Source organism: Stenotrophomonas sp. SMYL86, from assembly GCF_036320025.1.
In the GTDB taxonomy this organism is placed as follows: domain Bacteria; phylum Pseudomonadota; class Gammaproteobacteria; order Xanthomonadales; family Xanthomonadaceae; genus Stenotrophomonas; species Stenotrophomonas maltophilia_A.
In genome coordinates this window covers 1-57164 of the sequence record NZ_JAWIRU010000013.1, presented here as the reverse complement: position 1 = coordinate 57164, position 57164 = coordinate 1, and the positions used below count along the sequence as shown (strand labels likewise).

The window sequence follows — 57164 nt, the reverse complement described above, 5'->3', positions numbered from 1 at the left end:
GGCCCGGCCCTCGTCTCCGAATGCGTGGAGGCGATCCGTCGCCGCCGCGAAGCGCCGAGCCGCGGCGCGGTGGCCCCACTGTGAGCACACCCATGGATACCGTCGACGGCAACGCCTCGCTGCGCTGGACGCTCACCCGCAATGCGCCGCTGCAGGCCCTGAACACCTTCCACGTGCAGGCCAGCGCCGCACAGCTGCTGGAACTGCACGATGCCGCGCTGCTGCCGGAGGTACTGGCACTGCCCGAGGTGGCCAGCGGCCCGCTGCTGGTGCTGGGTGCCGGCAGCAACGTGCTGATCGCCGAGGACCTGCCGGGCACAGTGCTGGTGTTCGGCAACCGTGACATCAGCTTCCTCGAGCATCGCGCCGACCATGCCGTGATCCGCGCCGGTGCCGGTGTGCCGTGGCACGGCCTGGTGATGTGGTCGCTGCAGGAAGGCCTGTCCGGCCTGGAAAACCTGGCCCTGATTCCCGGCACCGCCGGTGCCGCGCCGATTCAGAACATCGGCGCCTACGGCGCGCAGGTCGGCGAGTTCATCCAGGCCGTTGAAGCCTGGGACTGCCAGGAACAGGCCTGGGTGCGGCTGGACAACGAACAATGTGGTTTCGCCTACCGCGACAGCGTGTTCAAGCAGCAGATGGACCGCTACCTGATCACCGCCATCGAACTGAAGCTGCCACTGCTGCATGACCTGCGCATGGACTACGCCGGCATCCGCGAGGAACTGCAGGCGCAGGGTGTGGAATTGCCCAGTGCGGTGGACGTGGCCAATGCGGTGATCGCGATCCGCCGCCGCAAGCTGCCCGACCCGGATGTACTGGGCAACGCCGGCAGCTTCTTCAAGAACCCGGTGCTGCCGCTGGAACAGGTCGACGTGCTGCTGCAGCACTTCCCCGAGCTGCCAGTGTTCCCGTCCGACCAGGACGGCAAGCGCAAGGTCTCGGCGGCATGGATGATCGAGTCCTGCGGCTGGAAGGGCTTCCGCGAAGGCGATGCTGGCGTGGCGCCGAGCCACGCACTGGTGCTGGTCAACCACGGCAACGCCACCGGCGCTGAACTGCTGGCGCTGGCGCGACGCATCTCTGCTTCCGTGCTGGAGAAGTTCGGCGTGCCAATCGAACCGGAGCCCCGCCTGCTCGGCGCACAGTGGTGAACACCCCCGCCCTCTCCCCCAGCGCCACCCCGATGCGGGCGGCGCTGCTGATGCTCGGCAGCACGATGGCATTCGGCCTGATGGCCGTGGCGATCCGCTATGCCACGCGCTACGTGCCCACCCAGGAAGTGGCGTTCTTCCGCAACGCCTTCGGCCTGCTGGCGTTGCTGCCGATGCTGCTGCGGCCAGGCCACGCGCCGCTGAAAACCCAGCAGCTGCCGCGCTACTTCGTGCGCAGTGCGATCGGCCTGGGTTCGATGCTGTGCGCCTTCTGGGCATTGGGCCATCTGCCGTTGGCGCAGGCGGTCTCGCTTTCGTACTCCACCCCTCTGTTCGTCACCATTGCCGCCGTGCTGTGGCTGGGCGAGACCGTGCGCGTGCGTCGCTGGGCGGCGGTGGTCGTCGGCTTCATCGGCGTGCTGGTGATCGTGCGCCCCGGTACCGCGGGCTTCACCGCTGGCAGCCTGGTGGCGGTGGGTGCGGCCGTGCTCAGTTCGCTGGTGGCGATCCAGATCAAGCAGCTGACCCGCATCGACAGCGCCGACACCGTGGTGCTCTATACCTACGTGTTCTGGGTGCCGCTGTCGCTGATCCCGGCAGTGTTCGTCTGGGTCTGGCCGACCGGCGTGGCGTGGCTGTGGCTGCTGGCCACCGGCGTGCTCGGCACCATCGGCCAGCTGCTGTGGACGCGTGCGCTGCGCCTGGGTGAAGTCTCGGCACTGACCCCGATCAGCTTCCTGCAGCTGCCGCTGGTCACGTTGTGCGGCTGGCTGCTGTTCAACGAAACGGTGGACCGCTGGACGATCATCGGTGCCGGCATCATCCTCGCCGCCAACGCCTACATCGCCCATCGCGAGGCCGTGCTGTCGCGCCGCGCCGCAAGCGCAGCGGCCTCGGCGGCAGCCAAGCCCGCCGAGTAGATCCGCGCCATGCGCGGATGATTCCTGTCCGCCCGATCAACGATGGCGGCACAAAGAGCTGCCGAGCGTAACTGTAGAGTCGAGCCATGCTCGACTCATCGCGCGAAGCGCGACGGTTCACCCATGGCAGGTGACGTGCATTTACAACGCGCGATACACCCGCTCCGCCGCATCGAACACATTGCCCGGCGCGAACTGCTCGCCCAGGTAATGCAGCGACTGCCGGCGCAGTTGCGGCGAGCGCTCCTCACCATCGCTGCCCAGCAGCACCTGCTGGAACTCGATCAGATCCTGCAGGATGCGCCAGTGCCGGTACCAGGCGATCCAGCGCGGATCGCCGCGGTCGCTGCCGTAGCCGTCCTCGAAGCCCAGCGGATTCTCGCGCCCCCAGCGCCCGCCAACCGCCGCACCGATGAACATCAGGTCGCGCTCGCGCGGTGCCAGCGACAGGCCATCCCAATCGATCAGGTGCAGCCCACCGTCATTGCCCATCAGCAGGTTGCCGGCATGCAGATCGGTGTGGCACAGGTGCAGGTCTACCGGCACGTCCTGCAAGGCCGCAAGCAGTTCCCGTGCCTGCGCATGCAGCGCCGCGATGCGCGCATGCTGCTGGTCCCATACCGAAACGAATGCGCGGCCCAGCCCGTCCTTCGCGGCCGCCAGGCCCTCGCCGGCCAACCACTGCCCGACGGTCTCCAGCGCCGCGGTTTCCAGCCGGACGATCGGCAGCGCCTGCTGCAGTTCCGCCGGCAGCTGCGCACCGTGCAGGCGCCGCAGTACCTCACCCAGCCGTTTCCACTGGGTGCGGCTCAACGCTGCCTCGAACCCGGACTGGCCTTCCACGTAAGGGAACAGGGTGAACTGCAATCCCCAGCGCTGTACCGACGCACCACCGGTCAGTGCCGGCCACGGCGCGACGATCTCATCGATACCCAACGTGCCGCGCATCCAGTGCAGGCTGTCCCACACCGATGGGTCGACCTGGTAGGTGCGGCATTTCAACCACCACTGCCCGTGCCGCGCATCGACGCGATACACGCTGGCATTGGCGTCGGCGCCCACCGGGCGTGGCACCACGGCGGTCGGGGTGATGCCATAGGATTGTTGCAGGACTTCGCCGAGATGCTGCGCCGAAGCGAATGACATGGATGCAAGCGGAAAGTGTTACCTGCCGCCACTATCGCAGATGCGCTCGCCACGACACAGACATGTCCGTCACAACATCGCGTCGGCACGACCAAAGAACTAGCCTGCAATACGGCGCATCACCGCCTCCAGTGGACCGCGCGCGAACTGCCATGACCACAGCCACGCCGCAGCGGTCGCCAGCATCAGGAACAGCAGCGCCCACAACAGCACCGACGCGAGCGAGGCACTGCCATCAAGCAGGCCCAGGCTTTCCAGCGTGCCCATGCCCAGCAGGATGTGACCCACGTACAGGGTCAGGGTCATGCGCCCAGCCGCGGTGAACGGCTCCAGCCAGTCGCCCGGGCGTACACGCGTCAGCCACAGGCAGGCGGCGATGACACTGCAGGCCGCGCCCGCACCAGTAAGCACGTAGGCGGGTCCCGGCGGCATCGGCTGCGTTCCCAGCCACGCCTGCCAGAGCGTTCCCTGTGCGAGCTGCTGCACGCCATGTCCAGCCGCGATCAGCAACAGGCCCAGCACCAGCAATGCATGCTGCACCCGAGGCTGCGACAACTGAAGGCGCGCCAGCAGCATGCCCAGCAGGAAGAAGCACAGCCACGGCATCAACGGGTGGAAGCCATTGAACAGCAGGTTGCGGGCCGCGCCCGGCCATTGCCACAGACCGGCGTATTCCAGCGTCTGCCAGTTCCATCCCTGGCTGTAATCCCAATGCAGCAACGCCCAGAACGAACAGGCCGCCAGGCCCACGATGCTGGCCACCAACACCCGCGGCGAGGCACGCAGCCACAGCACTGCCAACGCGAAATACACCGCGTAGTAGTGCAGGATATCGGCCGGGAACAGGGTCAGGTTGAGCAGGCCCAGCACCATCAGGAACAGCGCGCGCCTCCAGGTCTGCACGCTGGCCGGCCACCACCCTTGCCGCTGCGTGGCCAACACCAGGCCCAAGCCAGCCAGCGTAACGAACGTCGCCGAAGCCTTGCCTTCCAGCAGATGGAAGAACCCTGCCAGCCAACCCTCCCCCTCTGCCGGCACGGCCATCGCCAGACGGAAATTCACCAGCACCATGCCGGCCAGTGCCAGGTAACGCGCCAGGTCCAGCCCGTGCAACCGCCGGTCAGCAGCATTCATGCGCGTGCGCCCAGCAGCAGCGCGAGCAAGCCAAGATCCAGCGATGCTTCATCGATGCCCTCGGCTTCGCCCAGCCCCCGACGCAGCGCATCGCTTTCGATGGCATCCAGCAGCACCTGCGCCTGCAGTGCCGGCACCAGTACGGGACGCCGACGTTCGCGCTGTGCCATCTGCTGCAGGGCTTCGGCCAGCGTCGCCTGCAATTGCCTGCGATTGGCCGCGAAGGCCTCGGCCACGGCCGGATTGCGTGCGCTCTCGGCCAGCACCTCCACCGCAAGTGTTGCCCATTCCGGCTGCCGGCACAGCGCATGGAAGTCCTGCAGGAAGGCCATCACCTGTGTGCGCTCGCCATCGGACGCGGCCAGTCGCTGCAGCAACGGTGCCAGTTCTTCGCTCTCGGCCACCGCCACCGCAAGGATGATCGCCTCCTTGCCCGGGAAGTGGTTGTAGAGATTGCCCAGGCTGACGCCGGCCGCCTGCGCGATGTCACGCATGCTGGTCTGGTGGAATCCCTTCACGAGGAAGCACTGCAGGGCGGCCTGCAGGATCTGCGCGATGCGTTGCTCGTTGCGGCCGGCTCGGTTCATGGCACAAATAGTGAACGAACGTTCGTCCAATTAGAAGCTGGCAATCCGGCCAACGCCGGGCTCCGTTCAGCCAGCCTTGACCTCAACTGCGGTTGAGGCCCGATGCTGCGCGGCCTGTCCCACGCTCAACCCGGAGTTCCTGCATGCCACGGATGATCACCACCCTGCTCGACAGCCGCGTGCTGTGGCTCCTCGCGCGGCTGTTGCTGGCCGTGGTGTTCCTGTCCTCGGGCCTGGCCAAGCTGCTGGCGTGGGACAACAGCGTGGCCGAAATGCAGTCGGCCGGGCTGCAACCGCCTGTGCTGTTCAACATCGCCAGCGCCGTGGTGCTGCTGGGCGGCGCAGTGTGCCTGCTGCTCGATCGCCTGCTCTGGCTGGGCAGCGGCGCGCTGGCGGTGTTCATGCTGCTGACCATCGTCATCGTGCATACCTTCTGGAACAAGCACGGCGCCGAACAGCAGCTGGCCCTGTTCTTCGCGTTGGAGCACCTGAGCGTGGTCGGTGGCCTGATCTGCGCGGCCATCGCCAGCCATGCGCGGGCTCAGAAGAACTCGTCGAGCAACCGGTAGAACGCCAGCCGGCGCTCGTCGGCCACCGCACCGTAGCGTTGGAACAACGGCGCGACCCAACGCGTGTCGCCGAAGTTGTGGACCAGGCTGCGCGCGGCCAGCGCCAGATCCTGGTAGCGGTCGGCCACACCCAGCCGGCCACAGTCGATGAAACCACTGAAGCGGCCCTCGACCACCATCAGATTCGGCAGGCACGCATCGCCATGGCTGACCACCAGGTCTTCATAGTCGGGCCGGGTGCTGCACAGTTCGGCGAAGACCTGCTGCGGACTCTGGCCCAGGCGTTCGTCATCGAAATCATCGGCATCCACCAGGCCCGCTTCAACGCGGGCCTGCGCAACCTGCACGCGCGACGCCAGTCGCTGGTCGAACGGACAGGCTGCCACCGGCAACGCATGCAGCCCGCGTAGCGCGTCGGCCAGCAGCTCCACCAGCTGCTGCGGCGCGAGCTCCGGCGACGAGGCCAGGTCGCGGCCAGGCAGCGCGCTCATCAGCAACCAGCGCCGGCCCGCCTCTTCGGCAGTGGCAATCACCGTTGGCACCGGTTGTCCCTGTGCCTGCAGCCAACGCAGGCGTGCGATCTCATCGCCCAGCTCACTGAAGGCGTCGATCACTTCCGACTTCAGGAAAGCATCGGCTTGGCCCAGCCGATGCACGCGGGCAACATCCGCACGCGACACACCGATCGATTGCCGCTCGATGCGCGCATCGGCCAATGCGTCCTGCCACGCCCACGGCAGCGGCATGTCATCAGTGATGGGTTTGGGTGCTTCCATGCCGAGGTGTTCCTGTTGCCGGTGACCCCACGGATTCTCGCTCATCCTGCATGGACCGCAGCCAACAACGACGCGGAAAGGTACATGCCCAGGCCGAACACACTGTGCGCCACCAGGCTGCGCAGGCGCGCCTTGCCCGGCGCCGGGGTCTTTGAAGCGGCAATGCCCGCGCCAATGCCCGGCTGCAGGATGAGGAACGGTGCGACGACGCTGAGGATGCCGAAGGCCAGCGCCGGCCACAGTGTCGGCGCCTGCACCCAACCGTTCCCCACCACGGCCAGCAGCAACGCGGCGAAGATCACCCCGATCACGTAATGCGCAGTCCAACCCAGCGCGCGCTCGCCACTGACCGCTGCCGAGCGGCCGATACCGTCGTGGCGGAAGCGCCCGCGCGGCAGATGCCCCAGCCAGCGGCCAACCATCGCGAAATCCAGCGAGGGAATGCCGAGCAGCCGCCGCTGCACCAGCGCCCACAGGTCCATCACAGCGGTCGCTCCCACGCCGACTACCACCGAATCCATCACGAATGTCGCCAGGCCAGCCATATCGCACACCTTCAATTATTTGCTTGAATGATAGAGCGATGCTAGCGTGCGCCGCATGAACGCTGCAACAGAGCCACCGCTCTCACCGCTGGAAGCCTTGGCCGAGATCGCCCGCACGCTCGGCCATGCCCACCGCCTGGCCCTGCTGGAGCACATCGCCCAGGGCGAGCGCGCCGTGGAGCGCCTGGCCGAACTGACCGGGCTGTCGGTGGCCAATACCTCCCAGCATCTGCAGCAGCTGCGCCGTGCCGGCCTGGTTCAGACCCGACGCGATGGCAAGCGCATCCTCTACCGCAGTGGTGAGGGTCCGCTGGGCAACCTGCTGGCCGCGCTGCGCGACTATGCCGACCACCAGCGCAGCGAGATGCACGGCGTGATCCACGACAGCCTGCAGCGCCGCGATGCTCTGGAAGGCCTGACTGTCGAGCAGTTGCTGGAACAACGCAGCAGCGTGGTGCTGCTGGATGTGCGGCCGCGTGAGGAATTCGATCTGGGCCATTTGCCCGGCGCGCTGAACATTCCCGTTACGGAACTGCGTGCACGGATGGACGAACTGCCGCGTGCCGTCCACATTGTCGCGTACTGCCGCGGTCCCTACTGCGTGCTGTCCAACGATGCGGTGGCGATGCTGCGCGAGGCCGGACTGACCGCGCAGCGGCTCGCCGCCGGTTACCCCGAATGGAAGGCCGCCGGCCTGCAGGTGGACCTGCCCCGGCACTGAGCGAGACACCGGTCATGGATGATGTGTTTGCCCCGTTGATCGATGCGACCTGGCGCAGCGTGTTCTCCGGGCAGCGCATGCTGCAGGATGATCCACTGCTGCAGTTGGCGTGCAGCGATGATTTCGATGAGGGCGAGGACGGCATGCTGCTGCAGCCGGTCGCGGGCCCCGCGCGCGCACTGCTGCGCCCGGCCCTGGCCGCTCGCCTGCAACTGCACGCGCAGCCGCACTGGACGCTCCCGCAGCTGCAACTGCGCCTGCAGCAGCTCGGCCAGCGCACGCATGGCGCGGATCGCGTCTTCTACTTCCCCGCCGCAGAACTTGCGGCCCTGGCCGAGCGCCCTGCACCGCCACATATCCGCCGTCTTGGCCCGGCCGACGCAGCCGCGTTCGACGGGTTCCAGGCCAGCGCGAGCGAGGAGGATCTGGATGCCGCCTGGGTCGAGCTGGACCACTGGCAGGTGTTCGGCGCCTTCGATGGCGAGCGGCTGGTTGCCGCGGGAAGCATGTACCCGTGGAGCCTGGATCCGGCCCTGGCCGACATGGGCGTGCTGACCCTTCCCGAAGCCCGCGGTCGCGGGCACGCGCGCCAGCTGGTACGCGCCATGGCCGTGTCCGCACAGACGGCCGGGCTGCAGCCGCAGTACCGTTGCCAGCTCGACAACACCGCCTCGATCATTACCGCCGAACGCAGCGGCCTGCGTGCGTTCGCCGATTGGGACACCGTTCTGGCGGCCGACTGAGGCCGCCGCAGTACAACAAGGAAGCAACATGAAATTGATGGTCATCGGCGCCAGCAGGGGCCTCGGTCGGGCGTTCGTGGAAGGCCTGTGCAGTGCAGGCGACACCGTCATCGGCGTTTCACGCAACCGACCGCGCGATATTGAATGCCCCGAGGGCGTCACCCTGCAGTGGATCGAAGCCGATCTGTCCCAGCCGACCGTGGCTGCCGACCACATCGCAGCACAGGCACCTGCCGATCTGGATGTGCTGATCCACAACCTGGGCATCTGGGAACAGACCGCCTTCAGCGACGAGTACGCCTTCCTCGACGAAACCGATGCCGCGCTCACCCAACTGGTCGACGTCAACATCACCGCCACCCTGGTGCTGCTGCAGCGCCTGCTGCCTCGGGTGCTGGGCGCGCCACGCCCGCAGCTGGTGCTGACCGGCTCGACCTCGGCACTGCCACGCAGCGGCCGCCCGGAAGTGGCGTTCGGCGCATCCAAGTTCGCGCTCAACGGCATCGCCGATGCACTGCGCGAGGGCTTCCGCGATCGCCGCCTGGCGGTGACCAGCCTGCAGCTGGGCTACCTCAACACCGACGATGCACTTTCAGTGCCGGTGGCCGAGGCCGCAGCGCGCGGCGACGGCGAGCTGGTGCCGGTGCACGACGTCGTTGCGATGGTGCGCGCGTTGCTGCAGTTGTCACCGTCCGGCTTCGTGCGCGAACTGGTGCTGCCGGCCATCGCCGACCCGCGCTACTGACCGACTCTGCGCAGGCCAGGCTCGACCTCTTCGCGCAACAGGTACCCGAGCACGATGGCGGTCAGCACGGTCGCCATCGCCAGGACAAACAGCTGGCCACGGACGGACTCCATGTATGCCTGGGCCAGCGCCGTTCTCGAAACGCCGGGCAATGCCTCCACCGCTCCGCCAAGGTCGCCCATGGACAGCCGGTGCACAGCTGCACGGGCCACGACGCCGGCTTCCAGCGCTACGCTCCCGCCAATCCGGGCAGAAAGCATGATGCCGACAAGCGCGAGGGCAATGGAATCGCCTGCCAGTCGCATTGCGTTGAAGATGCCCGCGGCCATGCCTGCCTGCTCTTTGCCAACCACGCTGACCGCCAGGCCATCCATGATCCCCCAAGGCAGACCGATGCCGATCCCGATGACCAGCATCGGCTTCCAGCGCACCGAAGGTAGCTGGAACACCTGGGCCAGCCATGCGAGCCCAAGCGCGCCGATCAGCAGGCCAGCACAGCACAGCGTCCGCGCCGGAATCCAGCGCAGCAGGTAACCGGCAACCAGGGGCACAACCAGCAAGGGTGCAGACAGTGCTGCCATCGCCAGTCCGGCTTCGGTGGGCCGCAGCCCTTCAACACCGATGAACCCCGCCGGCAGCACCACCAGAAGGACGACGTACGAGAACGCAGGCGCAGCGGCGAGAATCTGCACGCCGACAAAGCGCCGGTTGCGGAACAGCCCGAGATCCAGCAGCGGTGTTCGATGGGAGCGCTCGACGGCAATGAACGCGGCCAGCAACACCATCGAGAGCGCCAGCAATACCAGCGTCTGCGGATGCAACAGGCCGCGTTCCGGCAGCACGATCATGGCGTAGGTGAGAGACCCAAGCGCCAGCATGAAGGTGACGGCGCCCAGCCAATCCAGGCGTGGCGAACCGGTGCTCTTCGATTCGACGGATGACAGGGCGACCAACGGTACGGTCAGGGCGGCCAGCAACGCAGGCAGGAAGAACACCCATTCCCAGCCCAGCGCATCGATCAATCCGCCTGCCAGCAGCGGACCGCCTGCGGCTCCTGCACCAAAGGTGGTGCCGATCAGGCTGAACACCCTGGCCCGCGCCTGGCCGTCGAACACCTGCGCCAGCGACGCCATCGCACCGGCAAACGCAGCCGACGCCGCCATCCCCTGAAGCAGTCGCAGTGCATTGATCCACGCCACATCGGGCATCAAGGGGATCAGGCCGGTGACGAGCGCAAACGACGCGCCGCCCAGAAGCCAGATCCGGCGCCTGCCATGCAGATCGGCCAGCCCACCGGCCACCAGCGTGGTGCAGCCGTAGGTCAACAGATAAGCGTTGATGATCCAGGACAACGCCGCAGGCGAACCACCGAGCGCGTCCCGGATGGCGGGAATGCCCACGGCGGGACTGGCAATGCTCAACGGAATGGTGAGCGCCGTCAGGCAGCCCGCCAGCACCACTCCAAAGCGTGATGATCCGGCCGTCTCAACAGAAGCAACTGACATGTCGATGAAACTCCAGCGTGGCCAGGCGCCACCGCATTGATGCTATCGACGACGCTGTCGCGTAAAAATCCATCGTTGTGTCCGTGCTTTAATGACATGAACGTCATCAATGGCCACGTCATGGACAGCTTTGCCGGTCTCAGCCTCTTCGTTCTGGTCGCCGAGGCACGCAGCTTCGCGGCCGCAGCACGACAGCGTGGCATCACTCCTTCGGCGGCAAGCAAGACCATTGCCCGGCTGGAAGAGCGCCTGGGTGCCCGCCTGCTGAATCGCAATACCCGCAGCGTCAGCCTGACTGCCGAAGGCGAGCAGTTCCTTGAACGCTGCCGTCGCATCATGACCGAGGTCGCCGCAGCGGAGCGCGAGCTGACCGACGCCCAGGCCGCGCCCAGCGGTCGCCTGAAGGTCAGTCTTCCACTCGCCAGCGGACTGATGCTGCCGGTGCTATCGGCCTTTGCGCACCGCTTTCCCGCCATTGAACTCGACCTGCACTTCAGCGACCGTCTTGTCGATGTCATCGAGGAGGGCTTCGACGCCGTTGTCCGCACGGGCAACCCCGCCGACTCCAGGCTGCACGGCCGCAACCTCGGCAGTGCCCGCCTGCTCTGTGTGGGCGCCCCTGCGTACTTCGCCAAGCGCGGCACGCCACAGCACCCGGAGGATCTGAGCGGCCACGCGTGCCTTCTCCATCGCTTTCCCGGCACCGGCCTGATCGAACGTTGGCCGCTGCCCACGCATGAGGGAGGCACTGAGCTGCGACTGACTGCCGCAATGACCGCCAATCATCTTGAGACGATCCTGCACATGGCCATTGATGGCCATGGCATTGCGTGCCTGCCCGACTTCGCCACGCGTGATGCGCTGGACCGCGGTGAACTCGTCAGCGTCCTGGACCCATGGAGCACCGAGCGCAGCACCTTCTGGGCCCTCTGGCCAAGCCATCGCCATCAGCAGCCGCGTGTACGCGCGTTTGTCGATTTCATGGCCGACCACCTCCTGCCCGAACCCAACCAGTGCAATTGAACCTGCGCCCTGCTGCGACTACGCTGCTCGTCACTGGCCGTCGGTCACAGGCGGGAACCTGCTATGGATGCGCTTTCACGGGTCTCGGCCCAGGTCCTGGACAGCGCCCTGCCCAGCCTGCCGCTGTACCTGCTGCAGGCCACGGCGGTGATCGGCATGATCGGCGTGCTGCTGATCGCCACCCGCCGCGCCGGCCATGCCATTGAAGGCCGTCGCCTGTATGTCGGCGTGGCGCTGGGCCTGATCTACCTGTTCAATTCCTGGTTCGTGGCCCGTTACACCCAGGGTGTGGTCAAGCTGCACCTCGGCTTCGACATCCTGCTGGTCAGTGGCCTGCTGGGCGGTTGGCGCGGCGGCCTGACCTGCCTGGCCGCCAGCCTGCTGTCGCGCTACCAGTTTGCCGGCACCCAGTATTTCCTGCCGGCCGGCCTCGAGGCCACGCTGCAGATGCTGGCCGGCGTCTGGCTGCGCAGGCGCCTGCACCCGCGCATGCTCAATGAGCTCTCGCTGCGCGTGATCCTGCAGGCCTGGGGCGTGCGTATCGCCGTCACTGCGTTGGGCCTGGCACTGGGCGTCGCAATCATCGGCGCCAATCAGCTGCCCGTGGAGGAGTTGGCAATCCAGCGGCTGCTGGCACTGCCACTATCGCTGCTGATGCTCGGCGCGGTGTTCGCGCTGGTCTACAACGATGCGCAGATCGATGCACAGCGTCAGCGCGAACAGGCCTGGCTGCGCATCGATCCGATCAGTGGCCTGCCCAACATGCGTGCACTTGGCGAACGCCTGCAGCATTACTGGCGCGACAACGACGGCATCGGCAAGGCCTGCCTGATCGTGGCCGAGATGGGCAACCTGCGCGATCTGCGCCTGCGCTACGGGCCGCTGCAGGACAACGGCCTGTGGCAGCGCGACAGCACCGACGAGGTGCATCGGCTGCTGCCCTCGCTGCCAGCCGGGCAGCTGGAGATCTACCAGTTCGGCGATGCCGCGCTGGCGATCCTGGTGCGCGACCTGACCTTGTTCGAACTGCGCACGCAGCCGCAGATCACCGAGCTGGCCAGCAACCTGGCCGATCGGGTCGGCCGCGATTGGCCCGGCTTCCGGCCGCTGTTCCGCTGTGCGGTGGTCGAACTGAAGCCCCCCGCCGATGCCGACGAAGGACATCTTCCGTTCCGCGCGATCACCGTGGCGCTGAGTGCGATCGAATCCGGCGTCGTGTTCTTCGACGACCCGATCCAGCGCGACAGCGAGATCGACGCCCTGATCGAAGTCGCCCTCGAACGCTGGCTGCAGCAGGGAGATGCCCCCCTGTGCTACCAGCCCAAGCATCGCCTTCAGGATCGCCAGCTGGTCGGCGCCGAAGCACTGCTGCGCATGCGCGACAGCGAGGGCCGGCTGATCGCGCCGATGCGGGTGATCTCGCTGCTGCGCCGGCAGGGGCGGTTGGCTGAACTGGAATGGGCCACGCTGCAGTCGGCCATCCATTTCCTGCAGCAGTGCCGACGCGATGGCTCGCAGCTGAAGATCGCCGTGAACGTTTCGGCCGAGTCACTGCGCCTGCCCGACTTCGGCCTGCGCCTGCAGGAATTGCTGGCACTGCACGATGTGCCCGGCGTAATGCTGCGCCTGGAGATCGTCGAATGGACCGAGATCGTCGAGCGCGACGTGGTCGATGCCAACATCGCACAGCTGCTGGCCGCCGAGGTCACGCTGTCACTGGATGATTTCGGTGCCGGCTATTCAACCCTGATCCTGCTCTCGCAGCTGGCCATTGCCGAGGTCAAGATAGAGCAGGCGTTGATTGCCACCCTGTCCGACGCCAAGTCACAGTCCATCGTTCGCTTCATCGTCGAAGTCGCGCATCGCTGCGGTGCGATCGTGGTGGCCGAGGGTACCGAAACCCTCGCGCAGGAACAGCAACTGCGCGCACTGGGTGTGGATGTCGGCCAGGGTTATCTGTACTCGGCCGCGCTGCCGGCCGACGAGTTCCGCCGCTTCGCCGCCAGCTAGACCGCGTAGTAACCCAGGAACATCGCCACCGCCGATTCGGCCACGCGTGCACGCTCCTGTTCGTTCAACGGCGCCTGCCCCATCGTCACCTGCGGCCAGAATGCAAAGCTCTTCACCAGCCCGTGCAGCTGGTGGCCGGCGAACTCCGGATCGACCTGGCGCAGCCGGCCATCGGCGATTGCCGCGCGGATCCACGCACTCTCACCGCTTTCCTTCTCGCCCATGCGGCAGACGATGGCCTGCGCACGTTCCGGCGAATGGATGATCTCGGCCATTGCCACCCGTGCCAGGTCGATGAAGTTGGCATCACTGAGCAGCTCCAGCTTCTGCCCCAGCAGCTGCATCAGCTGCGCCTGCAGCGGCTGGTCGGCGCGGTACGGCAGTGCGTCGCTGGCCACGCTGCGCTCCCACAGCTCCTCCAGGATCATCGAGAACAACGCTTCCTTGCTCGGGAAGTGGTTGTAGACGGTGCGCTTGGAGACCCCGGCCACCTCGGCGATGCGGTCCATGCTGGTCGCCTCGTAGCCCGATGCACGGAACTCCTCCACCGCCGCACGCACGATGGCTTCGCGTTTGCGGTCGGTCAGGCGTTGCGGGGCACGGGACATGGCAGGAACCAGATAACTGAACGGATGCCACCATTTTACACCCGGCAGTGTACTTTTGAAAAACACGAAACTACACTGTGCAGTGTACCCAGCGGACGTCACCCATGAAGCGCCTGCTCCTTGTCCTTTTGCTTGGAATCCTCGCCGTGACCGCCTACACCTTCTGCAAGTCCTGGTCCCTCCCCGACTTCCCCGATTCGCCGCAGTACCGCGACGGCAAGTTCCGCAATGCCCTGCCGCGTCCGGCGATGGGCCTGCGCGATGGCGCGGAGATCTGGTGGACGTTCTTGTTCAACAAGCCCAAGGGCACCGTGCCCGCCCACCCCATTCCGGTGCTGCCGCTGGACCGTGCAACCCTGGACGCCGCGCCTGATCGCAGCCTGTTCCGGCTCGGGCATTCCACGATCCTGCTGAAGCTGCGCGGCCAGTACTGGCTGACCGATCCGGTGTTCTCCGAGCGCGCCTCGCCGGTGCAGTGGATGGGCCCGGCGCGCTTCCACGCGCCGCCGATCAGCATCGACCAGCTGCCGCCGATCGCCGGCGTGATCCTCTCGCACAACCATTACGACCACCTGGACCATGCCGCAGTGATGCAGCTGGCCGGCAAGACCGCGCGCTTCATCGCACCGCTGGGTGTGGGCGACCAGCTGATTGCGTGGGGCGTGGACGCCAGCAAGGTCGAACAGCTGGACTGGTGGCAATCGACCGAAGCCAGCGGCCTGCGCCTGACCGCCACCCCGGGCCAGCATTTCTCCGGCCGCGGTCTGGGCGACAGCGATCGCAGCCTGTGGGCGTCATGGGTGATCCAGGACGGCGACTTCCGCATCTTCTTCAGCGGCGACACCGGCTACTTCGACGGCTTCAAGGCCATCGGTGAGAAGTACGGCCCGTTCGACCTGACCATGATCGAAACCGGTGCCTACGACCCGCGCTGGGCCTTCGTGCACATGCAGCCCGAGCAGACCCTGCAGGCGCACCTGGACCTGCGCGGCAAGTGGCTGCTGCCGATCCACAACGGCACCTTCGATCTGGCGCTGCACGCCTGGCAGCAACCGTTCGAGCGCATCACTGCATTGGCTGGCGCAAAGAACGTGCCGGTGGCCACGCCGATGATGGGCGAAGCACTGGACATGCAGGCGCCGCAGGCGGGTACACGCTGGTGGGAGACGGTGGAGCTGTAACGGGGAATGCCGCTTGACTTGCCGGAAGCCATGTAGAGCCGAGCCATGCTCGGCTGCTTCTGAGAAGTGCGCCGTGGACGTCAAACAAGCTCAGCTTTGGAGTCACCGCAATTGGAGACGCCGCCAGCATTGCTGACATCGACATGCACGGTTATCAATTCGGCTTCCGGTACCGCATTCTGGACCTGCACGCATGCGGCACGCGCGACATCGTCTGCGGCTGTGCCTTCTCGCTGGAATCGCAACGCCAACACGCCCGGCGAACCACTGCCCAGCAGCGCATCGTCGCACCCCACCTCTGCAAGACCTCGCTCAAATGCACTGAGATCTTTTCCGGTATCAGGCACTCGGTACATCAGCGTGAAACTGAACTCCATCATCAATCCATTTCAGATCGGTGGTCGTTGCCAATCAGCATAGGGGCAAGCCTGCAGCCGTCCAGAGCCACATCCGTCAGCGCTCCCGCGATGGCAGCGCCAGCGCCCGGCGGCGCTGCAGTGCGTCATGTAACCGATTACATCCCTTGCTAGCGTAGCGCTCGCCCGATTCCGGTCGAACCTGCGAGGCTGTCCGTAATGACGTTGCGCGCCGAACGCTCCAAGGTCTCCCGCCCACCTGCCCCATGGCGACCCGCCGCCACTCTGATGCTCGCCGTCCTGGCATCCTCCGCGCAGGCACAGACATTGCCACCACGCAGCCAATGGCAGGCCAGCGCCTCCTCGCAGCAGGTACCGGCGATGGCGATCAGCCACCTGATCGACGGCGACCCCAGGACCGTCACCGGCGGCGCCTTCAGTCCGGGCCACTGGTTCCAGATCGATCTGGGTGCACCGACGATGCTGGCGGGCGCACGGATCACCTGGGATGTCTCCAATCCAGAGGGCTATTCACTGCAGACCTCGCTGGACGGCACACAGTGGCAGACCGCGTACACCATGGCCGATTCGCTGGGCGACGTGGAAACGCTGTACTTCGCGCCACGCCAGGCGCGCTACCTGCGGTTGGCCAGCCCGCAGCGCACGTCCGACTGGGGCGTGTCGATTTTCGAGATGGAGCCGCTGGACAGCACGCTAAGCGCAGGCATCAGCGGTGTCCATGCAGCGCAGGCGGCGGCGCTCTGGCAAGGCGGTGGCACCGTCGCGGTTCCAGCCGGAAAAGGTGGATCCCATACGCTCGAGATCATGCTGCCTCGCGCCCAGTCCACGGCCGGTCTCACGGTCGACTGGGCCGATGGCGGGCGCGGCGCCGCCCGCTTGCAGGCGCAGGACGCACAGGGCCGATGGCAGGACCTCGCACACGATGCACAGGCGGCCAGCCATCGGCAGAGTTGGCTGGCTGCTGACACGGCACACCCTCTACGTGCATTCCGCCTGGCCGTGGACGGCGCTGCCCCGCAGATCGCGCGCCTGCGCCTGCTTGGCCCGAAAGCCGTGATGACGCCGATGAAGCGCTACCAGATTGCCGCCAGCGGTGCGCAACGTGCGTTGTTCCCCGCCTCGCTGCAGATGCAGCAGACCTACTGGACCGCAGTTGGCGTGCACGCAGGGCGGCAGAAATCCATCTTCGACGAATACGGCAACCTGGAAGCGTTCAAGGGCGCACCGCTGGTGCAGCCGATCTGGCGCAATGCCGATGGCAGCGCAGCCGGTGCCGCCGGGCAGAAGGTGCAGCACGCACTGCGCGACGGCTGGAAGCCAATGCCCTCCGCCACCTGGTCACCGCAACCCGGGCTGGAGCTGCGCAGTGAGGTGTTCGCCATCGAGCGCGATGGCCAGCCGGTGACCTTCCTCCGCCATCGACTGCACAACACCGGCACCACGGCGATCGACGGCACGCTCAGCCTGGTCGTCCGCCCCATGCAGATGAATCCGCCGTGGCAGAACGGCGGGCTGTCGCCGATCCGCGAGGTGCGCATCGACGGACAGGCGGTGCGCATCAATGGCCGCACGCTGCTGCAGTCGCTCACGCCGGTGGCTGCGTCCGGCGTGGCGCCGTTCGGGAAGGACGGCACAACGGAGATCACCGCGGACATCGCTGCCGGCGAACTGCCTTCCTCGCAGCAGGCACGTGACGAGCAAGGACTGGCCGCAGCCGCATTGAGCTACCGGATCCGCCTCGCGCCCGGTGCCAGCGATGCGGTGGTCGTGGCGTTCCCACTCGGCACCGCCGCTGCCGATGCCAATGGCGTGCTGCCCGAAGCGCCTGCGCTTGACCTGGCAACGCTGCCCCGTGATGCCAATGCAGCGTTCGAGACGCTGGCCACGCAGGCGTCCGCCGATTGGCAGGCACGCCTGGGCCAGGTCGGCCTGCGCCTGCCCGATCCCTCGCTGGTCGACATGCTGCGCGCGCAGGCCGCCTACATGCTGATCAACCAGACCGGCCCGGCCATGCAGCCCGGCCCGCGCAACTACAACCGCTCCTTCATCCGCGATGGCATGGCCACCTCGGCAGTGCTGCTGCGCATGGGCGAGGCCAAGGTCGCACGCGACTACCTGGCGTGGTACAGCGAGCACGGCGTGCATGCCAACGGCCTGGTCTCGCCCATCCTCAACGACGATGGCAGTGTCAACACCGGCTTCGGATCGGATATCGAGTACGACAGCCAGGGCCAGTACGTGACGCTGGTGGCCGATGTCGCACGCCTGGATGGTGGGCCCGAGTCGGTGCGTGACTACCTGCCGAAAGTGAAAGCAGCACTGCGCTTCCTGCAGGAACTGCGCGAGCGCACGCTGGTGCCCGGCTACAAGGCCGACCAGCCAGCGCCGGAGCGCTTCGCGGGCATTCTTGCGCCGTCGATCAGCCACGAGGGCTACCCTTCGCCCACCCACAGCTATTGGGATGACTACTGGGGACTGAAGGGCTGGCACGACGGCGCGTGGCTGGCAGAGGCACTTGGCGACCATGAAACCGCCCGTTGGGCGCGCGAACAGTACAAGCTGCTGTACGACGCACTGCATGCCTCGATCCGGGCGACGATGGCGTGGAAGGGCATCGACTTCATTCCGTCCTCGGCGGATCTGGGCGATGGTGATCCCACCGGCGTTTCGATTGCATTGGACCCCACCGGTGCGCAGAGCGTGCTACCGGCAGAGGCGCTGCGAACCACCTTCGCCCGCTATCTGGACGATGTGCGCAAGCGCAACCAGCCAGGCGCGCTATACGCCTATACGCCCTACGAAATCCGCAACGTGCTGAGCTATGTGCATCTTGGTCAGCCCGAAGCAGCCGATGAACTGCTGCAGGGACTGCTGCATGATCGGCGCCCGCTTGAGTGGCAGGTGCTGGCCGAAGTGGTGCATTCGCGGCTGCGCTTCCCGCGCTACCTGGGCGACATGCCGCACACCTGGATCGGTGCCGAGTACGGCCGCACGCTGTTCGGCATGCTGATGCGCGAGGACGATGACGCGTTGTCATTGCTGCCGGGCACGCCGCCGTCTTGGGTGGCCGGGGATGGGTTGGCGGTGGAACGCCTGCCGACCGCGTATGGCACGCTGCAGATGCAGGCGCGGCAGCGCGACGGGCTGCTGACGGTGGTGATTGGCGAGGGGCTGCGCAAGGACACCGCCGTGCGCATGTGGTGGCCGAACCGGACCGCGCCGAAGTCTGTGCGCGTGGATGGACGCAGCGTTTCCGACTTCGATGCCGAGGGCGTGCGCCTGGCGAAACCGTTCCGGACGTTGGAAGCGGTCTGGTAATGCAGCCGAGCATGGCTCGGCTCTACAGAAATCAGACTCTGCGAGTAGATCCACGCCATGCGTGGATGCTCTTGTAGAGTCGAGCCATGCTCGACGCATCGCACACCACGCGAACTGCAGCCGAGCATGGCTCGGCTCTACAAAAGCAGCGGTAGCGCCGGCCCATGCCCGGCGTCATCTACAACCCCGGCAGGCCCGGCGGATTGGTCTGCGACTGCGGCACGGCCTCCTCGGCCACATTCCATCGCTTCAGCGCCTGCGCATAGGTGCCACTGCCGATCTGGGTGTTCAGCGCCTGCGTCACCGCATCAGCCAGGCCGCTGCCCTTGCGCGTGGTCACCGAAATCGCTGCGGCGTTCGGCCAGCCCCCCGGGAACAGGCCCACACGCCGCACCTTGCCATCGCGCGCCGAATAGGCGCCGGTGGCGTTGGGCTCGAACGAGACATCGGCGCGCCCGGTGATCACCGCCAGCCGCCCAACCACGGCGTCATCGAAGTACTGGTACTCCACCGGGTTCAAGCCAGCGGCGATGTTCTGCTGGTCCCACTGGCGCAGGATCTGGTCCTGGTTGGTGCTGGCGCCGACCACCACCTTCAGCCCGGCCACGTCAGCCGGCTTTTCGATCTTCTGGATCGGCCCATCAGTGCGCGTGTAAATTCCCAGCAGATCGTAACGGTAGCTGGAGAAGTCGAACTTCTTCTTGCGCTCTTCGGTCACCGTCACGTTCGACAGCACCGCATCGTACTTGCCTGATTCCAGACCCAGCGGCCAGTCGGCCCACGCCACCGGCACGATCACCAGCTTCAGGCCCAGCCCATCGGCAATCAGCCGCGCGATGTCCGGCTCGATGCCGACCACGTCCTTGCTGTCGGTACCATAGTCGGCCAGCGGCAGCTGCCCCGGATGGGTGGCCACGGTGAACGTACCAGGCGTGACAAAGCGATAGTCGGCCGGAATCAACACCTGCGCCTTCGGATCGAGCGTGCCCTTCAGGATTGCGGTGTTCGCACCCGCCAGGCTGGTTGCGGCCACGGTGCCGGCATCCGGTGCCTGACGCACGCGCGAATAGACGATGCCGGCGATGCCGATGACCAGCACGCCCACGATCAACAGGGTGCTGCGTGAGGGGCGACGCGGTGCTGCAGGGCTCATGGTCTTCCTTCCGGGGTTACAGGGTCTTGGCCAGGAAATCGGCGGTGCGTTGCTGGCGCGGGCGCTCGAACAGCGCCTCGGGCGTGCCCTGCTCGATCACCCGGCCCTGGTCCATCATCACCACGTGGTCGGCCACGCGGCGGGCGAAGCTCAGTTCGTGGGTGACAATCACCAGCGTGGTGCCGGAGCTTGCCAGCTCCTCGATCACGCTGAGCACTTCGGCCACCAGCTCCGGGTCCAGTGCCGAGGTCGGTTCATCGAACAGCAGCACCTTCGGTTGCAGCGCCAGCGCACGAGCAATCGCGATGCGCTGCTGCTGGCCGCCGGACAGCTGGCGCGGGAAGGCATCGGCCTTGTCGGCCAGGCCGACCCGTTCCAGCAGCGTGCGCGCCTGCTGCTCAGCCTGCGCACGCGGCACGCCGCGCACCGCGATCGGCGCCTCGATGATGTTCTCCAGCGCGGTCAGGTGCGGGAACAGGTTGAAGCCCTGGAACACCATGCCGACCTCCGCACGGCGACGGCGGATCTCACGCTCGGGCAGCTCGTACAGGGTGTCGCCATCGCGGCGGTAGCCGATCAGCTGCCCGCCGACGGTCACGTAACCGCTGTCGGCACGTTCCAGGTGGTTGATCAGCCGCAGCAACGTGGACTTGCCGGCACCGGACGGGCCGATCAGCACCGTCACGCTGCCAGCGCGCAGGTCCAGGTTCACGTCTTCCAGCACCGGCTGGTCGCCGAACACCTTGCCTACGCCATGCAGCGACACCGATGCCCCCTCGCCCGCTTCAACCTGAGTGGCGATGCGCGGACGATTGGCCACGCGCGGTGCAGCCTCACCTGTGGCGCGCCTCGGTGACGAGACACGCGATACCGAACGCTCGCGCTGCAGTTGGCCGCGCGCAAAGCGCTGCTCCACGCGCCGCTGCAGCAGCGACAGCACGGTCAGGATCACCAGGTACCAGACCGTGGCCACCATCAGCAGCGGCACCACTTCCAGGTTGCGCCGGTAGATCACCTGCACGGTGTAGAACAGCTCCGGCAGCGCCAGCACGTAGACCACCGAGGTGCTCTTGGCCAGGCCGATCACATCGTTGAACGCGGCCGGCAGGATCGAACGCATCGCCTGCGGCAGGATGATGCGGCGCACCTGGCGACCGCGCGGCAGGCCAAGCGCCGCTGCTGCTTCGTACTGGCCATGGTCGACCGACAGAATGCCGCCACGGATCACCTCGGCCGAGAACGCGGCCTGGTTCAGGGTCAGGCCCAGCACCGCGGCAGTGAACACACCGATCAGCTGCGTGGTCGGGTACGAGAACAGGCTGATGCCGGTGAACGGCACGCCCAGTTCGATGGTGCTGTACAGATAGCCCAGGTTGTTCAGCAGCAGCAACAGCACCAGCAGCGGGATCGAGCGGAACAGCCACACATAGCCCCACGACACTGCCGACAGCAGCGGTGAACCAGAGACGCGGGCCAGCGCAAGCAGCGTGCCCAGCGCGAAGCCGAGGCCGGTGCCGAGCGCGGTCAGCAGCAGCGTGCGGCCCAGGCCTTCCAGCACCGGACGTGCGAAGAACCACTCCGCAAAGGTGCCCCAGCCCCAACGCGGATTGCCCAACACTGATTGCAGCCCGATCAGGATCAGCGCCAACGCCAGAAGGGTTCCGACCACCTGTAGTGGATGCCGGGCCGGCACGATCTTCAACGCCGGGGTTGGCGCCGGGCGTGTGGCAATGCCATCCAGCGCGGTCGAAGGCGTGCTCATGCGTGGGCTCCGTGCAGCACGGTCTGTGATGGCACAACGGCGGGTGCCGATACGCCCAGGTGCTTCTCGAATGGCAAGTGGGCGATGGATTCCGGATCGGCCTCCAGATCGAACAGCGCGGTGTAGCCGTGGCTGAGGTACAGGCCGACGGCTTCAGGCTGGCGGAAGCCGGTGGTCAGGAACACCCGTCGGTAACCCTGGCGCGCCGCCTGGTCCTCCAGTTCCTGCAGTACACGCCGCGCGATGCCCTGGCGGCGCAGGCCCGGCAGCGTCCAGATGCGCTTGAACTCGGCGGTGTCCGGATCGCGGTGCGGCATGAAGGCACCGCCGGAGATCGCCACACCATCGCGCAGCAGCAGCACGAACGCACCAACCGGTGCCGCGAACGCCTGTGCCGGGTAGCGCTGCAGTTCCTCGCGGGCGCTGCCGCCGATGCGTCGACGCACGTCGGCGTAGCGGCTGTCGTACTCCTGCTCCAGGCCATCGAACAGCGGCCGCGCCAGTGGATCATCCACCGAGGTGTAGAGGAAGCGTTCGTTGCTGCTCATGCCACGTCCTTCACCAGATAGTCTTCAGCCAGCCGCGCCCACAGGCTGGCAGCGGGCGCGATGGCGGCGTCGTTGAACACATAGCGCGGGCTGTGCAGCGGTGCGCTGTCGCCGTTGCCGACGAACACGAAGCTGCCGGGCCGCGCCTGCAGCAGGAACGCGAAATCCTCACTGGCAGTGCGCGGCGCGAATTCGGGCACCACGTGTTCGCTGCCGAAGCCCTGCACGGCCACCTCGCGGATATAGGCAGTCTGCTGAGGATGGTTGATCACGCTGGGGAAGCCGCGCGGGAACTCGATCTCCGCGCGCGCGCCGAACGCGGCGGCGGTCTGCTCGGCAATCTCGGTGACCCGACGCCGCAGGGTGTCACGTACCTCGGGCAGGTAGGCGCGCACGGTCAGCTTCAGCTCCACTACGTCCGGGATCACATTGGCGGCCTGCCCGCCGTGGATCGAACCGACGGTGACCACGCCCATCTGCCGTGGATCCACATTGCGCGAGACAACGCTTTGCAGCGCCGTGACGATATGCGCTGCCGCCAGGATCGGGTCGACGCTACCCTGAGGCTCGGCACCGTGACCGCCCTTGCCGATCACTTTCAGCCGCGCCCAGTCCACCGACGCCATCGCCGGACCATCGACGAAGCCGAAGTGCCCCACCGGCACGCCCGGCCAGTTGTGCAGCCCATAGATCGCATCCACCGGGAAGCGTTCGAACAGGCCGTCGGCGATCATCTTCGAGGCCCCCGAACCGGTTTCCTCGGCCGGCTGGAACACCAGCTGCAGGGTGCCGTCGATGCGGCCGTGATGGGCCAGGTAGTGCGCCGCAGACAGCAGGATGGCGGTATGCCCATCGTGGCCGCAGGCATGCATCAACCCTTCGTTCTGGCTGGCGTACGCCAGCCCGGAGTCCTCGTGGATCGGCAGTGCATCGATGTCGGCACGCAGGCCGAGGCGTCGGCCGCCCTGCCCGCGCTGTAGCGTGCCGACCACGCCGGTGCCACCGAGACCGGTGGTGACCTCATAGCCCCACTGCTGCAGCAGCTCGGCCACGCGTGCGCTGGTGCGGTGTTCCTCGAAGGCCAGCTCCGGGTACCGGTGCAGGTCATGGCGGATCGCGATGGCCGCCTCGGCGCGTGCCGCGATTTCCGGCAGCACGCCCGTCGTTGGGGAATTCCGCTGGGCATGGCCCGGTGCTGCCGCGCTTTCTCCGCTCATCGCCTTACCCTGCCTTCCGCGCCGGCTCGGCGTCGATCGAATGACGGCTGGTCTTGTACGGCAGGCCCAGATGCGCGCGCAGGGTCTGCCCTTCCAGTTCACGCTGGTGGTAGCCGCGTGCCTGCAGGATCGGCAGCACCTGGGTCACGAAATCGTCCAGCCCTTCGCGCTGTGCCGCGAAACCAAGGATGAAGCCGTCGCTGGCACCGGCGTCGAACCAACGGATCAGCTCGTCGGCCACATGTTCCGGCGTACCGATGAAATTCGGTCGCGGGCTCACCGCTTCCAACGCCACCTGGCGCAGGCTCAGGCCCTTCTCACGTGCATCCTGCTTGATGCGGTCGGTGGTGGAACGGAACGAATTGCTGCCGATGTCACCCAGCTCGGGGAACGGCGCGTCCGGATCGTACTGGCTGAAATCGTGGTGGTCGAAGAAGCGCCCCAGGTACGCCAGTGCATCCTCCAGCGTGGCCAGCGCAGCAATCGCCTGGTACTTGGCTTCAGCCTCCTCGGCAGTGCGGCCGACGATGGGGCCGATACCCGGGAAGATCTTCACGTCATTGCCGCTGCGGCCGTGGGCGATCGCCGAGTTCTTCACCTTCTGGGTGAACGCGCGGGTCTCCTCCAGCGACGGCGAATGAGTAAACACCGCATCGGCATACTTGCCGGCCAGCGCGATGCCATCGTCGGACGAACCGGCCTGGAAGATCACCGGCTGGCCCTGCGGCGAACGCTGGATGTTGAGCGGCCCTTCCACCTGGAAGAAGCGTCCCTTGTGGTCGAGGCGGCGGAATTTCTCCGGTGCGAAGAACGCGCCGCTGTCGCGCTCGCGCACGAAGGCATCGTCATCCCAGGAATCCCACAGCCCTTGCACTACGTCCAGGTACTCGTCGGCGATCTGGTAACGCAGCGCGTGCTCCGGGTGCGGGCGGCCGTAGTTGCGGCCCGAGCCCTCCAGTGGCGAGGTCACTACGTTCCAACCGGCACGCCCGCCGCTGAGCAGGTCCAGCGAAGCGAACTGCCGGGCCACGGTGAACGGGTCGCTGTAGGAGGTCGACAGCGTGCCGGCCAGGCCGATCGTCTTCGTTGCGGTGGCCAGCGCCGACAGCAGCGAGATCGGCTCGAAGCGATTGAGGAAGTGCGGGATCGACTTCTCGTTGATGTACAGGCCGTCGGCTACGAAGCCGAAGGCGATGCCGTTGTCCTCGGCGGTACGCGCGATGTCGATGTAGAACTGCAGGTTGACGCTGGCATCGGCCGGATTGGACGGATGCTTCCACGCGTGCATGTGGCTGCCGGGGCCCTGCAGCATGATGCCGAACGGAATGTGGCGCGGGGTCGTGCTCATGGGAATCGCTCCTGCAGGTCAGGCCACCGCCGCGCGCGGCGCGGGCGACAGCAGTTCAAGGGATGTCAGGCGTGCATCAAGGTCCGCCACCGGCGCATCGAGGATGAACTCGCCCACACCGAAGCGCCGGTGCAGTGCGTCCAGTTCGTCACGCACGTGCTGCGCATCACCGGACAACACGCTGGGGCGCGTTTCCTCGATGCGGAAGTCGGCTACGCCCACCTGGCGCGCATACTCGGCAGCTGCTTCGGGGCTGGGCAGGTTCACCGTCTGCCCGGGACCAAGATGCAGCTTGTAGACCCGCAACGCGCCGATGTGCCGGGCAGCGGCCTCGGCAGTTGGTGCGGCAAACGCCACCGTGGCCAGCAGCGGTGGCTGCGAGGAGACGCTGTGATAGGCGTCGAACGCAGCTTCGATGTGCTTCGGGTCACCATCGAAATGCGCGGCATAGACAAAGCGCCAGCCCAGCTCGGCCGCCTGCTGCGCGCTCTGGGGGCTGGCACCGAGCAGGAAGCGCTCCGGCGCCTGCTGCGGCACCGGTCGGGCCAGCGCCTCGGTGTCTGCCCCCGACAGATAGCCTTCCAGGTCGCGCAGCTGCTGGTCGAAGTCGGTAAACGCCGGGCGCCCGGCCGCCAGCGCGGCGGTCGAAGCGGGCAGGCCACCAGGGGCCTTGCCCACGCCCAGATCGACACGCCCCGGCGCCAGCGCCGACAGCAGGTTGAAGTTCTCCGCCACCTTGTACGGCGCGTAGTGGCGCAGCATCACCCCGCCACTGCCGATGCGGATACGCCGGGTCTGCGCCAGCACCCACGCAGCCAGCACTTCCGGTGCAGGGCTGGCCAGCGTTGGTGCAGCGTGGTGTTCGGCAAACCAGTAGCGGTGGTAGCCCAGCTGCTCGGCGCGCTGCGCCAGCTGCAGGCTGTTGCGCAGCGCCTGCTCCGGCGAGGCACCTTCGGCAACCGGGCTCTTGTCCAGCACGCTGATCTGATAGCTCATGGTCACGTCCTCGCTCAGGGGTGGGCCACGGGAATGCCGAGCAACCCGTTCAGCGCGGCCAGGATCGGCTCGGCACCGGAGATGTACTGGCGGTCCTGGTGCGCGCCACTGGCAAGCTCGCTGCGCACGCCCTGCGGCAACACCAGCTTGGGTAGTGACTGGTCCTGCTCACCGATCTCGGCGATCACCTCGCGGCGCGGTCGCGCGAAGCCGATGCGGCGCACGTCCAGCTGCGCGTCCAGGCCATCGATGCTCGACAACGCGCCCTCCAGCAACAGGCTGTGCCGGCAGAAGAAGCGCTGGCCGGGAATCTGGCCGTCCTCGAACTCACGGTCGAGCAGGAACAGGATGGGTTTGCTTGCTGCGTCGAAAGTCACAGGGGTCGTCCTCATCGGGGCCGGCAATGCGATGCCGCTTCGATATCGATGCTAGAGATGCCAGCAGCCGCAGCAGCGACGGCTGGCGACAATCGGCGGTCAGATCCGGCCACGCAGATGCGGCGTAGCCATAAGCAAAGCGCTGCCGGTTATGGCGTCAGGCAATACGTCGCAGCGGCGCCGCTACTGCCAGCGCCTGCGCAGCCAGATGGCCGGCCGCACGCTCGGTCGCCAGCGCGATGCGTGCCTGCAGGGCCGCACTGCTGATGTGCTCGCCATCGAAGTCGGCCGGCGTGGCATATACCCCGATCGGCAGCGTGTGCGCCTGCAGGAAGCTGAACAACGGCCGCAGCTGGTGGTCGATCACCAGCGCATGTCGCTCGCTGCCGCCGGTGGCTGCCAGCAGCACCGGCACATCCACCAGCGCCTCCAGCCCGATGAAGTCGACCAGGTGCTTGAACAAGCCGGGATACGAGCCGCGATACACCGGCGCGGCCACCACCAGCAGCTCCGCCGCCTCGATGGTCTGCAGTGCCTGTTCCACCGCCGGCTCCACCTCACCGCGCGACAGCGACTGGCCCAGCGAGCGCGCGATCGTCGCCAGCTCCACCAGTTCAACGCTGGCGTGCACCCGCTGCTGCAGCGAGTCCAGCAGATGCCGTACCAGCAACAACGTGCGCGACGTCGCCGAGCTGGTCGGTGACCCCACCAATGCAACCACCCTCAATGCAGAAGACATGAAACGCTCCCGTGTAGAGCCGAGCCATGCTCGGCTGCCCTTCGCTTTTGTAGAGTCGAGCCATGCTCGACTGCTTCCCACCTCAGAACCGGTAACTGACCCGGCCAAACCAATACGCACCCACATTGCTCAGCACATCGCCGCTGTCCCACGTGGTCTCGATACTCGCCACATCGGTGGCACTACGCGCGTACTCCGGCACCTTGCGGGTGCGCTTGTCGAACACGTTGTTGATGCCCAGCGCCGCACTCCAGCCCGCGCCCAGCTCCACGCCACCGGAAAGATTGGTCACCAGCACCGGCGGCTGCTTGTACTCCACGCCGTTGTTCAGGCGCTTGATGGGGCCGTAGTAGGTGAAGTCCAGATTCGAGCGCCAGCGCCCGTTCTGCCAGCCCAGCCCCGCCACCTGCGTATAGCTGGGCGTGCGGAAGCGCAGCGCATACTCGCTGGATCTGGTCAGCAGGTTGATGTTCGGCAGGCCCTGCAGCGCCGCCGGAATGTCGCTGACCTTCTGGATGGTGGTGCGGCCGACGTTGGCCGCGTAGCTCCAGCGCAGCTTGCCCCACGCCGTTTCCTGGTTCGCTTCCAGGGTCAGCTCCACACCGCGTGTGCGGGTGTTGCCCACGTTGGTGAAATAGCTGGCGTAGAACGCATCACCCGGCAGGATGCTGATGCCGGCTGAACCCAGCAGTGCATCGATGGTGTTCTTCTGCGCCGCGCTCAGCACCGTGCCGCTGTTGTCGGTGACGCGCGCCGGATCCTGCGCGTTGTAGCCGATCTGGCTGGACTGGCCGAGCTGGCCGCGGATGTCGATCTGATAGGCATCCACCGCCAGATGGAACGCCGGGCTCGGGTCCCAGGTCACGCCCAGGCTGTAGTTGGTGGCCTTTTCCGGCTTCAGCGGTGTGGCACCCAACGCAATCGCCGCGGGCGAAGACACCTGCGCCACCAGCGTGGTGCCGCACGGGCAACTGCCGGTGGCCTGGTAGAACTGCGCACCCAGACTGGGCGCGTGGAAGCCATTGCTGACCGTGGCGCGCACACCCAGCGCGTCGGTGAAGTCGAATCGCGTGGTCAGGCGGCCGGTAGAGACACTGCCGAAGTCGGAATGGTCCTCCCAGCGCGCGGCCGCATCCAGGTACCAGCGCGAGGTGATGTTGGTGGCCGCACCCGCGTACACCGCCTTGCTGTTGCGGGTCGCCTTCACCGCGTCCGCAGTGGAATAGCCGACGAAGGCCGCCGCACCGAAGCCGGTGTAGGACTCCCACTGTCCTGCCCCGCGCTCGTACTGCTCGTGCTGGTACTCGGCGCCGGCGCTGACTTCCAGCGGCGAAGCGAATGCCGCCACCTCGAAGCCGCGGCGCAGGTCCAGGTTGGCGATGCCCTGCTGGTAGTCCAGCTTTCCATCATAGAAGTCGGTGGGCGAACCGGGATACGGCAGCGAGTAGTTCACCGAGTTGCGCGTATAGGTGCGCACGGTGCTGCGGTTGCCGGTCAGGCTGGCGTCATAGTCCCAACCCGCGATCTGGCCTTTTACCCCGGCCGTACCGGTGTACTGCTTTTCCTTGGTTTCCAGCACCGGCAGGAAGCCGTCAGGAAACACGCTCAGCACGCCGGGAGCCCTGTAAGTGGTGAAGATGGTCGCCGGCAGACGGAAATTCTGGATCGCCTGTGCGGTGCGGTCACTGGCCGTAGCATTGGCATAAAACTGCGCGCTCTCGCCCAGGCCATGGCCCACGTTCACCGCGAAGGCCTTCAACGCATACGACGGCGAGCTGAGGATGGTGTTGGCCTCGGCATCGCGGTTGGCCTCGGCCGGATTCGGCGACGCGCCGGCCGGCAGTCGATTGTTCGGCCGCAGCGCCACCAGATTGCCGCTGCCATCCACTGCCGGATAGCTCAGGTAGCCATCGATGTAGCGACGGGTACGGATCGCATGATGCTGGCGGGTGGTCTCGCCGGACAGGTTGACGAAGCCATCCTGGCCCCACGGCAGGCCGACGTTGGCGCGCACGCTGGTTCGCGAACCATCACCATCGGTGCTCTGCCCGCTCTCCACCGACACATCACCACCGTGCGCCTGCGATTTCAGGATCACGTTGACCACGCCGGTGATCGCGTCCGAGCCGTAGATGGCGGAGGCACCATCACGCAGCACTTCCACATGGTCGATGGCCGAGACCGGAATCAACGCCAGGTCCGCCCACGCATGTCCGGGGAAGCCGCCCCCATTGGCACCGCTCACATAGGCACTGGCATTGCGGCGCTTGCCGTTGACCAGCACCAGGGTGTAACCCGGCGACAGATTGCGCAGCTGGTAGCCGCGGATCAGGCTTTCCTGGTCGCTCTGGTAGCCGCCGATCTGGCTCAGCGACGGCAGGCTGCGCTGCAGCGCTTCCAGCAGGTTGCCCTGCCCGGTAGCAGCGAGGTCCTCGGCGGAAATCACATCGATGGGCGTGGAGCTGTTCTTCACCGTGCGCGTGCTGGTGCGTGAGCCGGTGACCACCACCGCATCCAGCGTGGAGGCTGCCACGTTGGCAGTGGCTGCAGTGGTGGCAGGGTCCGCATCTGCTTCCGCCGCATGGCTGGGCGAAGCAGCGAGGACGGCGGCGATCAGGACAGCTAGAGTGCTCAGGACTGGGGCGTAGGCGGCAGGCATGGGGGCTCGTGGGGGTGGGCCGGAAACACGCTTCCATTCAAGGGCCTGTTCACCCACCGCGACAGGCGGGATCGCGTCACCCAGCCGTAACATCCGGCCACCCACATGACCGCTGGTAATGACGTTAGGCAGCAGCGCCGGTGCGCTGCTCTCTGTAGAGCCAAGCCCATGCTTGGCTCAATGCCAGACGAAGCCCATTCAATTGAGCCACAAAGAGCAGCCGAGCATGGCTCGGCTCTACATGCTCCACCGGCATCACCTCATGCCCGTGCACCACTCTGCGCCACGCACCACCACCCGTAGCATCAGGCCATGCACAGCCCTTCCGCCGATCCCGCCGCACCACTCGTCGCCATCGTCGCCTGCCACGGCCAGGGGCTGTTCGAGTTCGGCTGTGCGGTCGGCCTGTTCGCACCGATACGGCCTGAACTGGGCGTGGCCTGGTACCGCACCCAGCTGTGCGCGGGCGAACCCGGAGCGCTGCGCATGCTCGGCAGCACCCAGGTGCAGCTGCCCTACGATCTAAGGAGCGTCGATGACGCCGACATCATCGTCATCCCCGGCTGGCGCGAGCCCAGCGAACGTCCGCCGCAGGCCCTGCTCGATGCACTGATCCGTGCCCACGCACGCGGCGCACGCATCGCGTCGATCTGCTCCGGTGCGTTCGTGCTGGCCTGGGCCGGGCTGCTCGATGGCCGCGAGGCCACCACTCACTGGCGCCTCACCGAAGCGCTGGCACGCGAGTTCCCGCGCATCGATGTGCGCGAGGATGTGCTGTACGTGGACACCGGCAGCATCATCACCTCGGCCGGATCGGCCACCGGCATGGACATGATGCTGCACATGGTGCGCAAGGATTACGGCGCGCGCGTGGCTAATCTGGTGGCCGAGCGATTGGTGCTGGCACCTTGGCGTGATGCCGGGCGCAGCCAGCGCGTCAGCCGGGCCATCCCCAACGGCGAGCCCACGCGGTTGGCGAAGCTGATGGAGTGGATGCGCCGTAACCTGCGCGAGCCGCACTCGCTAGGCAGCCTCGCCGAGCAGGCCGCGCTCAGCCAGCGCACCCTGCAGCGGCAGTTCCTGGAAGCCACCGGCCTGTCACCCATCGATTGGCTGATCCGCGAGCGCGTGGCCTTCGCGCGTGAGCTGCTGGAAACCACCGACCGGCCACTGCAGTGGATTGCCGAGCAGGCCGGCTTTGGTTCGCAGGAATCATTCCGTCGGCACTTCCGTGGTCAGGTCGATGCCAGCCCCACCGAGTACCGCAGCCAGCATCGCAACGGCATCAGTGCGGACCGCCTGGTCGGCTGCTGAGCCCCGGGTAATGCCGGCCTCTGGCCGGCAGGCAAGGCCCCCCGCCCTCTTCGTCGACGACTTTCCACGCCATCACCACCACTGCACTATAGGGGCATGCCCCGCACTGCCGACGGACCGGTGATGACCGACAGCCCCTACAGGACCTACCGCGTCGGAATCGGCGTATCGCTGCTGTTGGCGGCACTGATCGCCACGCTCTCGTTGATTGCCGTGGCCAGCCCCAACCTGGGTTGGGGCGTCGTGGCGCTGGCCACCATCGCGATCTGGGTCGGCGTCCCGTTGCTGCTGGTGCTCCTGCTGGCTTGGCTGCGCTACATGGTGCGCCAGCGCGGGCAGGTGCCGGGCCGCATACACGTGCTGATGTTCGTGCCGACCGCCGCCTCCATGCTCATCATCCCACTGTGGCACGCCCTGCAAGGTAGTGTGGACAGCCTGGCCGGCGGCTCACGCGCGTCCATCGCCGAGCTGCACGTCAACCTCAGCGGGCAACGCCTTTGGCTGGACACCTCGCCGTATGCATCCACCGGTTCTGGCGCTGGCCCGGACCTGCCCATGCAGGACGACCTGCCCGAGCGGTTCATGGCCTTCCACCGCTACCCCAACCCGCAGTCCGATGCAGACAGGGGGTTCCCATATGAAGATGCGCGCCTGAAGCCCTCCGTCGACCACTACCGCTACGCCACACCGTCTGGAGATCGCGCCGTCACCGATGTGCCGCTGGTCCGTCGGCCGTACCCCGACCTTGCGTCATTCAATGCGGCCTGGCGACGCGCGGGTACACCCGAGCTCGTGCATATCTACTACCACTACAGCGATCACGTAGAGGTCGCGCCCGCACTCGCACGCCTCAGTGGCTTCACCACCGATGATCTGGAGCGCAGCCGCTTCGAAGGCCTGGCGCTGTTCAAGATCCACAACTACGGCAGTGCGCCCATCCTGCGGATGGAAATCAATGGCCTCACACTGGACATCGGCGACGGGGCCATCGCGAACATCCCGGAAGCGCCCCGGGATTGCACAGCCTACGGCTACCCGGTCAGCCCCGCGCTGTTGCCGCTCAACCTGCCCCTGCAGGTACGCTGGCAGACTGCAGACGCGCCGACGCGGTGGCACAGCGCGCGCGTGCAGGTGCCCGCGTTCCGGCAGCCGCAGCCACTGCAGGGGCAATCCACATTGCAGCGCGTCCTGCTGTACATGCTGCCCGATGACGCGCTGGCCGCCGAACGCTACGCCGAGGTCTTTGACGGCGATTCGCGGCGCGGCATCAAGGCCACTGGCCTGCCAGCCAGCGCTGCCACCTACGCGGTGTGTGGCAGCGCCAGGGCAACCTATGGCGAAGGAGCGGGAACCGTGCTGGCAGACTGATCCGCGGCCTTGCCGGCGCGCTCCCCTCTACGCTGACGCGCGCTCAGTCCTCCTGCACCAGCTTGAACTCGCGCAGCAGGCCACCGATCTGGGTCTTGTCCAGCTTGTTCATCAGCAGGTTGCGCAGGAACGCAGGCCCGGGAATATCCAGCTCCTTGCCATCGCGCAGGCGACCGGTGGCGGCCAGCAGCGAGCGCACGTCATAGGTGGAATTGAACACCTCGGGCACACCGCGCTCGATCCCAAGCAGTGTGTACACCGCTTCCATCGGTGTGCGCACCGAATACTCGGTGGTGAAGATACAGTCGCGCTGCTTCGATTCGGCGAACTGTCCGATGAAGGCGAAGTTCACCGCACCCTCCGGCACCACGTCCGGGCGGTCACCGGCCTGGCGTGGCATGAAGAACGCGGTGATGTACGGCATCATCACCGGCACCGTCTTCGCCCCAGTCGCGGCCAGCTCATCGATCTCCTCCACCGGCACGCCCAGGTGGTACAGCCACTCGCGGGTGATCTCCTCGCCGGTGCAGTCCTGCATCGGCTTCTTCACGTAGTCTCCAGGCGTATCCACGAACAGCGAATACACCCAGACCACGATCTGGTCCTTGGGCTGGTTCTTGAAATGCGGCTGGCGGTTCACGGTCCAGCTCATCAACCAGCGCGAATCGCGCACACTGACGATGCCGCCGGTCACCACCTTGCCACTGAACGGGTCACGCTTGGCGATCTTCTGGATGTAGGCCGGGATGCGTGCGTCCAGCGTCGTCACTGTCGCCGATTCCCACTTCGTCTGCGGGATATGCGCGCCAAACACATCCGGGCGCCCGAACGCAGGATCCCTGGCAGCAATGCGTCGCCACAGGTCCCAGGCAGGCGCCGGCCCCTCATTCAATCGCGCAGCCGTGTGGTGGTCGCCGTTGTCCGAGTTCTCGGTCAACGAACCGATTGTCATGAACACAAGGTCATCCGCGCTCAGATCCACGCCACCGGCTACACCGTCACGCGTCCAGTGGATGCGCGTGGCCTGCTTGCGACCGGCCGCCAGATCGAAGTCGACGTCGGTCACCTCGGTGCCGTACTGGAACACCACGCCGTGGTCCTGCAGCCACTTCACCAGCGGCAGCACCAGCGATTCGTACTGGTTGTACTTGGTGAACTTCAGCGCCGAGAAATCCGGCAGGCCGCCGATATGGTGGATGAAGCGGTGCAGGTACAGCTTCATCTCCAGCGCCGAATGCCATTCCTCGAAGGCGAACATGGTGCGCCAGTACAGCCAGAAGTTGCTGTCCAGGAAGTCGCGACCCAGCACCTCGTCGATGCGCTTGTTCTCCATCTCCTGCCGAGTGGCCAGGAACAACGCGATGATGTCCTTCTGCGCCTGTTCGCTCAGGGTGAACAGGCCGTCGGTGTGCGCATCTTCGCCGCGATTGATCGTGGCACGCTGCAGCGAATAGTTCGGGTCGTCCTTGTTCAACCAGTAGAACTCGTCCAGCACACTGGCATCTTCAATCTCCAGCGACGGAATCGAGCGGAACAGATCCCACAGGCACTCGAAGTGGTCTTCCATCTCGCGGCCGCCACGGATCACGAAGCCCTTTTCAGGCACCTTAAGGCCATCCAGCGCGCCTCCGGCAATCTGCTGCTGCTCGAGAATGGTGATGCGCTCACCGGCCATACGGCCATCGCGCACCAGGAACGCGGCGCCGGCCAGCGAGGCCAGGCCAGAGCCGACGAACCATGCGCGCTTGCCATCGACACCGGCGGGCTTGCGCGGGCGCGCGAAGGCTTCGTAGTTGCCACTGCTGTAGTACATGCGTTGCTCCTTCCTGGAGGGGGTCATCAGGAACCCGCAGTGGAATGACACAGCCATTCCATGCAGGTCATGCCCCTACTCTAGCGCCGAACCGATGTACCGTTTCCTGCACACAGGCTGCGACCTAGTGACGCAGCCACGTCAGAGCTGTCGCCCCAGCAGCATGCCCGGCCAGCCATCCACAATGAACGGCGCGATGCGCGTGTAGCCGCAGGTCTCATAGAAGCGCACCAGATCACCGTTGCCACCGCCGTAGCAGTCCACGCGCAGATGGTCGAGGCCGGCAGCGCGCGCCTGCTCATCGGCAAAGGCCATCAGGCGCCGGCCGATGCCACGCACGGGCGCATCACGCGATGCCACCAGTACCCGTACATACAGTTCCGGGCCGGTGGGCGCAGGCACATAGGGCATCGACTCGCCCAGCGCCAGGAACGCGCGCACCACGCCGTGCTCGTTCTGCGCCACCCATGCACCTGGCAGTGCGCAGGCATCGGTCACCTGGGTGATCCGGCGCGGCAACGTGGACCACGGCTCGCTGCCCCATTGCTGCAGATTGCCGATCGACACGAACCATTCGATGACTTCGTCGAAGAGCATCAGCACCGCAGGGGCATCGTCTACGTTGGCGCGGCGGATGTTCAAGATTTCCTTTCCAGCTTCAGTCATGCCTGCACTCCTTGACGTCCCGTAGATCCAGTAGTGCCAGGCCATGCCTGGCAGGTGCCCAGTGTATTGATCCAGCCCCCCGTCCACCGGATTTGACATGCAGGCATTTACCTGCCTATAGTCCACCCAAGGACGGCGCCTGTCCGCCCACGCGAGGAACCTGCAATGGTCGATATCGCACACAGGGTCGGCATCAAGGCCCATGCAAGCCAAGTGTACGAGGCCTTGGCAACCCCCGAAGGCGTCGCCGCCTGGTGGGCTGAAGACACCCACGGCGACCGCGAAACCGGAGGCTCGGTCAACGTGCGCTTCACCGCCAATGGCCAGGAAATTGGCGCCATGGAAATGAAACTTGAGCAGCTTGTTCCAAGCGAGCTCGTGCTTTGGCGGTTCCTCGCCGGCCCCGCCGAATGGATCGGCACCCACGTGCGCTTTGTGCTGAAACAGGAAGATGACTACTGCATCGTGCTGTTCACCCATGAAGGCTGGAAAGAGCGCGTCGAGTTCACCTCCCACTGCAGTACCAAGTGGGCGGTTTTCCTGATGAGCCTCAAAGCCCTGCTGGAATCCGGCAAGGGCCAGCCCAACCCACACGACATCAGGATCGACAACTGGAACTGAAGACGCCCCGCATGAATGCAGACAAGGTGTTCAAGGCACTGGCCGACCCTACGCGCAGGACGCTGCTGGATCTGCTCTGCGAAGACAACGGGCAGACGCTCGGCCAGCTCTGCGAGCACCTGGACATGGCCCGGCAATCGGTCACCCAGCACCTGGGCCTGCTGGAAGACGCCAACCTGATCAGCACCGTGCGCCGTGGCCGCGAGAAGCTGCACTTCATCAACCCGGTGCCGCTGCACGAGGTGTACGAACGCTGGGTACGCAAGTTCGAGCAGCAGCGCCTGAGCCTGCTGCATGACCTGAAACGAGAACTGGAAGGAGAATGACGATGTCCGCAGAGTCCACCCGCTTCATCCACGTGATCTACATCGCATCCACCCCGCAGAAGGTGTTCGAGGCCATCACCCGCCCCGAGATCGCCAGCCGCTACTGGGGCCATGAAAACGTCTCGGACTGGAAACCCGGCTCACGCTGGCAGCACGTGCGCGCCAACGAAACACGCTCGGTCGAACTGGTCGGCGAGGTAGTGGAAAGCACCCCTCCCTCGCGGCTGGTCATCACCTGGGCCGCCGCCTCGCAGGCGGAGAACCCGGACGCCTACAGCCGCGTCACCTTCGACATTGTGCCCTACCAGGACATGGTGCGGCTGACCGTCACCCACGACGAACTGGAACCCGGCAGCGGCATGGATACCGGCATCCGCCAGGGCTGGCCGATCGTGCTGTCGAGCCTGAAGTCGTTGTTGGAGACCGGCAAGGGATTGGATGTGTTTGCGAAGCCGAGCTAACACGGTGCTGGCGCGTGGCCACCCACGCGCCTAGAGCGCCACGCTGCCACCGCCGCCCCCCTCTCCGCCTTGCCCATTTCGACATTCCATCCCGCAGAAGACCATGTCTACCGGCATCAGCGGCGCTGCGACCGACGCAATACAGGGCGTGGCGGAGAACAGCTTCAACAGCAGATCGCTGCTGCTGAAGCGCTTGCGTCTGCTCAGCTATTGGCCAAGCACACTCGACAGAGTCGCGAAGATGGATCTGTCTTTGGCAGAGTTCAACCTCGATGCGAGCAAGCCATCTAGCCTTCACCCTGTGGCGCTTGATAGAACTTCCCGCCCTTCAAATAGGGCCTGAAAAAATCTTTGTAAACGGCCAGGTTGTTGTATTCGTCCGGCTCAAAGCCAAACAGACGTGCAGATGATATATGCGGCTGCACCAGCGCCTCTTCCTTGGCATACATCGAAGCGGCACACAGAGACTTCCTCACCACATCTCTGGTCTTCACTGAGCTAATCAGAGCGGAAGCGGGCTTTACTTGATGATGACTCTTGAAGGAATGAAAGAACATCAGATCCTCACGCAAGGTTATCTGATAAATGGCATCCACACCCACGGATTCAATTATATCAACATCAACGGTATCGGTATTTCTTCTAGTGGGGATTTTTTTCCTCATTCTCACACGCATCAAGGAGTCCTCTGGAGTAATCATCTCGCTGCCATTGATGGAAACCCCGTAACTACTCTTCATGGAGATACTCTGGTACTGGATGCCACCGTCCCCAGAGGATGCTTCGCCGAGGAGATCAGAAAAGTCGAGCTCCCAGGAGCCCAGTGTTGCGTCTACTGAAATGGGCAAAGTACTGTCGCCAAAGCAGAGTTCACCCAACGCACCATACCAGGGCTGGCAAAAGGGCAGCAGCAGCGAATCATTGATGACGATTATGTAATGCGCACCGTCTGGCACGTGCCCGTCTACCTTGTGACGCTCAAATTGGTCCAGCTTGCCGCTGATAGCCGATGTGACCGACAGCAATCGCTCACGGAAAACCGCATCACGATCTTCCGGCCCCAAGCTTCTCTGCTCAATGAGATTTCTGGTGTCGGACTGTGGCGTTGGGGTGACCACTTCGAAACAGAACGTCTCTCCATTCTTCCTTGCAATAAAGTCAGGCCCTGCATCCTTGCTCCTGATCTCCTCGAAACCCATTCCGAGAAGCTGATAGTAGAACAGCATTTCGGCCATCCTCTGGGAGTATTTCCCCACATCATCGCTCATTACTTGCGAATTGAACTGAGTATCCTTCAACCCCGAAAAGCTCAAGAAGAGGGATTCCAGACCTTGAATCATGCAGTCAATGACCAACTCCATACGTTGACCACTTTCCGGGGACTTCTGGAAGAAGTAGTCAAACCTTCTGGTCAGGATCTCCCGCCATTTGGCGCGAAGATGATCCACGCACCTATCGTTGTCCCTGTTCTTTCTTGCAGACCCACGGTTGCCAGGAATTTTCACTTCATTGCTTGACATGACGATCGGGCTCGCGAATCCAGATTGTTGATATGGCATACAGGATTGGAAAAAAGCTACTGCTCTGTAGCATGCGAACACTGACCTCATGCCTGCAAGCACGGGGCAAGCGCACCGGCACGTCACCTGGGCACGTCAGAGTTTGGTGGACACTCACTCAGGAAACACGCAGTTGCCGCAGTTGAAATCTCAGCCCGCTAGCGCGCCGTCCAGCCCCCATCCACCGGCAGCGCCGTGCCAGTGATCTGCGCCGCAGCGTCCGAAGCCAGGAACACCACCATCTCCCCCAGCTGCTCGGGCGTCACGAACTGCAACGAAGGCTGCTTCTCGGTCAGCAGCGCGCGGGCGGCGGTCTCCTGATCTGTGCCCTCGCGCTCGGCCAACGCGGTGATCTGCTGCTCGACCAGCGCCGTTCGCACCCAGCCCGGGCAGATGGCATTGGCGGTGATGCCGGTGCCCGCATTCTCCAGCGCGGTCACCTTGGTGAACCCGACCACGCCATGCTTTGCCGCCACATAGGCCGACTTGTTCACCGAACCCACCAGCCCATGCACCGAGGCGATGTTGATGATGCGGCCGGCACCCTGCTGCTTCATGTGCGGCAAGGCCGCCGCCGTGGCATGGAATACGGCCGAGAGATTCAGCGCGAGGATCGCATCCCACTTCTCGACGGGGAATTCCTCGATCGACGCGGTGTGCTGGATGCCCGCGTTGTTCACCAGGATGTCGATGCGTCCCATCGTCGCAACGGCGCGATCGATCATGCCGCGCACTGCCTCGCCACGGGAAAGATCGGCCCCATCGTGCACCACCCGTACGCCGAACTCGGTTTCCAGTTCGGTACGGATGCGTTCGATCTCCGCCGCATCGCCAAAGCCGCTCAGCACGATATCGGCACCTTGCCGCGCCAACGCGGTGGCGATGCCAAGACCGATACCGCCGGTGGAGCCGGTGACCACCGCAACCTTTCCAGAGAACATGGGCGAGCTTCCATCGGGCGTAGGTGGTCAGTGTAGCTTCACCGGCGCCCCCTTTAAGCGACGCTACCTTGGTCAATCAACGGTTAGAACGCGTTCGGTACCCGCCGAGGGAAGTGTCCAGCGTTCATTCAAAACGGACGGTACACCTCAGAGGGGGCGCAGCCGTGGCTTGCTGGCGATACTGTCCGACTCCCACAAGGGCAATGCATCCATGCTTTGCCCGGCGGATCGAACACGTCCGAAAATAGCTTCTGCGGCCGTTCTACTCCCCCCACCTCCAACCGGGCGGAGCGCCTTTCATCCAGCAGAGAAGGACAAGGACCAACACTACGGCCCACGTGTAGAGCTGAAACGCGATGGGCTCGCGAAATGGAGAGAACAGAAACGGACCTGCCAGCAGCAGGCCGAATGCGACTGCGTACACAAGCCAGCCCTGCCACGCGCACGGCATCCCCCAACCCCATCCGTACTTTTTCCTGGTAAACCAGTACTTCCTGCTGATCATTGCAATCTTCCTCGATGGCCGCCGGTCTCACGTACCTGATCCAAGCATGCTTTGAGCTGTTCGTGAAGACGTCGGTCCAGAATCAAGTCAGTATCCCCTCTGGCTGTGACGAGAACAGAGCTACGGTCCGTGCGCAGCACGAAGACGTTGCGACCGCTGTGCATGCGGAACTTGCCAAGCTCAACGCCACCGGTGCTCGTTCCAAGTTGCCGGTGAGGCAGCGTGATCCTTGAAGCATCTATGCCGAGAGGAAGCGCGTAGGCGTGAATCAGGGATACGTCCAGCGTCGATCGGCACATCATCAGGAACTACTCCGCAGAGATTGACCGCATGCCTTAAACGTAAATCGTCTCGACAATTGCCTCAAATGCGTCTTCGTCACAGGTGACAAGGCCCACGCTTCGCATCGCGCGCAGAAACGAGCGGGCCTCGTTCTATGTTGCGGGCTTTGCGTGTTCATCGCAGATCATACTTGCACTGCCACGCATGAGAATGCTTCAGTATCAGATAGCGCGCAACAAACGCCCATTTCTCATCGATCACATTGGCCGAACAGGAGCTGCGCGCTGTGATGCCATTGCAGTGACACTGTTCATACCGAACTTCAAACACGCTCTAGAAGATGACGCTTGCCCGCTCAACGGTCGCGAGCGGATTGACCTTCCGCACAGCCTCCAGGAACAGCAGGAAATCCCGATTGAACAGCGTCAGGTTGTTGGTGAACGTCACACCCTTTCTGCCCGATGCTCTGCTGAAGCACACCTTCCAGACATAGCGCCCGTAGATCCTGTCGGACGTTCGTGTGACTGAGGTGATCTGCGAAAGCGGAACCGCCGTGGGCACGGGCCCACGTCGCAGGTAGAAGGATTCTGTATCAAAGAAATAGTGCTCGCGATCCTCTTTGCCATCCACCATCACCAAGGTCATGGACTTGCCAGAAATCTGGCGAGGGGGATCCAAACGCAGCCCTGATCCCAATGCAGAACGCGCGGTCGCTGACATTCGCCGAAGGGTGAACCAGAGGATCACCAACGGAAGTGCCGCGAGGACAATGAAGCCTACGGTCTTCAAAACAGTTTCCAGCGTGCTGGGCACACAGATCTCCAGGATGAACTTTCAGGCGATGCCCAAGTAGATCCACGCCACGCGTGGATGGCTCTCCCTCAACGCCCCATCACTTCCAATGATCCGGCCCCAGGAACGGCAGGCTCAACACAAACACGGGAACCGCCACAGGAATCAACGCCGCGCCCAGTACCTTGCCGGCCGCCGTCCCAACACCCGGCTTGTCCTCCCTCTCCGGCAGGATCCGCTGCGCCCGCGCACTGATCGGCTGTGCCAGCTTCCCCTTCTCCGCCAACGCTGCAGCGTCCGGCAACTTCACCCGCTCGCCGTCGCCCTCGAACAGCGCGCTGTAATAGCTGCCGCCCTTCTTTGAAAGATTGCAGGCCCGATCAAACGCCAGCGCATAACGGCTCCGATCCTGCGGCAGGTAGTAGCGCGCACGCTCATCCACATACTTCGCCTCGCGCGGGAGCACCTCAATCCGCTCCAGCTTGAACTGCATGGCCTGTTCCGCCGTCACCTGCTCCGGCCGCAGCAGCAGCGCATAGCTGCCGTGCACCTTGGCCTTGTTGGCCGGGTCGCGCCAGTCTTCATGGAAGTACATCTGCGCGCAGGCCACCGCCTCGCGCAGCGGGCTGTCCATCAGCGCGCGGTACTCGCGGAACGGCGCGGCATTGAAACGCATCGGCTCTTCAAAGCGCGGCAGCAGGTATAGCTGGCCGTCGTCGGCCACGAACGCACCGGTGATCTCGCGGCTTGAGGCGTGCTCCTCCGGGCCACTGGCACAGCCAGACAACAAGCCAAGGCACAGGGCGGAGAGAATGAAAAAAGACGTTCGCATGTCGTGTTCGAGGGCTTCCCTGGGAAAACGGCCCCGCCCGGAAGGACAAGGCCAGCCCGTCATGGTGCCATGGCAGCCCCGCCGTGCCCAATCAATGCGACTCCACCACGCCCACGACGCGGTCAAACCTGCAGTTGCGCAGATCCTCACGACTCAACCAGAACGTGGCCTGGCCACAGTCACCAAAGACCAGATCAATCGCCGGGTCACACGCCAACTGCAGCAGGCAGACCGCGTCGCCCTCGCCTTCCACGTCGGGTACGATGCCGTGCAAGCGCGGTGCGTGCCCCAGCATCTGGTGCACGCGCGTCTCGGCGCAGCGCTTGCGGCCATCAGGCAACGTGCCCAGGCTTTCATCAAACGGCAGATGTTCGTCCTGCAAGTGGCGGTACATCAGTGCAGGAATGCGCGCGGCCGCAGCCGGCGAGCCTGCCGCGTAGGCAACTGCCGCCAGCAGTCCCTTTGTGAACGCCCGGCCCATGCCCAGGTCGGTCAGCGTCATACGCTCGAAGTCGTCGCTGATCTGTCCGATAATCCACTCACGGAACGCCTCCCGCGTTGCATCATCCGGGGTTTCATCCAGACCAATGGCGGCGGCGCGCTTCACCCACGCGCGTACATCGGCGTAATCAATACCCCCGCGCTTGCCTGCACGCCGTTCATTGCCGATCACCCGTGAAAGGCGGTCAATGATGATGCCTACCTGGGGGAAATCGGTCTGATAGCGCAGCCATTGCACCGGAAAGGTCCACGCAGGTGACTTCGGGCGCTCCCATTCGGTGGCGGCGTCTGCACGCGGAAACAGGCCCGTGGCCGCCACCACCGCACCCAGCCGCATTTCGTCCCGGCGCGAGGGGTAGATATCGTAATACGGCCGATCCTCCTCACCCGGCGGCAGCTCCAGCTCGTCCGGCCAGGTATCCATGCGCCACCAAGGGCCATTGAACATGCACGCACGGCCCATCCTCCTCAGGTAGCAGCCATGCGGGATTGCGGTGCGCATGGTCCGAGGGGCCTTCATTCAGAATCGGACGCATACCGTCCGGCAGCGCACGCACGTGCTGATCGACCGCTACCTCAGCCGCGTACAGTACACGCACGCGTTGCTGTGGTTCGTCCGTGTCCCAGATCTGCTCTTCGTCGTTCATGGCGAAAAAGAACAGCATGCCCTGCGAGGGCATATCGGGATCCACGCGTGGCACCTCGGCGCAATCGATCTGCGCCAGGAAGTGCATCGGCGCCGCTTCGCCATAACTTTCCCCAACCGGCCAATCCATCCCATCGGGCAATTGCGGCAGACCGCCTAGACGGCTGCGAACCCTGGGGAATGCCGCCGGCGGGTAGAAACGCTGCAGCACCAGGGCCGGGGTTCGGTGCTTGGCGAAGAAGGCCTCAAGCACCGCTTCGGCATGGTGGTCGCGTTGGTCGGCGTGGTACATTGAATGAGCCTGAGCATCCATTTCAGTGACGTCCTTTTGAGTCTGGATCGAGCACCACAGGTATATCACCACCCGGCCTGCCTGTAGCGCCCGGCGATGATCTACTCACCGGCGCGCCAGATTGCTCCTTGATTGGCGAAATGAGCCAGCGGCTGCGGGCCGTGCGTCCTGGCCAAGGCCCAGGTCAGCCGCCCGGCAGGCCTTTGAAGAAGCGCCGCGACATAATCCGCATTTCCAGCATGCCGATTACGGCATCCGTGGCTCGCCGGCCCCTTCAGTCGTGCCGGCGCAGTCGGCATCGCGGTTGCTGCCATGTCTGTCGCAATCACCAAGCACTTTGCCCCGCTACCGGGGAACGGATGAAGAAGAAAGCCCACTCTTGAAAGGAGAACGCGGTAATGAACGCAGATGATGCGAAGTCGATACCGATGATGGACCCGCTCGCGAAGCAGCACACAAATGGATCGGATGCATCCAGACGCACCATCTATGTAGATCTTGATGGCGTGATGGCCGATTTCGACGCGGCATTTCCCACCCTGTTTGGCTTGGACCATCGATTGCTTGCCGACGATGAGATGTGGATGCACATCAACAATCACCCGTCGTTCTTCCGCGACCTGCCGCCGATGCAGGGTGCAGTGGAGTTCTTCCACAGCATCCACCACTTGAACCCGGTGATTCTCACGGCCTGCCCGAAATCAAACTATCCACTCGCTGCCATGCAGAAGCGGCAGTGGGTCCGCCAACACCTGTCAGCAACCTGCCTGGTGCTGCCGGTGCTTGGTGGAAGGCATAAGCCTCTCTTCATGCACCAGCCGGGTGATGTTCTGATCGACGATTTCGAAGCGAACTGTGATGCCTGGACAGCGGCCGGAGGCGTGGCGATCAGGCACGCCGGCGATTGGACCGCGACGCGTCACGCGCTTTCCCAAATTGAAGATCTGTCAGGAGCAGCGTTGGCGAAGGGCTGACGCCCTCTCTGCCGACCACGTTGGCACTTCCATAGACAGGCCGAGGCGCTGGCCCCTCGGCCCACAAGGCTGGCAGCCTGCGTTGTAGCTCCGCCCTACTTCAACCGCTCCACCAACCGCTGCCCCACCTCCAGCGCCGAAGCCGGGTTCTGCCCGGTAATCAGCTCACGGTCCACCACCACATGCCCGGTCCACGGCGTGGCATTGCTGCTGAACTTCGCACCCGCCCGCTGCAACGCGGTCTGCGGGTAGAACTTCATCTCACCGCCACCCAGCAGCGGCTTGGCCTGCTCTTCTTCCTGGTTGCTGATCACCGTCATCTGGTAGCCGTTGTAGATCCATTTCGGCGTGGCCGGCGTCGCACCCGCCTCCAGCTTTGCCACGAAACCATCGGCGTCCGGCAGCGTGGACAGCAGCGCGATCGGCCCGTGGCAGACCAGCGCGGTGGTCTTGTTGCGCTGGTGGAAGTCGGCCAGCAGCCGGCCCAGCGCCGGGCTCTTCAGCAGGTCCTGCATCGGCGCGTGGCCACCGGGAATGTAGACCGCATCGAAACGCGCGTAACCCTGCTGCTCGATGCGCGCCAGGCTGACCACCGGCGAGGCCGTCGGCGAGGTCAGCGCCAGTTTCTCCAGCAGGTCCTTGTGCAGCGCCAGCTGCGCGGCATCGTTGCCGAAGTACGCCGGCGTCACCGAGGACGCATCCACCGTCGGCGCCCGCCCCTGCGGCGTGGCCAAGGTCACCTCGTGGCCCGCGTCCAGCAGCAGCTTGACCGGCTGCATCAGCTCGTTGAGATAGAAGCCGGTGGACAGCACCTTGCCGTCCTTCAGGTCAAGGTGGTTTTCGTCGGACAGCACCACCAGCACGTTGGCGGCATGCGCTCCGCTGGCGGCCAGGGTCAGGGCCAGCGCTGCGGCCAGCCGGGTCATCAGGTTCATGGGGAGCTCCTATCGGGGAATGGCCGCCACTTTATTCATCGCGCCAGCGGCGATAAATTGGCCCCATCGCAAAACATCTGTTCCCCGGAGAGCCAAATGAGCCGCAAGTTCGACTACCTGGGCGATGTGGAGGTGTTCCTGGCGGTGGTCGAGCACGGCTCGTTCACCGCCGGCGCGGTGGCGCTGTCCACCACGCCCTCGGTGCTGAGCCGCGCGGTCACCCGCCTGGAAGCGCGGCTGGGCCGGCAGCTGCTGCAACGGACCACCCGCCGCGTGGGCCTGACCGACGCTGGGCGGCTCTATCTGGAACAGGTGCGCACCGCCTTCGGCCTGTTGGACGACGCCGAGCGCGACGTACTGGCCCAGGACGGTGCGCTGGCCGGCCGCGTGCGCCTGAGCGTGCCCACCACCTATGGCCACCACCGGCTGCCGCCCGTGCTGGCGCGCTTTGCGCAGCAGTACCCGCAGGTGCAGGTGGAACTGAACATCACCAACCGCAACGTGGATCTGGTGGCCGAAGGCTTCGACCTGGCCATCCGCCTGGGCCAGCTGCCGGACAGCGGGCTGGTGGGGCGGAAGCTGGAAGACGCCCCACTGCTGCTGGTAGCCGCGCCGGACTACCTGCAGCGCCGCGGCACGCCGCAGACGCTGGAGGATCTGCAGCAGCACCTGTGCCTGCCGTTTGTGATGCCGCGCACCGGGCGGCTGGCGCCGTGGATCTTCCGCGACGGCGGGCGCGACGTGGACTGGCTGCCGCGTTCGCCCATCGAGACCTCCGACGATGTGCTGGGCGTGGTGTCGCTGGCCGAACAGGGCATCGGCATCTGCCAGAGCTATGAGTTCATCGTGCGCGAGCGGCTGCAGCGTGGGCAGCTGGTGGAAGTGCTGCCACAGCTGCGGGGGAGATCGCGGCCGTTCTCGGTGATCTATGCGCCGCATCGGCGGCAGTCGGCGGCGGCGCGGGCGATGATTGAGTTGCTGGCGGGGAATGCGGCTGAGGATGGCGTTGGTTGAGGCTGCGAGCTTGTTACCGGTGTCGGGTTTGAACCGATTTTCGGGCTGTACGGCTGATCGTGCGCCGTTGCTTGGCGAGCCAGACTAAGAACTGTTGCAAAGCAGGCTGTCGCGCTATTCGCTTGTAGCGTGGGCGATTGCGCCAGTTTGAATCGCCATCAACAGAGTAGCTGCACGAATGCGTCTGATGGCGTCGCGTGCTGCACGAATGGTGCGTGCAACAATAGTTCTTCGCTCTCGGATTCCGCGATTCCTTCGCGAATTTCTATTGGCATTCGAAGCGGCGGCGTAAACACCATGGCGCGCCATCAAAAAAGGGTGGCAGCGGGTCTGCAAACCCGTGATGAGAGATGCACCTGTAGTTTGCGCTTGCCCGTCGGCACCGTCCTTAACCGGTGCCGGCGGGCAATCCGTCGGCCTTTCTGGCGGGCGGTGCGTGGGGGCCCTCGGGCCCACCGGTCTATGGTGCTATTTCATCCCGGTTTGCAGCCACGCATCGTCCGCCACCTCTTCGCGGTGGCGCTGTTAAGCACAGCCACGGAAGCCGACGCCATGAACGAATCCGACACCTTCTCTTCGTACACCGTTGTTGAACCGATCAACGACGACACTCCCCTGCCCGACCTGAACTCCCTGCTCGGCATCCTTAAGCGCATGCGCGGCTGCGAGGGTGCCGATGGGCATCCTTGGCCAGAAACCGATGTGTCACCCGGGCGTCGCGTGAGCCTGGCTAGAAGTGAGCGCGCGATGGTTGGCGCACTGACGGTGCTGGAGCTGCTACACGCGGCAGACCGCTGCCGGGTGGCAGCGGACCCGGAGCGGCATTTGGATGAGGGGGTGGTGGATGGGCTGTTTCTGGCTTGCCGAGGGTTAGTTGAGTGGGCTTGTCGGGAGGTTAGGCCAGAGTAGTTAGCCAACCGCAATGACTGCTCTTGCCACGTTATCCATACTCACTTTAAGGCTGGCCCAGCCGCTGCCACTCTTCCAGAGGCGCCTGCCCACGCCTTAAGTGTTGAGTAGACCGACGCTGCCCAAGGACCCTGCCGCCCTAACCCCGCATTGAGGCCATCCTCTGGGGGCACACAAGACACTGAAAACTGTCGATTAAAGCGATCAATCAAAGCTCCAATATGCGCCTCGATATCACGCCGAGCAATCGACATCAGCGAAATAGCTGTAAGTGAATGTGACGCATTTTCCGAGTTTACCATGCTATCAAGTGACCGCTTTGATCCATTCCACTTAGCCCAAATATGTAGCACATTTGCATCTTCGGCTCTATATTTCCACGATGCCATCGGCTCCGACATAATCTCATGAACGACATCTTCTGCTTCGATTGGACTATCCCTCACAATCGCAACAAGGAGCCTATCCCTAACCCCAAGCTCAGCAATTTCGGCTGAATTCAACAGCCGCGCCCAAGTTGCTGCGACACCTTGCGGCCAGGCCAGCGCCAAATGCCCAAGCACACCGTCAGCCAACTGACCAAACGCGTCTCTCGGCTCCCCAATGGTAGAAAGCTCTCCCCATATATCCTCAGACCCATAAAACTGCGCAGCAAGAATACGCGCAGCTGCGCACGCAGCGTCACCGAAATTCCCCCTTCTAATAGATTTAATCAGTAGGCGCCGCAACGACCGACTCCTGGGGCGATGCCGCGCGAAAGCTTCAAAATAGGTCGCTCCGGCTACGTCCGGCACTTGGTTTTCGAAATAGCTCCCAAGTAGAAGCTCCAGAGCCGGAGTTTTCTCGAAAAGTGCATCGTAACCAGACCGCACGAACTCTGACACAGGAAGCTCCCGCTCCTGGACATTGCTCTCTAAGAGGAGCGGCTTAAGTGCCTCCCAGTGCTCGATCAGAGCACCCGGTGAAACCAGATCATGCGCCAGCCAGTCGATAAGCCCATGAGTCCAATTGCGCCCGCCATCATCCGCAAAGCGAGCAACAACTCGCGAATACGCCCCAAGCTCCAGAAGGGCCGCCAACGCTGTGCGCCGTCGCATGTCCATATAGGTACCCACGGAGTTGAACTCGGGCGCAAGGAACTGCTCCAACTGCTCGACGAGTACAGAATCCCCCTTTGCAGCGCGCGCGCGCGCCATCAAACAGCTGGCTCTAACCGCACTATCCTCTTCCGCCAACGGCAATGGAGTCAACTCAACCACGGAATCAAGTTCGATGGCTCGCTCACGGAAAATAGTAGCAACAGCCACCCTCACGTCAGCTGGCGCCGGTATCGCCGCGTCAAGAAATCGCGCTCGAAGGCCCGCATCGCGTTCAAAAGCCCGAGCAATTACTCCGAAATTTGGACCGTCGATGTTGGATAGTGAATCCTCAACTATCTCTAGGCTCCTTGGATCATCCGGATATATGCTTGCAAAGCGCGCCTGGATCTCTGTCCTGTGGTAGTACCATATTCTAGGGCTATCCAACAGATCCCTCACCAGTTCCTTGGTACTTTCATCTGGGTATTCCTCGAGGAGAGCCATGACGGCTCCGACCTCTCTTGTCACAGCGGAAGCGCGCGCAATTTTGCGAAGCCAATGGACTCGTTTGCTAGATTCAGAAATAAGGACTCGCCCCAATGACCCCAAGGGCGCGGCCATCTCGATACTTCCATCGGCCCAGTGCTGAAGCCTTTCTCGCACCACAATATCGCCCCCCCATCCGCGCTGAAGGGCGAACGCAATCCAGTATCGCCCACGGATGTCCGCTAACTCATATGACTCCAAGAGCTCAAGCTTCGCTCCCTCATCACCAATGGTGACCATTGCATGGGCTGTCCGAGGGTCCCATAGGGGCCCCTTGTACTTCGCCCGGTCCGCATTCAATGAATCTCTAATTGCCGGGGCCAGTTTAGCATTCCCACGAAATCCCGCAGACAGATCCTCCCACACGCGATGATCGCCAAGCGTTAGCATTCGACCAAACTGCCTGACCAATGATGCAACAACCTCCGCCACTTCAACATCACCCGGGCAACAGCGGACCAGATACTGAAGTGGCACCTCTACGTCAAATCCCGATTGAGCTTTACGCAATCGGTCCAGCAGAAATCCGCGAAGATTCTGATCGCTCGGCCAGCCTTCGCACAGCAATCCAATTGCATCATGTTGCACTTGATATTCCAGGGAGCCACCATCCAGCAGCATCCAAACTCGAGCGATGTCTTCATCAGTTTGTAGCCCTTGCTTGACACGAGTTCGCACCGTTCCTAGAAACAGCTCAGCATTGGCTGTACTTCTGTTGGCGCTTGCACATGCAATAGCTTGCGCCTGCCACTCCGTTCTAGCGGTCAATCCATAAATAGCAGCAGCCCTAACTTCAGGCCGAACATCAAAAATCGCCATTCTCTCCAAAGTGGCCAACGTCTCATCATTATCCACGAACACGTGCGCAATAGTTTCGGCGGCGGCTCGTCGACACATGACATCTTCATCTCTAAGGGAGCGAACTAGAGTGGACCACAGATCGGTGGATGGCGCCCAATCCTTAAAGGACGCAATGAGAGCTCTCCGCTTATAACTTAGCTGTCCAGGCAGCCAACGCCTGATGGCAGAACGACACTCAGAACGCACACGTGTTCCCAGCGCGCCAATTGCAATGTTCCTCGCCAATGACACGCGCAGCTCGACAATGGGAGAACTTTCCACTTCGTTGACGGCAAGCTCGACGATTCGACGTGCTTCGCTTATCGGAAGCCCCGAATCCGATGTGGCGATCTCCATGCGGAGCTCGATAGACTGTGTACGAAGCCATTCATTCTTGGCGCCTAGATCTTCTAATCGTTGTGATGCACGGCTAGAGAGCACCATTTCTCCGCGCGCACCCAGAATTCCGAACCATGCAATTAGAGTTTCTCGCCATGCAGGACTGGCCCAGATGCCAGCCATCCATTCAATTTGATCATCGTGTGACTGTCGCGCGACCGACTCAGCGGTCAAGTACTCCTGAATACTCAGATGGAGGAGACTAAACTCGTCGGGAGATCGCTCAACAAGCACTCCATACTGACCATTCAACTGATTGACTGCCTCCGCGGCGACTCTTCTCGCCTTCGCCGCAGGCTCGCCCAACCCATGCATATCGTCCATCAGAAAGACTGTGCACACCTCCTCGCAACGCTCTTTCGAGAGTGATCGCGTCGGTTGTGATTGCATCTCCCTAGCCAGCCGAATAAGCATCTCTCTAAGATCTGCGGACTTCAACCCCAGAGAACTGATCGGCGCGGCAGTTCCACTCGCTTGCGCGCGCGCGGCAGGATGCTTTGATAGCAACAGCTCCACAATCTGCCTGTACGCCTCTACTCGCGCCTCAGGAAGCTGGTGGGAGAACCTAAATAGCTGAATCAATGACATGCAAAGCAGCGGATTTCGGGCCAACTCCAGAGTCCTAGGACTACTGCTTGCTTCGCGCAGGAATGCTTGCGCCCGACGCCGCCCGAAATCACCGATTTCATAGGTCGCTTGCAACGGCGCTTCGGGCTCTGACTCCAGAAACTCAAACCAACGAGCCGCCAACTCCTCTATCTTCTTTTCGCTCAAGGATGCAAGCGTAGCTTTTGCCCAAGAAGGCGGGATGCCGAGGGTTCCGTAGCTTTGGGGTCGGCCAGTGCAAATGATTGACGCACCACTGGCCTCTAAGAAAGTCACAACACGATCAAGAGCCTCACGCCCCGAGTGCTCCTCCGTGGACTCATCCAAACCATCAACAAGCAGGAGAACCTGCCCTGCCCTCACTGCTCGCTTGAAGATTGGGTATACATCGCCGAAACTGTACTGGCAAAGCCACTCTCGAAAGAATGCGTCAATACTAATACCCGATTCGCGCCCAATGGAGGCCGAAAGCCGGGAGAACGATATCCATATCGGTAGGCATGCAAAATATCCAGAGTTCAGAACGTCAAATCGGAGCTTTTCTGGCTTCAAGATGGACAAGGCCAAGTATCTGAGCAACGTACTCTTCCCATAGCCCGGCTCACCGAGAACAACGCACTGGCTCCGATCACGCAGCCATTCAAAGACGGGTCTCTTGATCTCGTATGACGCAGCATTTGCATTCTGAGGTGCGACCGCGTCTTGCCCCCTGGAATTCCCATAAGCCTCTTCCTCTCGGCTTAAGTTTCTCATCGTAGACTGATTGAATGTCCCCATATCAACCTGAGTCCGCTCGACGACATCGGGAACCACATATCGATCACGATAGTCCATGTACGCGTTTCGATCCGTCCTAAAACCCGGATCGTGCTGCGAGAAGAGTACTGAGTATAGATTCGCAAGTCTGGATCGAAGCGCTCCAAGCTCGTAGCCATTCAGCCGATCGCCCAAACTATCGGCAGCATCCTGCCCGTTAAAACTAGACACCCAAGAACGACCAAAGAAATCATCGACGATGTCGCAGTTATCTTTTAGACGCTCGCATATCCCACCTGCGGCAGAACCATCCCACACCGAAAGCTCTATACCCTGCTCTGCCAGTATCTTCCGCTGCTTATCCAGCGCGTCCTGCTACTGAGTTCTCTCAAGCGACGACGATACACACAGTACGAACTCCGTCACCTCCTTCACCCAGCGCCCGGAAAGAAAGACTTTCACCGCGGAGGCAATATCAGAAGCACTGAAATCGTTAACTTTCTTGCACTGATAGCACACCTTCGAGGAAGGTTTCCCGGAGCGAACCGCAATGATGTCGATACCTCCTTGCGACTGGCCCGCCGTTCCATAGACAGAACAGTCAATCACTTGACCCTCTCTACGAACGAGCCTAAGTGCAAGACGTTCGAAGTCTTGCCAAGAGAGTTCATTCAAAGGAAGGCTTTGCGTACGCGTTTCGACCGGCGCCTTGGGCTCGGGCCCGCTTGGAGGCTCCTGAAGCCAAGCGCGTCCGCGCGTTATTGAATCTTCCACATAATCTCCAGAAGCCACCATTAAGTCCTCCAGCCGTCCTGTGCGCCTGCGAGAGGTCGTTGAACCAGCAACACTGTGTCGCCTTAGAAATCGGCAACCCCATGCAAGACAGTGTCGCACAAGCAAAGAGTGTCTCGACAATAGTTCTTGGGTTCAAGCACTACCGCCCCGCCGACGAGAGGCCCAAGAAACGTAACCGGTTGAAAAAGCACTTCCTCACTTCGGGAATTTTCACCACCCATATCATTAATAATAATCATTAAAGAAATAGCTGATGCTCCAGAGAGCTTCGCCAGAGACGACAGCGAAGCTACATAATCTCGAACCTGAACTTGGGAGCCCCCCTCCCTCTAAAACCCATGCAGAAGGCGGCAGAACGCTCACAAACAACAAGGGCGCCTCTCGGCGCCCTCGTTCTTTCAACTCATTCCCACTCAATAGTAGCCGGCGGCTTACCCGAGATGTCATAAACAACCCGCGACACCCCCCGCAACTCATTGATGATCCGGTTGCTCACCGTCCCCAGGAACTCATACGGCAGATGCGCCCAATGCGCCGTCATGAAGTCGATGGTCTCCACGGCCCGCAGCGCAATCACCCACTCATAAGCCCGCGCGTCACCCACCACGCCCACCGACTTCACCGGCAGGAACACGGCAAACGCCTGGCTGGTCTTGTCGTACAGGTCCGCCTTGCGCAGCTCATCAATGAAGATGGCATCGGCCTTGGCCAGCAGTTCAGCGTATTCGCGCTTCACTTCACCCAGGATACGCACGCCCAGGCCCGGGCCCGGGAACGGATGGCGGTACACCATGGTGCGCGGCAGGCCCAGCTCGACGCCCAAGCGGCGCACTTCGTCCTTGAACAACTCGCGCAGCGGCTCCACCAGGCCCAGCTTCATGTGCTCCGGCAGGCCGCCCACGTTGTGGTGGCTCTTGATCACATGCGCCTTGCCGGTCTTGCTGCCGGCCGACTCGATCACGTCCGGGTAGATGGTGCCCTGCGCCAGCCACTTGGCGTTCTTCAGCTTGTTCGACTCTTCGTCGAAGATCTCAACGAACAGGTTGCCGATGATCTTGCGCTTGGCCTCCGGGTCGCTCACGCCTTCCAGCGCGGCAAAGTAACGGTCGGCGGCATTCACGCGAACGACCTTCACGCCCATGTGCTCGGCGAACATCGCCATCACCTGGTCGCCTTCCTGCCAGCGCAGCAGGCCGGTATCCACGAACACGCAGGTCAGCTTCTCGCCGATGGCCTTGTGCAGCAGCGCGGCAACCACGGACGAATCGACGCCGCCGGACAGGCCCAGGATCACTTCGTCATCGCCCACCTGTTCGCGCACGCGGGCGATCTGGTCGTCGATGATGTTGGCGGCGGTCCACAGGGTCTGGCAGCCGCACACGTCCACCACGAAGCGGCGCAGCAGCGCCTGGCCCTGCAGGGTGTGGGTCACTTCCGGGTGGAACTGCACGCCGTACCAGCGCTTTTCTTCGTTGGCCATGGCGGCCACCGGAATGCGGTCGGTGGTGGCGGTGATGGTGAAGCCCGGCGGCGCGACGGAGACGTGGTCGCCGTGGCTCATCCAGACATTCAGCTTCGGCTCGCCGCCGTGGTCGCTCAGGCCCTTGAACAGTGCATCCGGGTTGATCACGTTCACTTCGGCGTGGCCGAATTCGCGCTGATCCGCCGCTTCGGTGGCACCGCCCAGCTGCGCGGCCAGGGTCTGCATGCCGTAGCAGATGCCGAAGATCGGCAGACCGCTGTCGAACACTTCCTGCGGCGCGGCCGGGGCACCCGGCAGCGTGGTCGATTCTGGGCCACCGGACAGGATGATGCCCTTGGCGCCGAACGCGGCGATCTCGGCCGGGTTGTGGTCCCACGCCCAGATTTCGCAGTAGACGCCCAGCTCGCGGATGCGGCGGGCGATCAGCTGCGTGTACTGCGCGCCGAAATCGAGGATGAGGATCTTGTCGTTATGGATGTTGGTCATGGTGCCGTTCCAGTGGTGTTTTTCGCAGCGCCCGGCGCTTCAAGGCTCTGCGTCAGCGTGGCGATGAACGCCTCGCGTTGTTGAATATGTGAGGTGTCTTCCTCGTCCCAGCGCAGCATCAGCAGGCCGTGCGGTGCGTTGGGGTTGGAGCGGTCGGCGCGCGGCAGCTCGGCGATTTCCTGCACTTCGGTGCCGGGCACGATGCGCCGTTGCAGCGCCGCCATCGAGACGCCCGAATCCGCAGCACCCCAGGATGCCCAGCGCACACTCATCCGTGCGGGCTCCAGCGCGCCCAACACCGGCGTCAGCACCGGATCATCCGGCCCGTGCAGCAGCTCGGAAATGCATTGCAGGGTGACCTGCAGCGGGCGCTCGCCAGTACCTTTCAGCAGCCAACGCTGCTCGCCAGCGGCCTGCACCTGCCAGCCCTTCGGCAGCGAGAACGCGTTCTGGCACGCCTGCACGTCCTGCAATTGCGAAACCGCCGCGCCCGGAGACCCGGAGCGCGGCGGCGGTTCGGACAACGAACAACCTGCCATCAGCAGGCTGCCCGTAATCGCAAGAGCAGTTCGCAAGCGCATCAGGCGCGATAGTTCGGCGGCTCTTTGGTGATCGTCACGTCGTGGACGTGGCTCTCACGCTGGCCGGCGCCGCTGATCTTCACGAACTTGGGCTTGCTGCGCATGTCTTCGATGGTGGCGCAGCCCACGTAGCCCATGGTGGCGCGCAGGCCGCCCATCAGCTGGTGGATGATGCCGCCCACCGGGCCGCGGTACGGCACGCGGCCTTCGATGCCTTCCGGCACCAGCTTGTCGGCGGTGGCGGCGTCCTGGAAGTAGCGGTCCTTCGACCCCTTCTCCATGGCAGCCAGCGAACCCATGCCGCGGTAGCTCTTGTACGAACGGCCCTGGTACAGCTCGGTCTCGCCCGGCGATTCCTCGGTACCGGCCAGCAGGCCACCGACCATGATGGTCGAGGCACCGGCGGCCAGCGCCTTGCCGATATCGCCCGAGTAGCGGATGCCACCGTCGGCGATCAGCGGAATGCGGTCCTGCAGCGCTTCGGCCACCAGGTCAATGGCGGTGACCTGCGGCACGCCAACGCCGGCGACGACGCGGGTGGTGCAGATCGAACCCGGGCCGATGCCGACCTTCACTGCGTCCGCGCCGCTGTCCAGCAGCGCCAGTGCGGCTTCGCCGGTGCAGATGTTGCCACCGATGACCTGCACGTTCGGGAAGTTCTTCTTGACCCAGCTGACGCGGTCCAGCACGCCCTGCGAGTGGCCGTGCGCGGTATCGACCACGATCACGTCCACGCCGGCGGCGACCAGCGCTTCCACGCGGCGATCGGTATCGCCACCCACGCCGACGGCAGCGCCGACCAGCAGGCGGGTCGACAGATCCTTGGCAGCGTTCGGGAAGTCGGTGTTCTTCTGGATGTCCTTGACGGTGATCAGGCCACGCAGTTCGAACGAATCATTGACCACCAGCACCTTTTCGATGCGGTTGCGGTGCAGCAGCTGCAGCACTTCGTCAGACGCGGCGCCTTCCTTGACCGTGATCAGGCGATCCTTCTTGGTCATGATGTGGCGGACCGGATCGTCCAGCTCGGTCTCGAAGCGCATGTCGCGATGGGTCACGATGCCGGCCAGCAGGCCGTCGCTACCCACCACCGGCACGCCGGAGATGTTGTGCGCCTGGGTCAAGGCCAGCACGTCGCGGATGGTGGTTTCCGGGCCGACGGTGATCGGGTCGCGGATGACACCGGCCTCGAACTTCTTGACCTTGGCCACTTCCGCGGCCTGCTGTTCCAGGCTGAGATTCTTGTGGATGATGCCCATGCCGCCGAGCTGGGCCATGGCGATGGCCAGGCGGGCTTCGGTGACGGTATCCATGGCTGCGGACAGGATCGGAAGCTTGAGCTTCAGGTCGCGAGTCAACCGCGTTTCGAGGTTGACGTCCTTGGGCAGGATGGTCGAATGGGCGGGGACGAGCGAGACGTCGTCGTAAGTGAGTGCTTCAGCCTGGATGCGCAGCATCGGCATACCCGAGATGTGGGGAAGCGCGACATTTTACCCCTTTTTCGCGCCCTGTGGCAGGGGGTAGATGCGACGCAGTGTCGCGCGGGCGGTGGTTGGTTCAGGGGGGCGACCCGGGTGGGCGCCAACCTTGGTTGGCACCCACGGAACCGCCATGGACATGGAACCGCCACGGAACCGCCCTTGGTAGGTGCCAACCTTGGTTGGCACAAACAGGGAGAGGCCCTCATCCCATCTGGGGTCCAGCGCCGGACGGATCGTGCCAACCAAGGTTGGCACCCACGGAACCGCCATGGACATGGAACCGCCACGGAACCGCCTTTGGTAGGTGCCAACCTTGGTTGGCACAAACAGGGAGCTGCCTTCACCCCATCTGGGGCACAGGCGCCGGACGGATCGTGCCAACCAAGGTTGGCACCTACCAGGAGCGGGTCATCGGCCTGCCTGCATTGTGCCGACCAACGGTCGGCACCCACCAGGAGCCGGTCGTCAGCTCAGCGCTTCCGCCGCTTCCAGGGTGTTCTGCATCAAGGTGGCCACGGTCATCGGGCCCACACCACCGGGCACCGGGGTGATCCAGCTCGCCCGCTGGGCCGCCGCTTCAAACCCGACATCACCCACCAGGCGACCGTCATCCAACCGGTTGATGCCCACATCGATCACCACAGCACCCGGCTTCACCCACTCGCCCGGCACGATGCCCGGACGGCCCACCGCCACCACCAGGATGTCGGCGTTGCGCACGGCCTGCTCCAGCACGTCCTTGGGGGTGAACTTGTGGCAGCTGGTCACGGTGCAGCCGGCAATCAGCAGTTCCAGGCCCATCGGGCGGCCGACGTGGTTGCTCACACCCACGATGGTGGCGTTGCGGCCGCGCACCGGCTGGTCGGTGTGGCCCAGCAGCGTGGTGATGCCACGCGGGGTGCACGGGCGCAGGCCGAACTCGCGCAGGGCCAGATGGCCGACGTTTTCCGGGTGGAAGCCGTCCACGTCCTTGCGCGGGTCGATGCGCTGGATCAGGCGGCGCGCGTCGGGGATGCCCGGCAGCGGCAGCTGGATCAGGATGCCGTTGATCTTTGGATCGGCGTTGAGCTGGTCGATCAGGTCGAGCAGCTCGGCTTCGGTGGTACCGGCCGGCAGATCGTAGTCATGCGCCTCGATGCCGACCTTCTCGGCGGCACGGCGCTTGTTGCGCACGTACACGGTCGAGGCCGGGTCGCCACCCACCAGCACCACGGCCAGGCCCGGACGGCTGCCACCGGCGGCCACGCGGGCGTCGACGCGCACCCTCAGGCTGTCGAGCAGGTCCTCGGCGATACGGCGGCCATCGAGAATGCGGGCAGGAAGCTGGGAGGTGGAATCGGTCATCGGGAGCGGGCGTGGGGCGGCGGGGACGCTATTGTCCCCGATTCAGGCCCCCTCGCCCACCGCCGGCTTCGGCAATGCCGGCCGCTGACCGACAACGGCAAATGGCCGACCACCGGTAGTGCCGGCCGCTGGCCGGCAACCTCATGGCGTCGGAAC

The 57164-nt window shown here is 64.3% G+C and carries 50 protein-coding genes (1 of these 50 running past the window's edge); 19 read left to right on the top strand and 31 right to left on the bottom strand.

Annotation, left to right across the window (positions count from 1 at the left end; translation table 11 throughout):
• The 3 genes in view from V3B64_RS14670 to V3B64_RS14660 are tightly spaced (at most 32 nt apart) and all read left to right on the top strand, a layout consistent with a single transcriptional unit that may run on beyond the window.
• On the top strand, positions 1-84 hold the 3' portion of the coding sequence (locus V3B64_RS14670) for a quinone-dependent dihydroorotate dehydrogenase (RefSeq protein ID WP_043397144.1). 972 nt of this gene lie to the left of the window's left edge; only the last 84 of its 1056 coding nucleotides appear in the window; the start codon falls outside the window, past its left edge; the stop codon is at positions 82-84.
• Positions 85-92: 8 nt separating this feature from the next.
• Positions 93-1154, top strand: coding sequence for a UDP-N-acetylmuramate dehydrogenase (gene murB, locus V3B64_RS14665; RefSeq protein WP_329914351.1), 1062 nt, complete (start codon positions 93-95; stop codon positions 1152-1154).
• Between the two features lie 32 nt (positions 1155-1186).
• Positions 1187-2074: a DMT family transporter gene (locus V3B64_RS14660; protein WP_121503117.1), complete on the top strand. Its 888-nt coding sequence runs from the start codon at positions 1187-1189 to the stop codon at positions 2072-2074.
• 141 nt (positions 2075-2215) lie between these two features.
• Here V3B64_RS14660 and V3B64_RS14655 read toward each other — a convergent pair whose 3' ends face one another.
• From V3B64_RS14655 to V3B64_RS14645, 3 genes are all read right to left on the bottom strand, one after another.
• Positions 2216-3220 carry an aminoglycoside phosphotransferase family protein gene (locus tag V3B64_RS14655; protein ID WP_180836934.1) on the bottom strand — a complete coding sequence of 335 codons (1005 nt, stop codon included), beginning with the start codon at positions 3218-3220 and terminating at the stop codon, positions 2216-2218.
• 99 nt (positions 3221-3319) lie between these two features.
• A complete protein-coding gene (locus V3B64_RS14650) occupies positions 3320-4354 on the bottom strand; it encodes a heparan-alpha-glucosaminide N-acetyltransferase domain-containing protein (protein ID WP_329914350.1) in 1035 nt (344 codons plus the stop codon).
• Positions 4351-4941, bottom strand: a complete 591-nt coding sequence (locus tag V3B64_RS14645) for a TetR/AcrR family transcriptional regulator (RefSeq protein ID WP_329914349.1) — start codon at positions 4939-4941, stop codon at positions 4351-4353. Before V3B64_RS14645 ends, V3B64_RS14650 begins: the two co-directional genes overlap by 4 nt.
• Positions 4942-5084: 143 nt before the next feature.
• Here V3B64_RS14645 and V3B64_RS14640 point away from each other — a divergent pair, with 143 nt between their 5' ends.
• Entirely contained in the window at positions 5085-5510 is a 426-nt protein-coding gene (locus V3B64_RS14640) for a DoxX family protein (protein WP_197615319.1), read from the top strand.
• Here the strand turns inward: V3B64_RS14640 and V3B64_RS14635 are convergent.
• Together V3B64_RS14635 and V3B64_RS14630 are read right to left on the bottom strand one after the other, a co-directional pair.
• Positions 5483-6286 carry an APH(3')-II family aminoglycoside O-phosphotransferase gene (locus tag V3B64_RS14635; protein WP_329914348.1) on the bottom strand — a complete coding sequence of 268 codons (804 nt, stop codon included), beginning with the start codon at positions 6284-6286 and terminating at the stop codon, positions 5483-5485. The genes V3B64_RS14640 and V3B64_RS14635 overlap by 28 nt on opposite strands.
• A gap of 41 nt (positions 6287-6327) precedes the next feature.
• On the bottom strand, positions 6328-6831 hold the full coding sequence (locus V3B64_RS14630; RefSeq protein WP_329914347.1) for a DUF2938 domain-containing protein: 504 nt from the start codon (positions 6829-6831) through the stop codon (positions 6328-6330).
• Positions 6832-6886: 55 nt separating this feature from the next.
• On the opposite strand from V3B64_RS14630, the gene V3B64_RS14625 reads away from it, so the two are divergent.
• From V3B64_RS14625 to V3B64_RS14615, 3 genes are read left to right on the top strand one after another with little or no spacing between them, the layout of a single operon-like run.
• On the top strand, positions 6887-7552 hold the full coding sequence (locus tag V3B64_RS14625) for a metalloregulator ArsR/SmtB family transcription factor (RefSeq protein WP_032129739.1): 666 nt from the start codon (positions 6887-6889) through the stop codon (positions 7550-7552).
• Positions 7553-7566: 14 nt separating this feature from the next.
• Positions 7567-8295 carry a GNAT family N-acetyltransferase gene (locus tag V3B64_RS14620; RefSeq protein ID WP_329914346.1) on the top strand — a complete coding sequence of 243 codons (729 nt, stop codon included), beginning with the start codon at positions 7567-7569 and terminating at the stop codon, positions 8293-8295.
• A 28-nt stretch (positions 8296-8323) separates the two neighbouring features.
• Positions 8324-9040, top strand: coding sequence for an SDR family oxidoreductase (locus tag V3B64_RS14615; RefSeq protein WP_071228927.1), 717 nt, complete (start codon positions 8324-8326; stop codon positions 9038-9040).
• Here the strand turns inward: V3B64_RS14615 and V3B64_RS14610 are convergent.
• Complete coding sequence (locus tag V3B64_RS14610) at positions 9034-10545, bottom strand: MFS transporter (protein ID WP_329914345.1); 1512 nt, start codon at positions 10543-10545, stop codon at positions 9034-9036. The genes V3B64_RS14615 and V3B64_RS14610 overlap by 7 nt on opposite strands.
• 120 nt (positions 10546-10665) lie before the next feature.
• On the opposite strand from V3B64_RS14610, the gene V3B64_RS14605 reads away from it, so the two are divergent.
• Both V3B64_RS14605 and V3B64_RS14600 read left to right on the top strand, forming a co-directional pair.
• Complete coding sequence (locus V3B64_RS14605) at positions 10666-11568, top strand: LysR substrate-binding domain-containing protein (protein WP_329914392.1); 903 nt, start codon at positions 10666-10668, stop codon at positions 11566-11568.
• Positions 11569-11631: 63 nt separating this feature from the next.
• Complete coding sequence (locus tag V3B64_RS14600; protein ID WP_329914344.1) at positions 11632-13578, top strand: EAL domain-containing protein; 1947 nt, start codon at positions 11632-11634, stop codon at positions 13576-13578.
• On the opposite strand, the gene V3B64_RS14595 is transcribed toward V3B64_RS14600, so the two are convergent.
• The gene (locus V3B64_RS14595) at positions 13575-14186 is read right to left on the bottom strand and encodes a TetR/AcrR family transcriptional regulator (protein ID WP_049398557.1); all 612 of its coding nucleotides are present in this window, start codon (positions 14184-14186) and stop codon (positions 13575-13577) included. The two genes, V3B64_RS14600 and V3B64_RS14595, sit on opposite strands and share 4 nt — an antisense overlap.
• A gap of 104 nt (positions 14187-14290) precedes the next feature.
• Here V3B64_RS14595 and V3B64_RS14590 point away from each other — a divergent pair, with 104 nt between their 5' ends.
• Positions 14291-15367: an MBL fold metallo-hydrolase gene (locus V3B64_RS14590; RefSeq protein WP_329914343.1), complete on the top strand. Its 1077-nt coding sequence runs from the start codon at positions 14291-14293 to the stop codon at positions 15365-15367.
• Between the two features lie 80 nt (positions 15368-15447).
• On the opposite strand, the gene V3B64_RS14585 is transcribed toward V3B64_RS14590, so the two are convergent.
• A complete protein-coding gene (locus tag V3B64_RS14585; protein WP_177179524.1) occupies positions 15448-15747 on the bottom strand; it encodes a hypothetical protein in 300 nt (99 codons plus the stop codon).
• Positions 15748-15942: 195 nt separating this feature from the next.
• Between V3B64_RS14585 and V3B64_RS14580 the strand changes: the two genes are divergently transcribed.
• Positions 15943-19062: a discoidin domain-containing protein gene (locus V3B64_RS14580; RefSeq protein WP_329914342.1), complete on the top strand. Its 3120-nt coding sequence runs from the start codon at positions 15943-15945 to the stop codon at positions 19060-19062.
• A gap of 178 nt (positions 19063-19240) precedes the next feature.
• Here the strand turns inward: V3B64_RS14580 and V3B64_RS14575 are convergent, their stop codons facing one another.
• From V3B64_RS14575 to V3B64_RS14535, 9 genes are all read right to left on the bottom strand, one after another.
• Complete coding sequence (locus tag V3B64_RS14575) at positions 19241-20215, bottom strand: ABC transporter substrate-binding protein (protein WP_329914341.1); 975 nt, start codon at positions 20213-20215, stop codon at positions 19241-19243.
• Between the two features lie 16 nt (positions 20216-20231).
• The gene (locus V3B64_RS14570; protein ID WP_329914340.1) at positions 20232-21977 is read right to left on the bottom strand and encodes an amino acid ABC transporter permease/ATP-binding protein; all 1746 of its coding nucleotides are present in this window, start codon (positions 21975-21977) and stop codon (positions 20232-20234) included.
• Positions 21974-22525, bottom strand: a complete 552-nt coding sequence (locus tag V3B64_RS14565; protein ID WP_049399083.1) for a GNAT family N-acetyltransferase — start codon at positions 22523-22525, stop codon at positions 21974-21976. The genes V3B64_RS14570 and V3B64_RS14565 overlap by 4 nt, the downstream gene beginning before the upstream one ends.
• Entirely contained in the window at positions 22522-23742 is a 1221-nt protein-coding gene (locus V3B64_RS14560) for a M20 aminoacylase family protein (protein ID WP_329914339.1), read from the bottom strand. Before V3B64_RS14560 ends, V3B64_RS14565 begins: the two co-directional genes overlap by 4 nt.
• A gap of 4 nt (positions 23743-23746) precedes the next feature.
• On the bottom strand, positions 23747-25090 hold the full coding sequence (locus V3B64_RS14555) for an LLM class flavin-dependent oxidoreductase (RefSeq protein ID WP_329914338.1): 1344 nt from the start codon (positions 25088-25090) through the stop codon (positions 23747-23749).
• Positions 25091-25108: 18 nt separating this feature from the next.
• Entirely contained in the window at positions 25109-26086 is a 978-nt protein-coding gene (locus V3B64_RS14550; protein WP_329914337.1) for an MsnO8 family LLM class oxidoreductase, read from the bottom strand.
• Positions 26087-26100: 14 nt separating this feature from the next.
• Entirely contained in the window at positions 26101-26463 is a 363-nt protein-coding gene (locus tag V3B64_RS14545) for a DUF3088 family protein (RefSeq protein ID WP_012510830.1), read from the bottom strand.
• Positions 26464-26620: 157 nt separating this feature from the next.
• A complete protein-coding gene (gene msuE, locus V3B64_RS14540; RefSeq protein ID WP_329914336.1) occupies positions 26621-27202 on the bottom strand; it encodes an FMN reductase in 582 nt (193 codons plus the stop codon).
• A gap of 82 nt (positions 27203-27284) precedes the next feature.
• Positions 27285-29861: a TonB-dependent receptor gene (locus V3B64_RS14535; protein WP_329914335.1), complete on the bottom strand. Its 2577-nt coding sequence runs from the start codon at positions 29859-29861 to the stop codon at positions 27285-27287.
• A gap of 312 nt (positions 29862-30173) precedes the next feature.
• Between V3B64_RS14535 and ftrA the strand changes: the two genes are divergently transcribed.
• Positions 30174-31175 carry a transcriptional regulator FtrA gene (gene ftrA, locus V3B64_RS14530; RefSeq protein WP_329914334.1) on the top strand — a complete coding sequence of 334 codons (1002 nt, stop codon included), beginning with the start codon at positions 30174-30176 and terminating at the stop codon, positions 31173-31175.
• Positions 31176-31298: 123 nt separating this feature from the next.
• A complete protein-coding gene (locus tag V3B64_RS14525) occupies positions 31299-32543 on the top strand; it encodes a hypothetical protein (RefSeq protein ID WP_329914333.1) in 1245 nt (414 codons plus the stop codon).
• Positions 32544-32586: 43 nt separating this feature from the next.
• Here the strand turns inward: V3B64_RS14525 and V3B64_RS14520 are convergent, their stop codons facing one another.
• On the bottom strand, positions 32587-34356 hold the full coding sequence (locus tag V3B64_RS14520) for an oleate hydratase (protein WP_132809960.1): 1770 nt from the start codon (positions 34354-34356) through the stop codon (positions 32587-32589).
• 141 nt (positions 34357-34497) lie between these two features.
• Complete coding sequence (locus V3B64_RS14515) at positions 34498-35022, bottom strand: GNAT family N-acetyltransferase (protein WP_329914332.1); 525 nt, start codon at positions 35020-35022, stop codon at positions 34498-34500.
• Positions 35023-35187: 165 nt separating this feature from the next.
• Here V3B64_RS14515 and V3B64_RS14510 point away from each other — a divergent pair, with 165 nt between their 5' ends.
• The 3 genes from V3B64_RS14510 to V3B64_RS14500 are packed head-to-tail and all read left to right on the top strand — an operon-like array spanning position 35188 to position 36430.
• Positions 35188-35643 (top strand): SRPBCC domain-containing protein, encoded by a 456-nt coding sequence (locus V3B64_RS14510; protein ID WP_329914331.1) that lies wholly within the window; start codon positions 35188-35190, stop codon positions 35641-35643.
• A gap of 11 nt (positions 35644-35654) precedes the next feature.
• Positions 35655-35969, top strand: coding sequence for a metalloregulator ArsR/SmtB family transcription factor (locus V3B64_RS14505; protein ID WP_005416268.1), 315 nt, complete (start codon positions 35655-35657; stop codon positions 35967-35969).
• 2 nt (positions 35970-35971) lie between these two features.
• Positions 35972-36430, top strand: a complete 459-nt coding sequence (locus V3B64_RS14500; RefSeq protein WP_329914330.1) for an SRPBCC family protein — start codon at positions 35972-35974, stop codon at positions 36428-36430.
• A gap of 287 nt (positions 36431-36717) precedes the next feature.
• Here the strand turns inward: V3B64_RS14500 and V3B64_RS14495 are convergent, their stop codons facing one another.
• From V3B64_RS14495 to V3B64_RS14470, 6 genes are all read right to left on the bottom strand, one after another.
• Positions 36718-37878 (bottom strand): hypothetical protein, encoded by a 1161-nt coding sequence (locus tag V3B64_RS14495; RefSeq protein WP_329914329.1) that lies wholly within the window; start codon positions 37876-37878, stop codon positions 36718-36720.
• Between the two features lie 269 nt (positions 37879-38147).
• Complete coding sequence (locus V3B64_RS14490; RefSeq protein WP_329914328.1) at positions 38148-38930, bottom strand: 3-hydroxybutyrate dehydrogenase; 783 nt, start codon at positions 38928-38930, stop codon at positions 38148-38150.
• Between the two features lie 1120 nt (positions 38931-40050).
• Complete coding sequence (locus tag V3B64_RS14485; RefSeq protein ID WP_329914327.1) at positions 40051-40530, bottom strand: hypothetical protein; 480 nt, start codon at positions 40528-40530, stop codon at positions 40051-40053.
• 79 nt (positions 40531-40609) lie between these two features.
• On the bottom strand, positions 40610-41341 hold the full coding sequence (locus tag V3B64_RS14480; RefSeq protein WP_329914326.1) for a hypothetical protein: 732 nt from the start codon (positions 41339-41341) through the stop codon (positions 40610-40612).
• A gap of 91 nt (positions 41342-41432) precedes the next feature.
• On the bottom strand, positions 41433-42266 hold the full coding sequence (locus V3B64_RS14475) for a DUF1963 domain-containing protein (protein WP_329914325.1): 834 nt from the start codon (positions 42264-42266) through the stop codon (positions 41433-41435).
• Positions 42226-42780 carry a YwqG family protein gene (locus tag V3B64_RS14470; protein ID WP_329914324.1) on the bottom strand — a complete coding sequence of 185 codons (555 nt, stop codon included), beginning with the start codon at positions 42778-42780 and terminating at the stop codon, positions 42226-42228. Before V3B64_RS14470 ends, V3B64_RS14475 begins: the two co-directional genes overlap by 41 nt.
• A gap of 398 nt (positions 42781-43178) precedes the next feature.
• Here V3B64_RS14470 and V3B64_RS14465 point away from each other — a divergent pair, with 398 nt between their 5' ends.
• Positions 43179-43754 carry a hypothetical protein gene (locus V3B64_RS14465; RefSeq protein ID WP_329914323.1) on the top strand — a complete coding sequence of 192 codons (576 nt, stop codon included), beginning with the start codon at positions 43179-43181 and terminating at the stop codon, positions 43752-43754.
• Between the two features lie 95 nt (positions 43755-43849).
• Here V3B64_RS14465 and V3B64_RS14460 read toward each other — a convergent pair whose 3' ends face one another.
• Positions 43850-44689 carry a type 1 glutamine amidotransferase domain-containing protein gene (locus tag V3B64_RS14460; RefSeq protein ID WP_329914322.1) on the bottom strand — a complete coding sequence of 280 codons (840 nt, stop codon included), beginning with the start codon at positions 44687-44689 and terminating at the stop codon, positions 43850-43852.
• A gap of 96 nt (positions 44690-44785) precedes the next feature.
• Here V3B64_RS14460 and V3B64_RS14455 point away from each other — a divergent pair, with 96 nt between their 5' ends.
• Together V3B64_RS14455 and V3B64_RS14450 are read left to right on the top strand one after the other, a co-directional pair.
• Positions 44786-45703 carry a LysR family transcriptional regulator gene (locus V3B64_RS14455; protein ID WP_329914321.1) on the top strand — a complete coding sequence of 306 codons (918 nt, stop codon included), beginning with the start codon at positions 44786-44788 and terminating at the stop codon, positions 45701-45703.
• A gap of 552 nt (positions 45704-46255) precedes the next feature.
• The gene (locus tag V3B64_RS14450; protein ID WP_046430208.1) at positions 46256-46612 is read left to right on the top strand and encodes a hypothetical protein; all 357 of its coding nucleotides are present in this window, start codon (positions 46256-46258) and stop codon (positions 46610-46612) included.
• Between the two features lie 41 nt (positions 46613-46653).
• Here V3B64_RS14450 and V3B64_RS14445 read toward each other — a convergent pair whose 3' ends face one another.
• The 5 genes from V3B64_RS14445 to folD all read right to left on the bottom strand — a co-directional run bounded on the left by V3B64_RS14445 (position 46654) and on the right by folD (position 57008).
• Positions 46654-50916 (bottom strand): NACHT domain-containing protein, encoded by a 4263-nt coding sequence (locus V3B64_RS14445; RefSeq protein ID WP_329914320.1) that lies wholly within the window; start codon positions 50914-50916, stop codon positions 46654-46656.
• Positions 50917-52036: 1120 nt separating this feature from the next.
• Positions 52037-53602, bottom strand: coding sequence for a glutamine-hydrolyzing GMP synthase (gene guaA, locus V3B64_RS14440; protein WP_005413109.1), 1566 nt, complete (start codon positions 53600-53602; stop codon positions 52037-52039).
• On the bottom strand, positions 53599-54075 hold the full coding sequence (locus tag V3B64_RS14435; protein ID WP_180855630.1) for a hypothetical protein: 477 nt from the start codon (positions 54073-54075) through the stop codon (positions 53599-53601). Before V3B64_RS14435 ends, guaA begins: the two co-directional genes overlap by 4 nt.
• Before the next feature lie 107 nt (positions 54076-54182).
• Positions 54183-55640 (bottom strand): IMP dehydrogenase, encoded by a 1458-nt coding sequence (gene guaB / locus V3B64_RS14430; protein ID WP_005409308.1) that lies wholly within the window; start codon positions 55638-55640, stop codon positions 54183-54185.
• Positions 55641-56129: 489 nt separating this feature from the next.
• Positions 56130-57008 carry a bifunctional methylenetetrahydrofolate dehydrogenase/methenyltetrahydrofolate cyclohydrolase FolD gene (folD, locus tag V3B64_RS14425; protein ID WP_329914319.1) on the bottom strand — a complete coding sequence of 293 codons (879 nt, stop codon included), beginning with the start codon at positions 57006-57008 and terminating at the stop codon, positions 56130-56132.
• Positions 57009-57164 lie beyond the last annotated feature (156 nt).

Bases quoted from the DNA above. Each gene is read 5' to 3' on its own strand.
- V3B64_RS14650 (WP_329914350.1), bottom strand. From the start codon at position 4,354: ATGAATGCTGCTGACCGGCGGTTGCACGGGCTGGACCTGGCGCGTTAC.
- V3B64_RS14515 (WP_329914332.1), bottom strand. From the start codon at position 35,022: ATGACTGAAGCTGGAAAGGAAATCTTGAACATCCGCCGCGCCAACGTA.
- V3B64_RS14460 (WP_329914322.1), bottom strand. From the start codon at position 44,689: ATGAACCTGATGACCCGGCTGGCCGCAGCGCTGGCCCTGACCCTGGCC.
- V3B64_RS14610 (WP_329914345.1), bottom strand. From the start codon at position 10,545: ATGTCAGTTGCTTCTGTTGAGACGGCCGGATCATCACGCTTTGGAGTG.
- V3B64_RS14580 (WP_329914342.1), top strand. From the start codon at position 15,943: ATGACGTTGCGCGCCGAACGCTCCAAGGTCTCCCGCCCACCTGCCCCA.
- V3B64_RS14615 (WP_071228927.1), top strand. From the start codon at position 8,324: ATGAAATTGATGGTCATCGGCGCCAGCAGGGGCCTCGGTCGGGCGTTC.
- V3B64_RS14475 (WP_329914325.1), bottom strand. From the start codon at position 42,266: ATGGATACCTGGCCGGACGAGCTGGAGCTGCCGCCGGGTGAGGAGGAT.
- ftrA (WP_329914334.1), top strand. From the start codon at position 30,174: ATGCACAGCCCTTCCGCCGATCCCGCCGCACCACTCGTCGCCATCGTC.
- guaB (WP_005409308.1), bottom strand. From the start codon at position 55,640: ATGCTGCGCATCCAGGCTGAAGCACTCACTTACGACGACGTCTCGCTC.
- V3B64_RS14525 (WP_329914333.1), top strand. From the start codon at position 31,299: ATGACCGACAGCCCCTACAGGACCTACCGCGTCGGAATCGGCGTATCG.
- V3B64_RS14640 (WP_197615319.1), top strand. From the start codon at position 5,085: ATGCCACGGATGATCACCACCCTGCTCGACAGCCGCGTGCTGTGGCTC.
- V3B64_RS14505 (WP_005416268.1), top strand. From the start codon at position 35,655: ATGAATGCAGACAAGGTGTTCAAGGCACTGGCCGACCCTACGCGCAGG.
- V3B64_RS14590 (WP_329914343.1), top strand. From the start codon at position 14,291: ATGAAGCGCCTGCTCCTTGTCCTTTTGCTTGGAATCCTCGCCGTGACC.
- V3B64_RS14630 (WP_329914347.1), bottom strand. From the start codon at position 6,831: ATGGCTGGCCTGGCGACATTCGTGATGGATTCGGTGGTAGTCGGCGTG.
- V3B64_RS14555 (WP_329914338.1), bottom strand. From the start codon at position 25,090: ATGAGCACGACCCCGCGCCACATTCCGTTCGGCATCATGCTGCAGGGC.
- V3B64_RS14570 (WP_329914340.1), bottom strand. From the start codon at position 21,977: ATGAGCACGCCTTCGACCGCGCTGGATGGCATTGCCACACGCCCGGCG.
- V3B64_RS14500 (WP_329914330.1), top strand. From the start codon at position 35,972: ATGTCCGCAGAGTCCACCCGCTTCATCCACGTGATCTACATCGCATCC.
- V3B64_RS14535 (WP_329914335.1), bottom strand. From the start codon at position 29,861: ATGCCTGCCGCCTACGCCCCAGTCCTGAGCACTCTAGCTGTCCTGATC.
- V3B64_RS14660 (WP_121503117.1), top strand. From the start codon at position 1,187: ATGCGGGCGGCGCTGCTGATGCTCGGCAGCACGATGGCATTCGGCCTG.
- V3B64_RS14565 (WP_049399083.1), bottom strand. From the start codon at position 22,525: ATGAGCAGCAACGAACGCTTCCTCTACACCTCGGTGGATGATCCACTG.
- V3B64_RS14595 (WP_049398557.1), bottom strand. From the start codon at position 14,186: ATGTCCCGTGCCCCGCAACGCCTGACCGACCGCAAACGCGAAGCCATC.
- V3B64_RS14445 (WP_329914320.1), bottom strand. From the start codon at position 50,916: ATGGACTATCGTGATCGATATGTGGTTCCCGATGTCGTCGAGCGGACT.
- V3B64_RS14490 (WP_329914328.1), bottom strand. From the start codon at position 38,930: ATGTTCTCTGGAAAGGTTGCGGTGGTCACCGGCTCCACCGGCGGTATC.
- V3B64_RS14465 (WP_329914323.1), top strand. From the start codon at position 43,179: ATGAACGCAGATGATGCGAAGTCGATACCGATGATGGACCCGCTCGCG.
- V3B64_RS14625 (WP_032129739.1), top strand. From the start codon at position 6,887: ATGAACGCTGCAACAGAGCCACCGCTCTCACCGCTGGAAGCCTTGGCC.
- V3B64_RS14575 (WP_329914341.1), bottom strand. From the start codon at position 20,215: ATGAGCCCTGCAGCACCGCGTCGCCCCTCACGCAGCACCCTGTTGATC.
- V3B64_RS14635 (WP_329914348.1), bottom strand. From the start codon at position 6,286: ATGGAAGCACCCAAACCCATCACTGATGACATGCCGCTGCCGTGGGCG.
- V3B64_RS14560 (WP_329914339.1), bottom strand. From the start codon at position 23,742: ATGAGCGGAGAAAGCGCGGCAGCACCGGGCCATGCCCAGCGGAATTCC.
- folD (WP_329914319.1), bottom strand. From the start codon at position 57,008: ATGACCGATTCCACCTCCCAGCTTCCTGCCCGCATTCTCGATGGCCGC.
- msuE (WP_329914336.1), bottom strand. From the start codon at position 27,202: ATGTCTTCTGCATTGAGGGTGGTTGCATTGGTGGGGTCACCGACCAGC.
- V3B64_RS14480 (WP_329914326.1), bottom strand. From the start codon at position 41,341: ATGCGAACGTCTTTTTTCATTCTCTCCGCCCTGTGCCTTGGCTTGTTG.
- V3B64_RS14550 (WP_329914337.1), bottom strand. From the start codon at position 26,086: ATGAGCTATCAGATCAGCGTGCTGGACAAGAGCCCGGTTGCCGAAGGT.
- V3B64_RS14450 (WP_046430208.1), top strand. From the start codon at position 46,256: ATGAACGAATCCGACACCTTCTCTTCGTACACCGTTGTTGAACCGATC.
- V3B64_RS14600 (WP_329914344.1), top strand. From the start codon at position 11,632: ATGGATGCGCTTTCACGGGTCTCGGCCCAGGTCCTGGACAGCGCCCTG.
- V3B64_RS14585 (WP_177179524.1), bottom strand. From the start codon at position 15,747: ATGATGGAGTTCAGTTTCACGCTGATGTACCGAGTGCCTGATACCGGA.
- V3B64_RS14520 (WP_132809960.1), bottom strand. From the start codon at position 34,356: ATGTACTACAGCAGTGGCAACTACGAAGCCTTCGCGCGCCCGCGCAAG.
- V3B64_RS14455 (WP_329914321.1), top strand. From the start codon at position 44,786: ATGAGCCGCAAGTTCGACTACCTGGGCGATGTGGAGGTGTTCCTGGCG.
- murB (WP_329914351.1), top strand. From the start codon at position 93: ATGGATACCGTCGACGGCAACGCCTCGCTGCGCTGGACGCTCACCCGC.
- V3B64_RS14645 (WP_329914349.1), bottom strand. From the start codon at position 4,941: ATGAACCGAGCCGGCCGCAACGAGCAACGCATCGCGCAGATCCTGCAG.
- V3B64_RS14655 (WP_180836934.1), bottom strand. From the start codon at position 3,220: ATGTCATTCGCTTCGGCGCAGCATCTCGGCGAAGTCCTGCAACAATCC.
- V3B64_RS14605 (WP_329914392.1), top strand. From the start codon at position 10,666: ATGGACAGCTTTGCCGGTCTCAGCCTCTTCGTTCTGGTCGCCGAGGCA.
- V3B64_RS14510 (WP_329914331.1), top strand. From the start codon at position 35,188: ATGGTCGATATCGCACACAGGGTCGGCATCAAGGCCCATGCAAGCCAA.
- V3B64_RS14620 (WP_329914346.1), top strand. From the start codon at position 7,567: ATGGATGATGTGTTTGCCCCGTTGATCGATGCGACCTGGCGCAGCGTG.
- V3B64_RS14470 (WP_329914324.1), bottom strand. From the start codon at position 42,780: ATGTACCACGCCGACCAACGCGACCACCATGCCGAAGCGGTGCTTGAG.
- guaA (WP_005413109.1), bottom strand. From the start codon at position 53,602: ATGACCAACATCCATAACGACAAGATCCTCATCCTCGATTTCGGCGCG.